This is a genomic window from Microbulbifer maximicatervae (SeqCode), assembly GCF_052467695.1.
In genome coordinates, this window is record NZ_CP174320.1 from 1,180,001 (window position 1) to 1,236,056 (window position 56,056).

Here is a 56,056-nt window from a genome sequence, read left to right on the forward strand (position 1 = left end):
TAGTTCTTCGCAAGAATTACTCCTAGCAAATAGATAACCCCAGCTATTGCAAAAAGATATTCAAAAGCGACCACCAATCGCATTCGTCGCTCCTGGCGACGCACCCAATTCAGCACTGTAATTGGGATTTCTGCGCTAGTCTGCTGCCCCTTCCAGATACTTTCCAGCTCTAGCCACTGTTTTTCTGTGTCTGCTTCATTCATTTTTCACTTCCCAAAAGGCAGATATTGAGACGCTCTTTTGCCCGGTTGAGCCGCACTGCAATATTGGACTCGGTAATACCCAGAACTTCAGAGATTTCCGCATAGCTCAGGCCCTCCAGGCGAAGAGTCAATGTCTGCCGGAGTCCTAAGGGTAATTTCTGCACTGCACGAAGCAGCTGTTCGGACTTGCGTTCGGCTACCAGTCGCTCCGCCGGGCCCGGCTGGTGGTCCTCAAGCTCCAGTAATTCATCATCACTCCCATGATAAGGTTTCCTACGGGTCAGCTCGGTCACACAGCGGTTATGTGCGATACGATATACAAAGGTTTTTAAACTGGCATCACCGCGAAATGTCGGCAGGGCCCGCCAGAGTCCCAGCCAGATTTCCTGTAACAGGTCATCATGCTCAGCTTTTGATCGCACATAGCTATGCACCAGCCGGGAAACCCCTTCAGCATATTCCGTAGTCGCTTGTTGAAATAATTGATCCCGTAAATCCACCGGCCACTCCATCGTCTATGCAAATTACTGTACCGGCTTTAAAAAAAACCTTACAAATAGTTTTGCTGCTCTCGATTGGCAGTATGTGTCAGTTCTGGAACAATGAAGAAGCGTGGTAAGTCCATACTTGCGCTACACTGGCGCAAAACTGCCACCGGTAAGTAGGGTGTGCCTATGGCCAAGTCCATAAACGAAGACCAAAAACTCGATAACCAACTTTGCTTCAGCCTGTATTCTGCCTCCCTGGCAATGAGCAAGATGTACAAGCCTCTATTGGAGACACTGGGAATAACCTACCCCCAGTACTTGATGATGCTGGTGCTCTGGGAAGACGACGGAATCACCGCTACGGAGCTGAGTCTGCGGCTCGGCCAGGATAAGGGTGCCCTAACGCCAGTTATCAAACGACTGGAGAATCAAAAGCTGATCAACCGCCACCGAGACCCGGAGGACGAGCGTCGAGTCATTATCGAGCTGACTGATGCCGGTAGGTCGATGCAAAAAGAGGCTTCTTCAATTCCCACTCAGGTGCTGAATGCCTGTGGCTTGAATCCTCAGTCTGCACGGGCGCTAAAGACGCAAATAGAGACGCTTCGCCAATATTTAGCGAACCCTTAATCTTCCCCTCTTTTATCGCCCCGCCATTAGCGGGGCCCCCGCTTTGGCTCCATTTGTTATAGCTATCGTCCTTATAGCAACATTTAATTATCGCAATAATAGTTATCGCAATAACTTTATCTGGCGTCCAAGCTGACGCGCTGTTTAGAAGCTGACTTAGAAATCCGGACTACTACCCCCAGCTCAATAAATCCAGCGGGAAAAGGACTGGACTCCATTCCAGGCGGCTTCTGACAGACAAACACACATCAATGAGGACAGGTTAATGCAAACAGTTTACACCGCAGTAGCAACCGCAAATGGCGGCCGTGATGGCGAAGCTCAATCATCAGATGGAAAGTTAAGCGTCAAGCTCAGTATTCCCAAAGAGCTTGGCGGCCCCGGTGGCGATGGCACCAACCCAGAGCAACTGTTTGCTGCGGGTTACTCTGCCTGCTTTATTGGCGCTCTTAAGTTTGTCGCCGGTAAAGAGGAAGTAAAAGTTCCGGAAGAAACCACTGTGCGCGCTGAAGTTGGAATCGGTCCCCAAGGTAAGGGGTTCGGTCTGGATATTGACCTCTACATCGATCTTCCTGGCCTGGATCAGGCGACGGCAGAAAAAATTGCCAACACCGCTCACGATGAGGTTTGCCCTTATTCCAATGCAACCCGAGGCAATGTTGATGTGCGCCTGCACATATCCGCTTAAGCAACCGGTAGAGAGTTGAAGGTATCCGTTATGAATGGCTTAAAAATTTCCAAGCTGGCACTACCCCTTTTCTTTGCTCTTGGTATGGCTTCTGCGTCTGCTTCTATTTCCCCTGGTGTGGAGAAAAATACCCAGGGATTCCTTCAAGCACTGGCGCAAGGTGGCGGCAAACCCATTGAGCAACTATCACCAAAAGATGCCCGCGCCGTCCTGGTCGAAGCCCAAGAGGGTGCGCAATTGCCGCCCGCTGAAGTCAGCAAGAAAACCATTACGGTTAATGGCGAAAAGCTGGAACTGACTATCGTTAAACCGAAAAACACCCGGGGCCAGATTCCCGCCTTTATGTATTTCCACGGCGGAGGCTGGGTCTTGGGTGACTACCCAACCCACGAACGCTTGATCCGCGATCTGGTTCAACGCTCCGGCGCCGCTGCGGTATATGTGGATTACACCCCATCTCCAGAGGCCAAGTACCCGACTGCAATTAACCAGGCTTATGCGGCTACCCAGTGGGTCGCGGAGAATGGCGAAAAGATCGGTGTCGACGGTTCCCGTCTTGCCGTGGCCGGTAACAGTGTCGGTGGCAATATGGCAGCCGTGGTTGCCTTGATGGCGAAAGAGAAAGGAACACCGGATCTGCAATTCCAACTGCTGCTCTGGCCGGTTACCGATGCCAACTTCAACAACGCTTCTTACAAGCAGTTCGCCCAGGATCACTTCCTGACACGGGATATGATGAAGTGGTTCTGGGATAACTACACTACCGACCCCAAACAGCGCAACGAGATCTATGCTTCACCTCTGCGCGCAAGCAAATCCCAGTTGGTCGGCTTGCCTCCCGCTCTGGTGCAGACTGCTGAAATGGATGTGCTGAGAGATGAAGGCGAAGCTTACGCCCGCAAACTTAACGATGCTGGTGTGACCGTAACCGCTGTTCGCTATAACGGCATGATTCACGACTACGGCCTACTAAATGCCCTGAGTGACGTGCCCGCAGTGCAGGATGCTCTTGATCAAGCAGGCTCCGAGCTTAGGGAACACCTCAAGTAAAACTTAAAAGCCCTGCAATGCGGGGCTTTTTTATTCAGGTACTTAAAGCAGCGTTTTGGCCACTGCCTCAATTTCGATCAATGTCTCTGGCGACGCCAGGGATGTGACTCCCACTCCCGTGATTGCCGGGCGAGTAGTACCCAAATATTTAGATAGCACGGGGACTATTTCCCCCAGATGCTCACTAACTTCTCCACGCACATAGATACGTAACTGCAAAAGGTTCTCTACCGACGATCCGGCCTCATCCAATACTGTCAATAAGTTTTGCATGGCACTTTCCGCCTGAGCACCAACCCCTATGTTTTTAACTTCACAATTACTATCCCAATCCACCTGACCCGATACAAATACCAAGCCTGTTTTGGTATCGACTCGGGCGTGGGATAGGCAGGAAGAACTACCATCGTAAAGTGAAGAAGGATTAATATTCAGAATACTCATAACAGACCTGTACGCTTTCTAGCTTTTGAAAAAATCATAGTAGAAAGGCAGCTTTGCCAAAGCTATGGAGTAAAGCTTGTTACGGATACAATCAGGAAGCCATTGACTTAGAAAACCGTTGGTGCAGATCATTGAGAATCCAACTTACCAATGGATCATTTTCCACTCGGGGATGAAAGGCGGCTACAACTTCGTAGCCAGGTGGATACTTGTCCAAGGTAATTTCCACCAAGCCCTCACAAGGCATCAACCTAGAGGGAATAAAGGCCAGGGTATCCGTCCTTTTCAAGAACTCCTGGGCTATATAAAAAGAGGGCGCCGAAACAACAATCTCTCTTTTTAGATCTTGCCCCTCTAGCCAACGATCGGCTGAACCGCGCAAGCCTCCAACCCCTGGCGATGTAATCACAAAATCAGATTGCATCAACTGATCAATAGGGACCAACTCATCTAAACTATACATAGGATTAGCCGATATACAGACATAACGCTCATTAAAGAGCACCTGTGTATTAATTCCATCAGGCACATACCCTGCTGATGTGAAAGCTAAGTCAATTTCTCCCTGATGCATTTTCTGGGTGAGCGAGACGCTTTCAATATTAGTGACAATAAATTTCACTTTCGGCGCATATTGCCTGACCCTTTGGATCAACTCGGCAACAACCACTTTTTGCGCGTAATCTGTAGCAGAGATCACCAGGGTCCGGGAAGTCTGGCTTGAATCAAGAGAACCCGGGGCGGGAATCTCACTGAGTAACGTCAGCACCTGTCGAATCTGTGGCTCTATAAATTTTGCATAACTGGTGGGAGCCATCCCATGCCCAGTGCGCACAAATAGATCATCCCCAACTATTTTTCTAATCTTCTTCAGCTGCAAACTGACAGCTTGCTGCGAAACCTGCAGATGCTCTGCTGCAAGGGAGATACTTTCAACCCTGAATAGTATTTCCAGAGTTTTTAAGTGATTAATTTCAAGATCTTTGATCATATCAACTACAAAAGCGGAGCTTTCTGCCAGTCACTTACGGCTGTAGATAAAGATTAAAATAGTAGTTTCTAATACTGAAGTTAACGCGACCTCCAAAGCCATAGTGGCCGCGCTGTATTATTAAAAATACTCAGGGGATTTTTCTGGCCGCACGATTTGCAATTTGAAAACCTAAGCGGGCTGCGGTACGCGCACCATGATCCTCAATATCGAAATAGGGATTAAATTCAGCGATATCCACCAAACAAACTTTATTGGATTCCAAAACGGTATCCAGCAAGACTTCCAAAAACTCCATGGAAACTCCCCTGCCAGAGGGGGCACTCACCGCTGGCATTACTGCCGCCGGCAATACATCCAGACATACCGTCAGATAGACAAAATCCACCTTCTCAATAAAGTCGCGGATTCGCGCCTGAACCGTATTCAGATTCCAACTACTGATTTCACGATCCCGAATAACCTGGGCACCCAGCTCATCGGCTCTCTGGTAGAGAGCAGGTGTGTTGGCGTTATCCGCCGCACCCACACAGAGATAATTAAATTCGCGGCCATTTATCCTGCACTGCTCTGCGATCTGGAAAAATGGCGTACCCGATGACCCCTTTGGCGCAGGTGTGCGTAAATCCAAATGCGCATCAAAATTGATAATACCCAGGCTGCTCTCGCGGTGATGCTCGCGCATCCAGCGGGCAATCCCCTGATAACTGCCAAAAGCAATTTCATGGCCGCCTCCCAATACCAGTGGAAAGTGACCGGCACCGAGCAACTCATTGATACGGGCACCCAATAGCGATTGGGCAGACTCCAAGTCTTCCCGCTCTACTCTGACATTGCCCGCATCGTATAAGGGCGCATCGAAAGTGGCCGGCAGGTTAGCCATGGCCAAACGCAATATTCTCGGTCCCTTGGCCGCGCCAATTCGCCCTTTATTTCGACGCACACCCTCATCAGAAGCGAAGCCTAGAATAGTCAGGCCGGGAGGGTCATCCAATTGCAAAGGAGAAATCCGCTGGTGCCAGCGCTCACCTGCACGTCCATCCTCAGAGTCGGTGCGACCACTCCATAACTGCATATCAGCAAGTTGTAACATCAATACCTCCGAGGAAGATCTTTATTGGCTTCAAGCCCCCACTTTGTAGGCAAGTTGAACCGGAATATCCATTGGCCGTGCGCAATATGCGCGCGCAAACCTTCGCACAGTGGGCTGTGGGAACTGTAAAGCCCCAACGCGAGAGCTGCCGATACTTTTGGAAGTAGACGATCAAGCAATGCCCTCTGCGAGTACCTTAAAATATGTCACGAAAAAGAAGCATTTAAGTTGCGCTTCTACAATACTAACGTGCCGCATTTTTCAACAGCACGTGTTGCATGTCGGTACTATACCGCAGACGCTGCAGGCTGCTCCATAGCTTTCCCTTTATGGGAACGGAAATTAACCCAAGCTCGAGTCCCAAAATGAGAAAGCAGGAGTACGATAAACATTGCTATTAACGTACTGGCCATACCAAGCTGCTGGGAACCAACTAACATTAATCCCCATCCAATTATCAACCACTGAGCGATATAGAACGGAGTTATGTTTTTACCCCAAAACACCATTACGTCAATGAGCCTTCTGTTCTTTACTTTGTTTAAGAGGAAATTACTAATCCAAAGCCAAAGGAAAGTATAGCCAATAAGCAGAATAATTAGACCTGGGCCACCTCTCATGTTTTCGGCAAAAAAGTATTGCGTATTCAACATGATTAAAAGGCCACCTATGCTCATTAGGGCTAAGCCAATCCATATGCTGTGTGAGAACAATGCATCTATATTTTTTGTATTTTTAAACCAGCAGCCAACTGCCATGCCTGCGAGGGGATAGGCAAGCCAGGAAAATAACGGGAACATTACCCCTTCGCGCTTATTGCCAAAAAACAACTGTAAAATTTCGTCAATAACAACGGAGTTACTGCCGATATCCCAGACGAGTGAGGAGCCGAATGCTACGATAGCTGCCGCAGCTAGCCAGTATATAGGATGAGGCAAGAAGTGCCTGACTAGTGCACAAATAGCGAGCGCAAGGCCAGCAAACTGAAAAATATCTACCATAAGAAATTCACTCAGCGGTGTGTATTCTCCCAGTTGTTCTTGTGTGACAAGCCCAAACTGTAAAGAAAGCCACATAGGCACTGTGCCACGGGCAAAATTAAGTAAATACCCTATTGCAAAAAGACCAGCAGCACGAAACAAATCCTGTTTCAGGCTCGGCTTCGAACTATAGCCAATGAAAATACCCATAATCAGCATAAATGCTGAAGCAGCCGGAGTTCCCGCAGATACCTGGATAGCAACACCAATAGCACTGTCTGCCACGTCTGTTCGTCCATAATGATATAAGACGTGAATAGCAATCATAAATAGTACGGCAATGCCTCGGGTCAGATCAAAGGCCAAAATACGAGGATTTTCTTGCGGGAGCACCACTGCTCCTGAAAGACTGGAATTACTCATTTTCAAGAGTTCCTAGCTTTAGAGTAATGAATTTAGTGTGCATTAACTGATATAGAGATATTGCAAAGGCAAGATGCACTTCCTGTGAAAATGTAAGGTATACAAAAATCCTTATTACTTATTTATCGGTTACAGCCCCCTGATCATTAATATTAAGAGGGGACCGTTTATTTATTCCGATTGTAAATACAAAGCGGCACTCATGAACTAAAAATAAAGCCCACGATAGATGCTAAACAAAGATCAACATTCCAATTCTCAGATAATAATGGGCGCAAAAACCTTATAAAAATTGTTGATAATATTGTTGCTCATTTAGCACCAACTTATCCTTATTTCCGATGTACATCCACCCTAAGAATCAACTTACCCGATTCTCAGTTGCATATCAGCAAGCTGTAACATCGCGCCCCTCCAGGAAAATTCTTGCAGGCTTTAAAGCGCCAACTTCATAAGCGAGCTGATCCGGGGTATCCATCGGCCAAAGAACAATATCTGCTCGCAGCCCCTCGCGCAGTACACCGCGAGAACAGCACAAACCCAATGCCCGAGCGGCTGCACGGGTAACACCTGCGAGAGCTTCTGCCGGAGTTAAGCCAAACAGCTGACAACCCATATTCATCATCAAACGTAGGGAAGCGATTGGACAACTCCCGGGATTAAGGTCTGTAGCCAATGCCATACAAACCCCCGCCTCGCGTAATTTTTCAATGGGCGGAACCTGGGTTTCGTGCAGCGTATAAAAAGCACCCGGCAGGAGGACGGCCACGGTGCCGCTTTCCGCCATGACCCGGACATCCGCATCGCTGATGTATTCAATATGATCTACCGATAATGCCCCGGACTTTGCCGCCATTTCAGTAGCTCCTGTACGCGCCAACTGCTCGGCGTGCACTTTTACTGGCAGGTCCAGTTTTTTCGCTGCATCGATAACTCTCTGGCACTGATCGACAGTAAATCCAATCGTCTCGCAAAACATATCCACGGCATCGGCCAACTGCTCGCGGGCTACAGCGGGCAATATCTGCTCGCAGATAAGGTCGATATATTCATCGGCACGACCGTCGTATTCCGGTGGCAGAGCGTGAGCTGCCAGACAGGTCGTTACTATTTCCACTGAGTTGTGTTGCGCCAGGCGTCTCGCGGTGCGCAGTTGCTTTAGTTCAGTATCCAGGTCCAGGCCATAACCGGATTTAATTTCCACGGTTGTAACGCCTTCGGCCATCAGGGCATGCAGACGGGGCTCAGCCAACTTATACAGGTTCTCGGCACTGGCACCCCGTGTCGCCCGCACGGTAGAAATAATACCCCCGCCAGAGCGAGCCACTTCTTCGTAACTCTCTCCCCCCAGGCGACGGGCAAACTCCCCTGCGCGATGGCCTCCATATACGAGATGCGTGTGGCAATCGATCAGGCCCGGAGTTGCCCATTGACCTTCGCCATCAACAATGCGGTCTGGGGTGCACTCGGGCAGATCCCGGCGGGGACCAATCCAAACGATCCGACCTTTGGTTACCGCAATTGCAGCATCCTCGATAACACCGTAACCACCGGCAATGGATGGGTCCATTGTGGCGGCATTCAAATTGGTAATCAGCAAATCACAGCGTTCTGACATAAGCTTTTAGCGGCACGCTTTTCCTTTTAAACCATAGATGCTCGGCCCGATGACCGACAAACCAGTAACGGGCAGGATACAGCTCCCCTCTTCGACTTGACAGCCCGCAGCAGGGAAACCATAGTAGCCGTAACTACTCTTGTATATACAACAATATACAAGCCACGGAAGCACTGTACCTGAGTCTATGAATACTGCAAGTGAACCCCGATACGCGGCCATCAAGCGCCATATCCGCCAACAAATTGAGTCTGGCGAGTGGCCAATTCACTCCCAGGTGCCCTCGGAGAACCAACTGGCACAGCAATTCAGTGTGAGCCGGATGACCGCGAGGCGGGCACTCACCGAGTTAACCGATGAACGCGTTCTGATGCGCTCCCAGGGGCTGGGTACTTTTGTCGCCGAGCCGGTGCCCGCCAGCTCACTGTTGGAAGTGCGCAATATCGCCGACGAGATCTCGGCCCGGGGGCACAGTTACAGCAACCGCATTCTGTTAGCTCAGCCCTGTGTCGCCAGCGCCGATGTAGCCCTGGCACTGGAAGTGCCCGAACAGGCAAAAGTGTTTCACTCCATTATTGTGCACTGTGACAACGGCTTGCCGGTGCAGTGGGAAGAGCGGTTTACCAATCCAGCCTTGGCTCCAGATTACCTGGACCAGGACTTCGCCCACACCACCCCCAACGCCTATCTTTCCAAAGTCGCACCGCTGACCGAGGCCGATACAACCGTCGAGGCCATAGCTGCGGAAGCCGCTATCGCCCACGCTCTGGAAATTGCCCCCGGAGATGCGTGCCTCCAGGTTTGGCGGCGCACTAAATGCAGTGCCGGCACCGTGAGCTTCGCTCGCCTGGTTCACCCAGGCAATCGATACCGCCTCGGTGCACAACTGAGATTCTAGTTATTGATTTATCCCGCGCGCCCTGGGAAAAGAAACAATCAAATCCGGGACGTGTGAATTTTTTTACGAGAAAAATTGACGAGGAAGCTATGTCTACCGACAAACGCCACGATCCCAGCCGCAAAATCCGCGCGCCTCGCGGCAGTGAGCTCAATGCCAAAAGCTGGCTCACCGAAGCTCCCCTGCGCATGTTGATGAACAACCTGGACGCCGAGGTAGCTGAACGCCCGGAGGACCTGGTAGTGTACGGTGGTATCGGCCGCGCCGCGCGGGATTGGGAGTGCTACGACAAGATTGTCGAGGTACTGAAGCGCCTGGAAGACGACGAAACCCTGCTGGTGCAGTCCGGCAAGCCTGTCGGAGTCTTTAAAACCCACGCCGATGCACCCCGGGTATTAATTGCCAACTCCAACCTGGTACCCCACTGGGCCAACTGGGAACACTTTAACGAGCTGGATAAAAAAGGCCTGGCCATGTACGGCCAGATGACTGCCGGCTCTTGGATTTATATCGGCTCCCAAGGCATCGTCCAGGGTACCTATGAAACCTTTGCCGCCGTCGCACGCAAACACTTTAATGGCGAAGCGAAAGGCAAATGGATTCTTACCGGTGGCCTCGGCGGCATGGGTGGCGCTCAGCCACTGGCGGCGACGATGGCTGGTTTCAGCATGATCGCAGTAGAGTGCGACGAAACCCGTATCGACTTCCGTCTGCGCACTGGCTATGTAGACAAAAAAGCCACCAGCCTCGACGAAGCCCTGCAAATGATTGAAGCCGCGATGGAAAAAGGCGAAGCCATTTCCGTTGGCCTGCTGGGCAACGCAGCAGATATTTTCCCGGAAATTGTAAAGCGCAATATTCTGCCGGATTCGGTTACCGACCAGACTTCCGCACACGATCCTTTAAATGGCTACCTGCCCCAGGGCTGGACCATGGAATACGCTGCGGAGATGCGCAAGAAAGATGAAGCCGCAGTAGTAAAGGCAGCCAAACAGTCTATGGCGGTTCAGGTTGAAGCCATGCTGGAGCTGCAAAAGCGCGGAGCCGCAACCCTCGACTACGGCAACAATATTCGTCAAATGGCTCTCGAGGAAGGTGTGGAAAATGCCTTTGATTTCCCCGGCTTTGTACCCGCTTATATTCGCCCGCTGTTCTGCGAAGGTGTCGGTCCTTTCCGCTGGGCGGCCCTGTCCGGCAACCCGGAAGATATCTACAAAACCGATGCCAAGGTTAAAGAACTGATTCCCGATAATCCGCAGCTGCACAACTGGCTCGATATGGCCCGCGAGCGGATTCACTTCCAGGGACTGCCCGCACGTATCTGTTGGGTGGGCCTGAAAGATCGCGCGCGCCTGGCACTGGCATTTAACGAGATGGTAGCCAACGGTGAATTGGAAGCACCGGTAGTGATCGGCCGCGACCACCTCGACAGCGGCTCTGTAGCGAGCCCCAACCGCGAAACTGAAGCCATGATGGATGGTTCCGACGCTGTCTCCGACTGGCCGCTGATGAATGCCCTGCTGAACACTGCCTCCGGCGCTACCTGGGTATCTCTGCATCACGGTGGTGGCGTAGGCATGGGCTTCTCCCAGCACTCTGGTGTGGTCATTGTCTGTGACGGTACCGAAGCTGCGCGCAAACGTATCGAACGGGTTCTCTGGAATGATCCCGCCACCGGCGTAATGCGCCACGCCGATGCCGGTTACGAGATCGCAAAAAAATGTGCAAAAGAGCAGGGCTTGGACCTGCCCATGCTGAACGACTGATTTTTTACCGCAATAAAAATACCGCCGGCGGAAATCTTTTACAGCCCGAATAACTTTGATCGGGCTGCGCCGCCGGCGCCTAACAGGGTGTTGAAAAAGCCTACAGGCGACTTTTTCAAGCCATCTTTGCGGCACATGTCCACAAAGATGGGCACTCAAATCAAGCATTTGCAGTGCTTGATTTTGCGGCAGGCGCTTTCGCACCGCCCGCGCAGGCTGTTTTTCAACAGCCTGCTAAGCAGTAAATATTTTTTGGTGAATGAATTTATGTATCAATTGGAAATCGATCCCGGTCAATTGAGCCTTGCGCAACTGCGCCGCGTAGCCCGCGAGTCGGTGCAGCTGTCCCTGGCGAAAAGCGCCTACCCCGCTATTGAAGCCTCTGCCCACACTGTTGCCCAGGTTATTACCGAGGGGCGCACGGTTTACGGAATTAATACCGGTTTTGGTTTATTGGCCAACACCCGTATTGAAAAGCACGACCTGGAAAACCTGCAGCGCGCTATTGTACTGAGCCATGCCGCCGGTACCGGCAACTTTATGAGTGAAGCCACCGTGCGTCTGCTGATGGTGTTGAAAATCAACTCGCTCGCGCGCGGCTTCTCCGGCGTGCGCCCGCAGGTTATCGAAGCTTTAATGCAACTGGTCAATGCCGGTGTATATCCCGCTATCCCTGAGAAAGGCTCTGTCGGCGCTTCTGGCGATTTGGCGCCGCTGGCTCATATGAGCGTGGTACTTCTCGGTGAAGGGGAAGTATTTATCAAGGGCGAGCGCAAGAGTGCTCACGAAGGCCTCAAAGCCGCGGGACTAGAGCCCATTACCCTGGCCCCCAAAGAGGGCCTTGCCCTGCTAAACGGCACCCAGGCTTCTACCGCCTTTGCCCTGCTCGGCCTGTTCGCCAGTGAAGACCTGTTCGCCGGCGCCCTGGTAACCGGTGCTATTACCCTGGAAGCCGCTAAGGGCTCACGCCGCCCCTTCGATGATCGTATTCACAACGCCCGCGGCCAACAGGCTCAGCGCGACGTAGCGGCAATTTATCGGGACCTGCTCGGTGAGACCAGCCAGATCGGTGATTCCCACCAGTTCTGTGAAAAAGTGCAGGACCCCTACTCCCTGCGCTGTCAGCCCCAGGTAATGGGTGCCTGTCTGCAGCAGATGCGCTTCGCTGCCGAAGTATTGTTGGCCGAGGCAAATGGTGTTTCTGATAACCCGCTGGTATTTACCGACGAGGAAAATCCGGATAACTCCGACATTATTTCCGGCGGTAACTTCCACGCGGAGCCTGTTGCTATGGTCGCCGACAACCTGGCGCTGGCATTGGCAGAAATCGGCTCCCTATCCGAGCGTCGCATGGCGCTGTTGATCGACAGCAACCTATCCGGCCTGCCTCCCTTCCTGGTGGAAAATGGCGGGGTGAACTCCGGCTTTATGATCGCCCAAGTCACCTCAGCGGCGCTTGCCAGTGAGAACAAATCCATGGCGCACCCAGCCTGCGTGGACTCACTGCCCACCTCCGCCAACCAGGAAGACCATGTATCCATGGCCACCTTTGCTGGCCGTCGCCTGCGGGATATGGCCGACAATACCTGTGGCATCCTGGCGGTGGAGCTACTCGCTGCCTGCCAGGGACTGGACTTCCGCGCGCCGTTAAAATCCACGGAAAAACTGGAGGCCGCCAAGGCAAAACTGCGCGCCCGAGTACCTTTCTATGACAAGGACCGCTACTTTGCCCCGGATATTGAAGAGGCGAAGCAATTGCTGAACAGCGGCGCCTACTTAGAGTCAATAAACCCCAATCTCCTGCCCAGCAGTCACTAAGTTAAAGAGCCTTCACGGCTTGATTTGCGCATTGCGAGAGAACCATTTTTCTCACAATGCGTGAATTTTTAGTGGTTTCACCCGCCTGCCGACCTTACCTTTTTTGACTCCGAACAAGTGGGTCTATCAAATCGAAACTGAAGAGTTTCCATCAACCAATACAGACCTGCCTCGGTATACAGCTTTACTAGAACATTTACTCTGCCCCGTGATGATTTACGTGCCAAAAATGCTAGGCTGAATGTAGAAGTGTTACCCGCCAATAGGTGTGGAGGTCTTGATGAAACCGCTGCCCACTAGATTGCTGCGAGGCTCAGGTTGTGCGCTCGCCATCGCAGCAGGACTGGCTCTGTCGGCCTGTAATGGAACATCCGGCTATCCTTGCGGAGGCAACGATTGTTCCGCCAGTTATTACGGATACAGCCCTTATTACAACAAGACGTATTACAACCTGCGTGGTCGCTATGCCCACTGCCACCCGGATGGCACCTGTCACAATATGCAGCACTGTAACTTCTACTGGGACGGCAACTTTTATCGCCTGAGACCGCCTGCGGTTGTAAATACCCAGTATCAAATTGTCGATCCACCGCCGCGCGCAAGACCTTACTAAACCTGAGATTCTGTGCTCGCCTAGTTGGCGCGCCTAGGGGCTTGGCCCCTGCCGGGCCTCTCCGGGGGGAAATTCCACTTACCGGAGAAAGCACTATGAATAGAGCTGTTAAAACGGTGATTCTCACCGCCACGGTGTGCACAGCCCTAGCCCTGGGTGCCTGTGCCACCGATGGTTACTACACCACCTACACCAGTTACGGTGGCCCTAGTGGAGGGCAAGTCGCTTACACCTCCTCCTACGCTTATCCCTATGCCACGCCCAACTATTACGCTTCGAGTAATGTCTATTTAACTTCCTACAGGACACCGGTTTACCAAACCGTTGGTTTCACCCCGGTGAATACTTACTATTACCGCGGTGGCTACGCCAGTTACCGATCCGCATCATTCCGCGGCCACCCTCGCTACCGGGCTCGCTACTACTATCGCGGAATGCCCTACTACAACCGTTTCTATTACCCTCGGTCGCCCCACGCCCGCTACCGGGCCCATCATCGAGGCTATAGAAGTTATCACCGCGGCGGTTATCGCGGCTACCGGGGCCATAGAGGCCACCATCGCGGTAGACGCTAACTCCAAGCTTTATTAGGTAACTAGCCCCGCTGTAGCAAACCATCAAAAGACGCAGCGGGGTTAGTTAATCGCCAACCTCAATACAACCGTCCGTTAAATTAGCCTTCTCCCTCCAATATCACTGTCGCCACTTTTAACAAATTGGCGCGTTATACATCTCAATGACGGCTATTACCTCTACCCTGAATAAACAAGTTATTCGGGAATGCGTCACTCACACTACTCAAAGAGGTAACTGCGGTGCAGAAAATACTACTTATTCTGCTTGCCGTGGCCCTGGCGACAGGAGTTGCCGGTTGTTCGACAACCGCGCCCCAGGGAAGCCCAAAGTCATTAACCCTTGACGGTCAGAAGTTTCGCTGTGTTGAGCAGGAATTGGAGACCAAGGTACTGGTTAGATGTGTTCGTGCGGGGTAAGTTATTTGCACCGTGAGAATTTGTAATTTAATCGTTTGTATCAGGGCACGCGGACAATACGCAGGGTATCGGTGTGACCACCAATATCCTGTTGATAGCCCCGGGATATCAACACGAAGTCCCCTGAAATTAGCAGTTCCTGATCCAGCAAATAAGAAATTGCTTTTTGATCTCGCAGTGGGCCGTCCATATTGGAGACATCCATTAATACGGGGTCAACGCCGCTGTAGAGGGCTACACGATTGCAGCACTTTTGGTGCCGACAAAAAGCGTAAATAGGAATTAATGCACATACTCTCGACATCAATAACGCAGTATTTCCAGTTTCGGTCTGGCAAATAATGGCTTTAATTTCTCGGCAATGATTCGCGATGATCATGGCGGCCATGGCGATACACGCATCACCCGCAGGGTAATCGCCGCGAAGGCTTTCCGGCGTGGAATAAATTTTACGGTGTTTTTCTGCCCCAAGAATCACTTCAGCCATATGCTTAACGGTTTCAATAGGATATTCACCTGCCGCTGTCTCAGCAGATAACATTACCGCATCAGTACCATCCAGTACTGCATTAGCCACATCGCAGACTTCCGCTCGAGTAGGTACCGGACTCGAAATCATCGACTCCATCATTTGTGTCGCAGTAATAACTACCCGATTGAGATAGCGGGCATAGCTGATTAAATGTTTTTGTACTCCCATTAATTCTGCATCACCAATCTCCACGGCGAGATCACCGCGCGCTACCATAATGGCATCACTGGCTAAGATGAGCTTCTCAAGGCGAGCATCATTGGATACCGCTTCAGCCCTTTCAATTTTGGCAATAATATGTGCGGTGCCACCCGCCTCTCTGAGTAACTTTCTCGCTTTGTGAATATCGCGAGCATCGCGAGGGAAAGAAACGGCTAAATAATCTACCTGTAACTCGGCGGCAACTTTGATATCCCGATGGTCTTTTTCTGTCAGTGCCGGCGCAGTAAGGCCACCTCCCTGCTTATTTATTCCCTTTCTATCAGATAGCCAGCCACCATTTTCAACTTCAGTTTTTAACGACAGACCAATAATTTTTTTAATGCGCAAACTCAATCGGCCGTCATCCAGTAACAAGCAGTCTCCCTCATTACAATCTTCTGCAAGTGCTTCATAATCAACCCAGACACCTTCAGGGCTGCCACTTTCTTTATCCCAATCCGGGTCCAAAATAAATTCTTCACCTTTGCGCAGATATATACGCCCATCAGTGAATTTTCCGACACGAATTTTGGGCCCCTGTAAATCTCCCAGCAGGGCAATATGTCTGCACTGACGCTCGGCTTCCTCACGGACAAATTTTGCCCGGCGCCGGTGATCATCAATTTTTCCATGAGAGAAGTTAAGGCGAACCATATCCACACCGGCCTTGATTAATTGCCGAAGTGTTTCTTCTTTATCGGTAGCTGGACCCAGGGTGGCAACAATTTTGGTGCGCCTGATCATATCGACGACCGTCCTTTAATCGATGGCCAAATACTATTTTTTTTACATCAGTCCAAGCATAGCTTGTCACTGCTGTCGTCTCGTCACGGCAGCCAACAACTAAGCTTTTGTGAAAGCCGAAAAGTGGCTGGCTTGGGTGTGGGCTGGAGAAGGGTCTGTGTTTGGGAGTTATTCGTCGATGAGTAGGTTGGTACAAATATGGCTTCTGGGAGCCCTATTAGTTGTCGGCGGATGTCTAACAAACCGAATAGAAGAAGCCCAAGTTGTTCAATCCTCAGGCAGTATGGGAGCAGTCTGTGGTAAGAAGTGGCAGCTGGTACGCTTGCGCGTCAATGGTGGGGTGGTCGACATCCAGAGACCTGCGGACTTTACCTTTGTGTGCAATCTCCAAGGCAATGTCATGGGGAGGAGTGGCATAAACACCTATCGGGGAGAGGTGCAGGTAACCGATAACGGGCAGTTACTTTGGGATACCTCCAGCTTTGTCTCTACCAAGATGGGCGGCCCCGAACCCTTGCTGCGGCAAGAGCATGCCTACCTCGGTGCCCTCGCCGCCACTCGCCAGGCATTTACCAAATCGCGCGGGAATCGTTTGATACTTCGTGACCCCTCCGGTGATATCTATATAGAATACGTAAAGGCCGGACCTTGAACGCCGCCACAGAAGACCTGTAAATTTTTAGGTTAAATGTCGCAAAATCAATGAGAACGACATCATGCCACGTCGTGCTTTTTACTTACTACTGACTATTATCGTATGCAACCTGGTGCTTGCAGGCTGCAGCACCCCCAGTCCCCCTATTCCCCAACTCCAACGATCGGCTTGGTCTGCCTGCGAGCACGAGTGGGTGCTATCGAGCTTGTATTACTCCGGGCGCACTTATGATTCAACCCTGAGCTGGAGCAGGTTTTGGCGGGATAGACCCTTTTTCAAATGCGATCAATTTGGTTACGTTAGGGGCAACAGTGGCACCAACCCGTACCTGGGGCGATTTTCTCTCACTAGCAGCGGTGCTTTCACCTGGGAGCGGATTCCCGCTATTGCGCGCATGGGGGGGGCACACCCCAGCGATGAACTGGAGATCGATTACCTCAATGCCCTGAGAAAGTCTGATTTGATTGTTATCGTGGGTAACAAGATGATGATCAGCAATACCGATGGCAGTGCCTATATTGAGTTTGAACAAGTAGACCGCAGCTACCGCCAGGCCCAACCCTATAAAAAAGGCGACCCATTGGGTCGCCAGAATGACAATCAAGAAGAATCAAAAAGATGAGCTTTAGGAGTCTAAAAAAGCACTCTTGAGGGAAAGCCTCAGCGGCGCATCTTAATTTGCATAAGTGACAGAAAAGTTACAAAAGAACCTTAACGGCGTTTTTGATGTATCTCCAGATTCTCCTGCCGCTTGCGTTCACTCTTTCTCAGCAGCAGATAAGTCGCTCCCAAGCCCCCGTGTTGGGGTTGGGAGCTGTGAAAAGCCAGTACTTCGTGCAGCTGCGGCAACCAGTGATTGATACAGCTTTTCAATAACGCCGGTTGTTTACGTCCCTCACCTTTGCCGTGGGTAATCAGGGCACAGCGCACATCTGCTTCAACACAATCACGGATAAATTCCATCACGGCCCTGCGTGCCATCTCCACAGAGTGGCGATGTAAATCCAGGCGCGCATCCACGCTGTATTTGCCCAGGCGCAAATTGCGATAGACTCCGTTTTGCACACCATCGCGCTTGAATTCCAACGGATCCCATGGCTCTACCAGATCAATATATTCACCGGACAGGGGGTTCATTTCCCGCTCTGTCAGGCGCGTGGCAGCGGCGCGGCGCTCCCGCAACATAGACTCAGATTGCTTCGGCTCCTTGCGCAAATTGACGCGGCGCTCCTGTGCCAGTGGTTTAACGTCTCCCATTTCACCGAGAGCGTCTTTAAATAATTTGCTGTCGCTGCTCACAAATACCCCCTGCCAGCGTCAGTCGAGAAATAAATCCTTGGTTAAATTGTCTGCATTGGCTGGATTGTGGGCATAACCGGTGAAATCCTTCACACCGCGCTCTGCCAACAGCTCTTCATCGATTAGCTGGCGACCGCTCAAGGCGACATCTTTAGTCGTCAGTATCTCGTAGGCCGCATCGGCCATAATCGAGGGCTTGCGGCTCTGCTCAAACATATCACGACTACCCACCGCAAATTCAATCGCGGCGGTGGCCACCAGCGTGCGCGGCCACAAGGTGTTCACGCTGATCCCCGCCTCACGCAGCTCTTCCGCCAAACCCAGGCTGAGAATGGTCATACCAAACTTTGACAGGGCGTAAGGAGCGAAGGGCCCCAACCACTTGGGCTGGATATTCAGCGGTGGGCACAGGCTGAGGATATGGGCGTTGTCAGCTTTCTTCAGGTAGGGAGTCGCCAAGTGGGCGGTGAGATACACCGCGCGACTGTTGATACTCTGCATCAGGTCGTAGCGCTTGGGTGGTGTTGACTCAACATTGGTCAGGTTGATCGCGCCCGCATTATTAATCACAGCGTCGATGCCGCCAAATTTTTCGGCAGCCTCCGACATAGCCTGCTCTACTCGCTGCTCATCGCGCACATCCACCTGCAGGGCCAGGGCATTGCCGCCGGCTTTCTCCACTTCCTCCGCCACCGAGAAGATGGTTCCCGGAAGCTTGGGATGTGGCTCTGCCGACTTAGCGGCAATCACGATATTGGCACCATCCGCCGCGCATTTGAGGGCAATCGCCCGGCCAATGCCGCGACTGGCACCAGTGATAAAGATGGTCTTGTCCTTAAGCGCGCCTGAATTATTGGTCAGGGATACAAACTCTTCACTCATTTTTTTCAGCCTCCGGGGCAGTCACTGCCGGACTGTAAATTTCCTTGAAGATCGCCGGCATACGTTTTGGCTTGCCAGTGGAAAGCTCAATGCACACCATCCGCCATTCGGCCCGCAATACCAATGCCTTATCGGCGGCGCGAAACACCTGAAAGCGGCGAGTCATATTCAGACGCCCGTCCACCTCAGTGAGCCAGGTGCCAAACAGCAATTCCTCCCCCTCTCTGGCCGCCAGTATATAGTCATACTCGCCATGACGAATTGCCATTCCCCGGTCAAGCTGCTGATAATTCGTGACATCCAGACCCAGGGCTGCGCTGTGCGCCCAGGCGGTAGCCTCACACCAGCGCACATATTCCGCATTGTTGGCATGACTCAAACCATCCACATGTTTGGCGCCAACCGTCACTGTGGTGATAAATGGGTTTGGCAGATCCCACTGCATAAGCGGCTCCAGGTTTGTGCTGCGGTTGCGGAGGGATAGTCAGTAAAATGGACGCTATCCCCGGGGAGATTACAGATATAAAAAAAGGCCCCGCTAAGGGACCTTTTTATCGTGCCAGCTGGGCTAAAGCGAATTAAGCGTTCGCTTGAGCGCCCTCTGCTTCTTTCTGTGCCTTATCGAGGGCAGCAGCGAACAGAGCGTCGAAGTTCACCGGCGGCAACATCAGTGCCGGGAAAGAACCTTTAACTACAGCGTTATCGATCACTTCGCGAGCGTAGGGGAACAAAATTTGCGGGCAGGCAGTATTCAGGGCCTGGGCCAGCTGTTGACCTTCCAGACCTTTGATACCGAACAGGCCAGCTTGTTTTACTTCCACCAGGAAAGCGGTGTCTTCTTCCAGCTTTACGGTGATAGTCAGGGTCAGAGCCACTTCGTACAGATCGTCTTCGATCTTCGCGGTCTTGGTGTTCAGCTCCTGATTAACCTGGGGCTTCCACTGCTTTTTGAAGACCTCGGCACCCATCGGGGTTTCGAAGGAGAGGTCTTTCAGGTAGATGCGTTGCATCGCAAATTGTACTTGTGGAGCCTCTGCGTTTGCCGCTGCGCCATTTAATTCTTCAGCCATGTTACAGCCTGTTCATTATAAAAAGTTTATTGATGCCTTCCGTGAGAAAGACTCCGGTAATAACTCAACAGTTGGGGCCTCGATAAAACGTTTCAAGGCCCAGACCGGATAAATAGCAAAAATTGGGGACCGCATGTTGGCGGCCGCGTCAGTTTTCCGCTTATCCCGCTGCTTTCAGCAATTTGTCGAGTCGGCCACCACGCTCCAACGCCATCAGGTCGTCGCAACCACCTACATGCTTATCGCCAATCCAGATCTGCGGCACCGAGCGGCGCCCCGCCTTGTCAGCCATTTCTGCGCGCAAGCCGGGATTATTGTCCACAGGGATTTCGCGATAAGCGACACCCTTGCTATCCAGCAGCTGCTTGGCGCGAATACAGTAGGGGCAGAAACGGGTGGTATAAATGACAACATTCTGCATGACAAAACTCCGTCAAACTTATACTTCAGGTTAACCTTTGCCTTTAACGACAGGCAGGTTCTGGTTAGCCCACTCGCTCATTCCGCCCTGCAGGCGACGCACTTGGAAACCTTTCTGTTTCAGCATGCGCCCCACCGGACCTGCGTGCTGCCCCATCTTGTCAGCGACAATAATGGTCTTGTCTTTAAACGGTTCCAGCTCGGCAATGCGCTCAGCCACATCCCCGTGGGGAATATGCAGGGAGTCGACAATATGACCGGCAGTGAACTCGCTGCGATCGCGAATATCCAGCACCTTGGCCCCTTCGCTATTGATCAGCTTGGTCACTTCATGAAGTGATGCCGGCTCGCCAGACTTGAATCGCTCAGTCAAAACAAATGCGTAAAGCAATGCCACAAGCAGGCCGACCAACAGCCACTGCTCAGCTAAAAAGTCGAGAAAATCCACTTCGCCCCCAAAATCCTCAAGTGGTAATCAATAGGGCGCTACGGCGCCCAATGCCGGCGGGAGTATACACGATCATGGCGAAATTCTAATCAACCAAATCCCTCCGCCCCAGCCTCTTTGTAATCCGGCTTAAGCTAAATAACATGGTGAAATACCAGCCCCACAGGTTAAAATCCGCGTCCGCAATTTAACCCTTGGAAGAGGAATACTGTCGCTATGGCCGCTACGCAAGCCCCGCAAAAACGCCCCCTGGTCCTGCTGATTCTGGACGGCTTCGGCCACAGCGACAATCCCGAGCACAATGCGATTCACGCAGCCAAGTCTCCGGTTTGGGACAATATCTGGGCGACCCGCCCAAAAACCCTGATCCAGACATCCGGGATGGCGGTGGGCCTGCCCGATGGACAAATGGGCAACTCGGAAGTCGGCCATATGACACTGGGTGCCGGTCGAGTGGTCTACCAGAACTTTACCCGGATCAACAAAGCCATCCAGGACGGCGACTTCTTCCGCAATACCGCTTACACCACTGCGGTCGATAAGGCTATCGCCAACAACGGCGCCGTCCATATTATGGGACTCCTGTCCGAAGGCGGCGTACACAGCCACGAAGATCATATTGTTGCCATGATAACCCTGGCGGCACAGCGCGGCGCCCGCGCTATTTATGTACACGCATTTCTCGATGGCCGCGACACCCCACCGCGCAGTGCCGAACCCTCCCTGGCGCGCCTGATGCAGGTGTGTGACTCCGTCGGCAATGCCCATATGGCTACCCTGGCCGGGCGCTACTTCGCCATGGATCGCGACCAGCGCTGGGAGCGCACCGAGTCCGTTTACGACATGCTGACCCTGGGTACCGCAGAGCACCGTGCCAGTGACGCCCTGGCAGGACTGGCCTCGGCCTATGAGCGCGGTGAAAATGATGAGTTTGTCGCGCCAACGGTGATTGGCGAGCCCGCTCCCATCCAAGACGGCGATGCCCTTATCTTTATGAATTTCCGCCCGGATCGCGCGCGCCAGTTAACCCGCGCTTTTACCGAGCAGGACTTCAACGGCTTCGAGCGCAAAGCCAAACCGCAGCTGGCGGACTTTGTCATGACGACCGAATACGCTGCCGATATCCACGCCAGCTGTGCCTTCCCGCCAGAAAACCTGGTCAACTCCCTCGGCGAGTACTTGTCTGCAGAGGGCAAAACCCAGCTGCGCATCGCCGAGACCGAGAAGTACGCCCACGTTACCTTCTTCTTCAGCGGCGGCCGCGAAGAGCCCTACAACGGCGAAACCCGCGAACTGATCAAGTCACCGGATGTGGCCACCTACGACCTGCAACCGGAAATGAATGCGCCAATCGTCACTGACAAACTGGTAGCGGCGATTGAGAGCGGCGAGTACGACGCCATTATCTGCAACTACGCCAACGGCGATATGGTCGGCCATACCGGTGTTTTCGAGGCGGCAGTAAAAGCCGTCGAAGCCCTGGACCAGTGTGTAGAGCGCGTCGTAAACGCCGCTCTGGCTGCCGGCGGCGAGGTGCTGATTACTGCCGACCACGGCAATGTGGAAGAGATGTTCGACGCCAACTCCGGCCAAGTCAGCACCCAGCACTCCACTCTGCCGGTGCCTTTTGTTTATATCGGCGAGCGCAATGTGCAAATGTGTGACGGAGGTAGTCTGGCGGATGTAGCGCCAACCATGTTAGCGTTGATGGATCTGCCACAGCCGACGGAAATGACCGGCCAAAGTTTGGTAAAAATGGACTGATGAAAACTCTCGTACTCTTCCTGATCACACTGATTTCCCTACCCGCCTGGAGCCAGGCAGAGGGAGATGAGCAGGCGCGCCTGGCGCAAATCAAACAACGCATTGAGTCCCTGCAACAGGAACTCAACCAGGTGCGGGGCCAGCGCGACCAATTGCTCAAGGATTTGGAAGAGAACGAGAAAGATATTTCCGGGCTGCACCAGCGCATAGACAAGATCAAACAGGATATGCGCAGCCGCTCGGACAAGCTGCGCGAACTCCAGCAGGAACAGCAGCAACTGCAAGAGTCGCGACGAAGTATGCAGCGGCGGGTCGAGCAGGAGATCGCCGCCGCATACCGACTAGGCCGACAGGAGCAGATCAAGCTCCTGCTCAACCAGCAAGATCCACAGAACGTCGCCCGCCATCTCCGCTACCACGATTACTTCCTCCAAGAACGCAGCCGCATCATAGACACTTACCTTGAAACCCTCACCTCACTGGAAACCGTATCCGCCTCCATTGAGCGCGAGCGCGAGACCCTGAAAGCGGAGCGAGAGCAACTGCAGAAACGCCAGAGCAAACTGCGCGTCGCACAGCAGAATCGCAAGGACACGCTGGATAAACTTGCGGCGCGGCTCTCCGATGGCAGCGGTGAACTCAAGCAGCTCCAAGGAGATCGCACACGCCTGCAAAAATTGATCGACGAAGTAGGTCGCGCCATCGCCTCACTGGTAAACCCCAGCGAGCAAAAGCCCTTTGCGCGCCAGCGGGGCAAGATGCAGTGGCCTGTTGATGGCCGCCGCGCCAATGCCTATGGACAGCGCCGCGCCAATGGCATCACCTGGAAAGGTGTCACCTTGCGCGCCAATGAAGGGGAGCCGGTGCGGGCAATCCACCGCGGCCGCGTGGTTTTCTCCGATTACCTGCGCGGCCACGGCATGCTGGTTATCCTGGATCATGGAGAGGAGTACATGAGTCTCTACGCCCACAACCAGTCCCTCACCCGCAATATTGGCGAGTGGGTGGAAAGTGGTGACACCATCGCTCGGGTTGGCAATAGCGGTGGACTCAGCCATAGCGGTGTTTACTTCGAAATTCGCCACCGGGGTAAAGCGCAGGACCCTACAGTTTGGTGCCGCTCCTGATCGGAGCTGGCACAGAGGGCATAATACGAGGCGTAAAATCCCAGGCATTTTCCACGCACCCGTTATAGAGCCCCCTCGCAAATCACAGCGATCGGGATTACACACCCGCCTAATGCTCCCCACTTCATCTCACGACTCCCGCCGCTGTGCTAATTAAATGAGAAAGCACCACGACGAAAAGCTGCGGAGTATCGGCTTTTTTATCGCCAAAAGAGAATAAGAGCGGGAGCCAACCCAGGTGTAAGACCCCTGGGCTTATGACGACTAAGATCGTGACACTGTAGAATTTGGCGTCCGCTTAGAATCCCTGCCAATCTCTGCGGTCTACACTTTCGCAAAGCAGCGAAGAAATAAGGCAGAGGTCACAACAACATGTTTATCCCCAAGGCGCTGACAACCTTGATCGGCGCAGCCGCTCTGACAGCCCTGCCTTTAATGGGTTTGACCGACGGCGACAGCCATCCCCAGGTGGCTGCAGACACTGAAGCCCGCCTGCCGCTGGAAGACCTGCGCAGCTTTGCCAAAGTTTTCGAGCAAATTCGCCAGGGCTATATCGAGGAAGTGGACGACCGCACCCTGCTGGAATACGCCATCAAGGGCATGCTGCAAGGCCTAGACCCGCACTCCTCCTACCTTGATCGCCGATCCTTTGACGATTTACAAGCCAACACCACCGGTGAGTTTGCCGGCCTCGGGATCGAGGTGGGCATCGAAAACGACCATATCACCGTCGTCACCCCCATGGACGACACCCCCGCCTCCCGCGCTGGCCTCAAGGCCGGCGATGTCATACTGCGCCTGTCGGGCAAATCCATGAAGGGCGTGAGCCTGGATGAAGCGGTGGAGTGGATGCGCGGGCCCAAAGGAAGCAGTGTCACCCTGACCATCGCTCGCAAAGGTTTTAAAGAACCTTTTGATGTCACTCTCAAGCGGGACACCGTGCGCGTGCGCAGTGTGCGCAGCAAAGTCCTCGATGATGGCTACGGTTATCTGCGCATCAGCCAGTTCCAGCTGGACACCGGCGCCGATGTTGCCGACGAGCTGATCAAGTTGCAGAAGAAAGGCGCGCTTAAAGGGCTGGTTATCGACCTGCGCAACAACCCCGGTGGCGTGCTGCAATCCTCGGTGGAAGTAGCGGATGCATTTTTGGAAGAGGGCCTGGTGGTCTACACCGAAGGTCGCAATGAAGCCGCCAACCTGAGCTATTCCGCCGAGCCGGGCGATTTAACCGAAGGCGCTCCGCTGGTTGTATTAATCAACGCGGGCTCCGCCTCTGCAGCGGAAATTGTCGCCGGCGCCCTACAGGATCACCGCCGCGCAGTGGTGATGGGCACCGACAGCTTCGGCAAGGGCTCGGTCCAAACGGTGATCCCTATCAATAATGAACGCGCCATTAAGCTGACAACTGCGCTCTACTTCACTCCCAATGGCCGCTCAATCCAGGCCCAGGGCATCACACCAGATATCGTGGTAGAGCGGGTGAAAGTCACCCGCTTGGACGACTCTCCCAGACCCACTGAAGCGGATTTGGCCGGGCATCTGGACAACGGTAACGGTGGTGCCGACCGGACTTCTGAAGACCGCTCGAGAGAACAGGAAGAACGGGAAGACTGGATGGATCGTGACAACCAAATCTTCGAAGCCCTCAATGTACTCAAGGGCCTCAATCTCTACGCTCACAGGGACAGGGGTTTGCGCGAGCGCCTTGCCCGCGCAGACGAACAGCAGTAAGCAAAGTACGGCGGGCCCAGGGCCCGCCGTGCAAGACCTACACCTACCTACAAGCGCATTTCAATCCCTGCGCTGTGCATAAACGCTTTCGCTTCGGCAATGGTGTATTCGCCGAAGTGAAAAATACTCGCCGCCAATACCGCATCCGCACCGCCGTGCAATACGCCATCCGCCAGGTGTTGTAGATCTCCCACACCACCGGAAGCAATGACTGGCACTTGAACCGCCTCAGTAACCGCCCGGGTCAGGGCCAGGTCAAAACCGTTCTTGGTGCCGTCGCGATCCATACTGGTCAGCAGGATTTCGCCGGCACCGTATTCGGCCATCTGCCGAGCCCAAGCCACTGCATCAATGCCAGTGGGCTGGCGCCCGCCATGAGTGAAGATCTCCCAGCGGCCCTCTCCTACCTGTTTGGCATCAATGGCCACCACAATACACTGGCTGCCAAAGCGCTCGGCGGCCTCGCGTACAAACTCGGGATTTTTCACCGCCGCAGAATTGATTGCAGTCTTGTCCGCACCGGCATTCAACAGATTGCGGATATCTTGCAAGGTGCGCACACCGCCGCCGACAGTGAGGGGGATAAACACCTCGTGGGCCATTTTCTCCACGGTGTGCAGGATGGTATCGCGCTGTTCGTGGGTGGCGGTGATATCGAGGAAAGTGACTTCATCCGCGCCGGCTTCGTTGTAGCGGCGGGCAATTTCCACCGGATCGCCGGCATCGCGGATATCGACAAAGTTAACGCCCTTCACCACGCGGCCGTTGTCTACATCCAGACAGGGAATAATACGTTTTGCCAGAGCCATTACTTGTTCCGTTGGTCGCAAAGCTGCTGCGCTTCGCGCAGGTTCAACTTGTCTTCGTAGATCGCCCGGCCGGTAATCGCACCGTAGATTTCACCGGCATCCAGCAGCTGTTCGATATCCTCAATGCTGCTAACACCGCCAGAGGCAATAATAGGCACCTGCACTGCTCGGGCCATTTCCAGGGTCGCCTCAATATTGACGCCTTGCATCATGCCGTCGCGGGCAATATCCGTATAAACAATAGAGCTGACGCCACAATCGGCAAAGCGCTTGGCCAATTCTGTGGCCTTCAGCTCGGAGACCTCAGCCCAGCCCTCAGTAGCCACCAAGCCATCTTTGGCATCGAGCCCGACAATAATATGGCCCTCAAACTCGCGACACGCCTCTTCCACCAGCTTGGGATTTTTTACCGCCGCAGTGCCGATAATCCCCCACTGCACACCGGCATCCAGATAGCGCTCGATAGTGTGCAAATCGCGAATGCCTCCGCCAATTTGCACCGGTAAATCGGGAAACTGTTTGGCGATAGCAGTTACCGCTTCACCGTTCACCGGGTTGCCGGCGAAGGCGCCATTCAGGTCCACCAGGTGCAGTCGCTTGGCTCCCTCGTTCACCCAATGCTGAGCTGTAGCCAGGGGATCATCGGAAAATACAGTGGCGTCATCCATCTCGCCCTGGCGCAGGCGCACGCATTGGCCGTCTTTTAAATCTATCGCGGGAATTACAATCATGTCTTTTCTTACGTCGGCAGTAATTTCAGTGTGATCGGTGAGCTGGGTCTATTGGGCCCGGCCGTTCCAGTGGACAAAGTTCTTTAGCAGCTGCAAGCCAGCCTCGGCACTCTTCTCCGGGTGGAACTGGGTGGCGAAGATATTCTCCCTGGCAACTGCGGCAGCCAGGGGAATGCCGTATTCGGCTTGCCCGGCAATATCCGGATTTTCAGCAGCCGGCACATAGTAGCTGTGGACAAAGTAGAAACGGCTGCCATCGGCAATATCGGCCCACAGGGGGTGCGGCTGACGCTGCTGAACACTGTTCCAGCCCATATGGGGCACCTTGAGCCGTTCAGCACTCTGCGCCGGGGGAATGTTGTCGCCGAAGAACTTCACCGGCTCCGGGAAAATCCCCAGGCAATCAACGCCATTATTCTCCTCGCTGTGGTGCATCATAATCTGCATACCCACACAGATACCCAGCACCGGGGTACCCACACTGATAGCCTCGCGAAGCAGCGGCGAAAAACCCGCCTCGACAAACCCCGCCATACAATCCCGAATGGCACCCACACCGGGCACCACCAGGCGCTCTGCGCCCTCGGCCTGCTCCGGAGTTTGTGCCAGCACCACCTCGGCCTCCGGCGCCACCTTGTTCAGGGCGCTGGCCACCGAGTGCAGGTTGCCCATACCGTAATCGAGTACCGCAATCTTACCCATCACAAGACTCCTTTGGTGGAGGGCATGGTGCCGGCCATACGGGGGTCCGGGGTCAACGCCATACGCAGGGCGCGGCCAAAGGCTTTAAATACAGTTTCCACCTGATGGTGAGCGTTGTGGCCACGCAGGCAGTCAATATGTACGGTTACCAGCGCGTGATTGACGAAGCCCTGGAAGAACTCAAAAAACAGTTCGGTATCAAAGTTGCCGATCCGCTTCTGGGTGAAAGGCACATCCATAACCAGGCCGGGCCGCCCGGAGAAGTCGATTACGACCCGGGAAAGCGCCTCATCCAATGGGACATAGCTGTAGCCGTAACGGGTCATCCCCTTTTTATCTCCCAGCGCTTCGGTAATGGCTTTGCCCAGGGTAATGCCGATATCTTCCACCGTATGATGGTCATCGATATGAATATCGCCATCGCAGCTAATGTCCATGTCGATCATGCCGTGGCGGGCAATTTGATCGAGCATATGCTCCAGGAAAGGAACCCCAGTCGCGAACTTGCCATGACCTTGGCCGTCCAGGTTAACGCTGACTTGAATCTTGGTTTCCAGGGTGTCACGGGTGGCGCTAGCTGTACGCATCGAAAGCGATCCTTATTTGCACGATAAGACAGAGGGCGCAAATTATAGGATGAATGACATCTCCTGTGGCTCTCTAGTGTCAGATGAAACTTGATTCGTAATTGTTTAGCCCTATCATGCTCCGCATGGTTACTCTAAAGCGCCGAAAATCCCATTACTGGGCCAGCCTGTTCCTGTTACTCACCGTAGTAGCAGCTCAGCCGCTGTGGGCGGAGCACTTTCACCTGGGCAATACCCAGGTAGAGATGTGTGACCTGTGTTGCATGCATTCACCTGCAGCACTCGGCAGCGAGCCATTGCTCGTACAGGCTGAGCCCCAAAGTCACTATGAACGGCCCTCTGCGCCAACCGCGCGCGATTGCCAGCCAGAGCGCCAGAGTGCGCGCGCCCCTCCCTTCTTCCTGTCACTCAGCTAACACCCAAAAACCGATATTTTTTTAATGAATGCCCGCGCTGGAGCGCGTATGGCATTGTCCGCCTGTGACAGGAATAAAAAACAATGACTAAGTTCAATACTTTGGCCCTGGCTATTGCCAGCTTGGCCGTGCCCGCTATTTGCGCCGCAGAAGACAGCAACAAACTGGAAGAAGTTAACGTCACCGTATCTCCCCTGGATAAGCCCGCCGACGCAGTAGCTGCCCCGGTATCGGTGCTCTCCGGCGAGACCCTGCGCAAAGCCGCTTCCGCCACCCTGGGCGAAACCCTGAAGAACCAGCCGGGAGTGGCCAACGCCTCCTTCGGCAGTGGCGTGGGCCTGCCGGTTATTCGCGGCCAGAGCGCCAACCGAGTGAAGATCCTGAACGACAACCTGGATGTCTCTGACGCCTCCAACACCAGCGCCGATCACGCCGCCAGTATCGAACCTCTACTGGCGGAGCGCATCGAGATACTGCGCGGACCGGCGGCACTGCGCTACGGCAGCGGCGCTATCGGCGGGGTGGTAAATATTATCGACGGTCGCATCCCCACTGAGGTACCCGAGGAAGTTGAAGGCGCGGTTGAGATGCGCCACGACACTGCCAACAGCCAGGATGCCTCGGTATTCCGCTTTACCGGCGGTACCGGGCAGCTGGCGTGGTACTTCGACGGTGTCTATCGCGAAAACGACGACACGGAAATCCCCGGCCTCGCTATTGTCGAGCACGAGGAACATGAAGAGCACGACGAGGACGAAGGCGAGCACGAGGAAGAGTTCAACACCGACGGCTTCGTCGGCAACACCAATGCCCGCGCTCACAGCTACAGCGGCGGTGTTTCATGGATTACTGAAAGTGGCTACATCGGCCTGTCAGTAAACAAGCTGGAAAACAACTACGGTATCCCCCTCGGCACTCACGAGCACCACCACGATGATGAGGAGCACGACGAGGACGATCACGAGGAACACGAAGAGCATGAGGAGGAGAGCGAAGCCGAAGCTGTGCGTATCGATATGGCGCAGACTCGCTACGACCTCAAAGGCGAGCACCGCTTTAACAGCAACTATTGGGACAAGTTACGCCTGCGTATCGGCTATAACGACTATGAGCACGTAGAGCTGGAAGAAGGTGAACCCGGTACCCGCTTTACCAATGAAGCCTGGGAAAGTCGCTTGGAGATCACCCACGACAACGATAGTGAGTGGCGTGGTGCCTACGGTCTGCAGTTGTCCGATAAAGACTTTACCTCTGACGAAGGGGCATTTATCCAGCCCTCCCGCACCCGCAGCGCCGGCCTCTTCACTATGAAGGAACGCGAATGGGGCAACTGGCACCTGGACCTGGGCGCGCGTATTGAGCGTGTCGATGTCGACCCGGAGACCGCAGAGGATCGCGACTTCAACCTGTTCAGCACCAGCGCTACCCTGCAGTACTTCCTGCAAGAGCACCAGCATATCAGCGTCGGTGCCACCCGCTCCGAACGCGCCCCGGTAGCCGAAGAGCTGTTTGCCGACGGCGAGCACCTGGCCGAGGGCACATACTTAATTGGCAACAGTGACCTGGACAAAGAACGATCCATTAATCTGGAGTTGGGCTATCACCACCACAACGAAGCGGCCAGTGGCTGGCACGCAGCGCAGATTGAAGCCAGCGTCTTCTACAACCGCATCGGCGATTACATCTACGCGCAAAACACCAATGAGCTGTTTGAAGAAGAGCTGCCCATCTACGCCTATGGCAACCGCGATGCCACCTTCTACGGTGCTGAAGCCTCGGTGAAATTTCCCCTGCGCAGCAACTTCTACCTGACCCTGTTTGGCGATGTTGTGCGCGCGAGCTTCGACGAAGATATCGCCGGTGAGAGTTCCGATGTGCCGCGCATGCCTCCCCTGCGCCTGGGTCTCGCCCTGGGAGCAGAGTACGACCAGTGGGGTTGGGAATGGCGCACAGTCGAAGCTGCGGACCAAGATCGCGCCGGCGCCTACGAAGAAGAAACAGACGGCTATACCCGCATGGACCTGAGTGCCCACTACAACTTCAACATCGGCAGCAGCGACGCGGTGATCTTCGCCAGCGCCCGCAACCTGCTCGACGAAGAAATTCGCAACTCCACCTCACTACTGCGCGACTACGCTCCTGAAGCTGGTCGCAGCGTCGAAGCCGGTGTGCGGTTTATTTTCTAATAAACACCTGCTTCAATGGCCCCGCAGCGCTTTCCCAGCCTCGCGGGGCTGCATCTCCTACAATTCCGGCATAACCTATTTGTAGAAGTGCGCGGGAACATCGAGCCGCGCTGCGGCGTCATATGCGTGACACCACACGACAAATACACAGGGACAATGCTCTCCATGGCCTGGATAAAGCGCACTTTTATCGCACTTTTAATCGTTTTCCTGCTACTCGCTGGCGCCGTCGCCTGGCTGTTAGCAGGACTCGACATCAACCAATACAAACCCCAGTTAGAAAAACTCGCTGCCAAGCAGGGCATCTCCCTGCAACTAGAAGGTGATATCGGCTGGCAACTGTGGCCCAAGCTCGGCCTGCAACTTGAAGATGTACAGCTGGCACCATTAAAGCTGCCAAAACAAACTCTGGTGAAAGCAGAAAAAATTGCCATCGGCGTGGCCCTCAAGCCACTACTGCAACGCAAAGTAGAGGCTGAGGAGATAGTCCTAGTAGCTCCGCAAATTGAGCTCACCGTCGACAAAGAAGGGCGCGGCAATTGGGAGCTGATCAGCGAGGCCCTGGAAGCGCAGAGCAAGCAACCTCCCAAACTCTCCATCCCCAAGGAACAGGAAGAGCCATCACAACAACAGGTCGACCTGAGCCTGCAAAAGCTGCGTATCGAGAAGGGCGTGGTGCTTTACAGCGATGCCCAGACCAACAAAGAGTACAAAGTCCAAGACCTGCAGGTAAGCGTTAACAACCTGGTGCCGGGTGGCGAGCCAGGCAAACTCACGGCCGCAGCAGACCTTACCGGCAGCGACCTCAAACACCCGCTGAAGCTAAAAATTGACAGCACGCTAGCCCTGGATGAGGGCTTCAATGGGCTGCGCCTGCAACCGCTACAAGTAGACCTCACCTCTGAGAACAGCGCCAAGGCCAGCCTGCATATGCGCGGCTACCTGCGCAGGGATAGCAACACCCAACCCTGGCGTATACAACTAAACGTTAACGCCAATGCCGACCCTCTGCGCCCCTGGTTTGAACTGACGGGCACGGAAATCGATACCCGCGATAAAGCAGCACTGCAAAAGCTGAGTATTGAAGCGAGTGTGGAAGGTACCGAGCAAAAGCTCGACCTGACACCGCTGCAACTGAAACTGGACGACGTCACCTTTAGCGGCAACGCCCAATTGCGCAACGCAGAAATGCCAGGGCTAGACCTGAACCTGCGCGGTGGTGCCTTTAACCTGGATAACTACCTGCCCCCTTCGAGCGAAGATGAGGCTGGAGCCGCTTCGGCAGAACAAACCGAGGGAGTGGAAGCACAGAGTGCGCAGGCTCCTGCCGCTGAAGGCAAAAAGCAGGGAGAGCAGGCGGCACAGAGCGATCAAACTGAAACTACAGAAAAACCAAAGAGAACAGTAGCTGCCAAGCCGTCCGCGGCAGAACCCCTGCCACTGAGCGACCTGCGCGGCTTCAACGCCAATATCAGCCTAGCACTGGACCAACTGCAAGCCGCTGACCTGCAAATGGACAGCCCGGAAATCCAACTCACTGTGGATAACGGCCTCTACCGACTGCAAAAATTGAGCGCCGATATCTATGGTGGCCAGCTGAACACGAATGGCCAGCTCAACGCTCGCGCCCAGTCCGCCGAGGCGCAAATGCGCGGCGGTCTCACCAATGTGGATATCGGCAAGGTCCAAGCTGCCCTCTTCCCCAGTGAAGACGTCCAGCTGGCTGGGGAAGCCAGCGTTAACTGGAGTGCCAGCACCAAAGGTAAAACATCCACAGCCTTAGAGAAAAACCTGCGCGCCTCCGTTGAGGTTTCCAGTAAGGAAATGTCGATTTCTCCATTCAACCTGGAGAAAAACATGTGCCAGCTGTTCAGCTACGCGGAAAATACCGAAATGCCCACCCGGGACTGGCCCAACAGCACCGGACTGCAGGACCTTCGCGCCACCATCGCGGTGAAAGGCGACCAGGTAGATGTGAGCGAAATTCTCGCCGGTATCGAAAATATCGCCCTGACCGGTGATGGAGAGGTAGACCTGAAGAAACAGGACTTCGATTTCAAGCTCGGCCTGGCCCTGGTGGGCGAAAGCACCTCCGCCGATGGCTGTACTGTGCGCAACAAGCGCTGGCGCAATCGCCCGCTGCCGCTGCGCTGCAAGGGCGACTTCGACGATGTGAACATCAGCACCTGTAAACCCGACAGCCGCCGCCTCGACGACTTGCTGCGGGAAGAACTGAAGCACAAAGCCGAAAAGAAATATGGCGATAAAGTTGAAGAAAAGGTCGACGAACTGAAAGAAAAATTGAAAAATCTCTTCGGCCGTTAAGGCCCCGCTAAAGTGCACCGGGGTCCACCCGGTGCACAACTCCAGCGTTCAACCACAGATTCCAGCCCGCAGTATCCCCATGACCCCAAAGCAGTTCCAAAATGCCGTCCTGAAATGGTTCGACAAACACGGGCGCAAAGACCTGCCCTGGCAGCAGGACATCAACCCCTATCGGGTTTGGGTGTCAGAAATCATGCTGCAACAGACCCAGGTCACCACGGTGATTCCCTACTTTGAGCGCTTTATGCAGAGCTTCCCCACCCTAGAAAGTCTCGCCCGCGCGCCCCAGGACAAAGTCCTGGCTCACTGGAGCGGCCTCGGCTACTACGCCCGCGCCCGCAACCTGCACAAGTGCGCCCAGACGGTTCTGGAGGAATACGGCGGAGAGTTTCCCCAGGACGTAGAGGAACTGACCGAATTGAGCGGCATCGGCCGCTCCACCGCTGGCGCTATTGCCAGTATCAGTATGGGACTCAGGGCGCCGATCCTAGATGGCAACGTAAAACGGGTGCTGGCCCGCTTTCACGCAGTGGAGGGCTGGCCCGGACAGACAGCGGTTGCCAATCAACTGTGGGAACTAGCCGAGACCTACACCCCGAACCAACGCGTTAACGACTACACCCAGGTGATGATGGACCTGGGTGCCACCCTGTGCACCCGCTCGAAACCACGCTGCGAGGAGTGCCCGGTGAAAAAATCCTGTGTGGCTCACGCCCAGGGCAACCCACAGGATTACCCCGGCAAGAAACCGCGCAAGGAAAAGCCGGTGCGCAGCGCCACCCTGCTCTTGCTTGAACACAAAGGTGAAATCTACCTGGAACAGCGCCCGCCCAGCGGAATCTGGGGCGGACTCTGGAGCCCGCCTGAAGCCGACAATAGCAGCGACTGGCTCAAGGCAAAGCGCTGGCGTGCCAGTGACGTCCAAACCCTGCCGACCCTGCGACACACCTTCACTCACTTTCACCTGGATATTTCCCCGGTGTGGGTACAACTGAGCAAAGTCCCAGCACAGGTGGCGGAGAGCGGCGCTGGCTGGTATAAACTGCGGCGTTTAAACCGCCCTCGTGCGGCCCAGGAACTGGGGCTACCCGCCCCTATCGTCAAGCTGGCAAAACAACTACTGGCGCTGCAGGCTCCCCTGCTCACGCCGACCACTGCCGACTAAAACCAGGAGGAGTCCATGTCCAGAACCGTATTCTGCCGCAAGTACCAAGAGGAATTGGAAGGTCTGGATGCACCACCCTTTCCCGGCCCCAAAGGCATGGATATCTTCGAGAACGTTTCAAAGAAGGCCTGGCTGGAGTGGATGTCCCACCAGACCATGCTGATTAACGAAAAGCACCTGAACATGATGGAACCCTCAAGCCGCGCCTACTTGAGCGAGCAGATGATGAAGTTCTTAAGCGGCGAGGAATACGACGCAGCTGACGGTTACGTTCCGCCGGAACAGCAGTAACACAAGGCCCCGAAGCTTCCCCGGCAAAGAAAAAAAACTTTTTTATAATCAAGGGGTTGACTCTGACCCGGGGAAGGGCTTTAATACGCGCCTCGCGACGCAGGGGAAGCCCAGCAAGATCGCAAAGCCCGGATAGCTCAGTCGGTAGAGCAGGGGATTGAAAATCCCCGTGTCGGTGGTTCGATTCCGCCTCCGGGCACCATATTAAAAAGCCTCATCCGCAAGGATGAGGCTTTTTTTATGTCAAAAAATACTGAAGCAAATTCAGATGCCCTTAAATTTTACATATCTATATATTTAAAAAAAGACACTAACTCTCACCCCCCCCCAAATTATTCCAGTTTATCCTCCTTGCTGCAGACACCATTTCAAGTAACTTGCCCCCGTGTTACTGCATTAGAAAGATGCCTTAGCCTCTCCTAAAAATAAGAAAAAATTTAAGTGTAAACTTGTACGAAAGTGCAGACTTTAAAACCCAATGATTTTCCAATTATTTACTTTAGGTTTACTCAATCTAGTAATCAATGAATAATATGAAATTCAAATTTATATTTCATAGCAAGTCTTATATAGGGGGAATAAATGTTTAAAAAATCAATTACTGCCTTATGCCTATGCCTTTCCAGTTTCGCATATGGGGGAAATGACCAAGTATCAATAGATCGTGAAATATACTTAATAAGAACATATGAAGATTTTGCAGTTATTTATTTTAAACCTGGATTTACCAATACACAGGGCTGCCCAACTGAAACTGAGGAGCAAGTTATATTAGAGTTTGAAGACAGCACTTCTAAAGAAATGTATTCAGCTCTGCTTTCAGCGGCCACGGCAAATAAAAAAGTAGGCTTTGGCATTAGTGGCTGTACAATTCACTCTTTAGGTTATCCGACAATATATAGAGTAGATGTAGATTTTTGATAAAACCTTCACTACTAGAAAAACTTAATATTCTAGTAGTGAAATTCTCATAATTTAAAAACTTTTAATTTTAAGTAATGACTACAATTCCTTTATTCTGAAAGTATATCATCATGCAGCCCCACAAATAATTCATTCAGTCACCCTCCATCCGATTAGCTCTTGGTCTACAATTCAACCGACCCATTACAAACTGAACCTGCTCGCCTGACACTTTATTAAAATCAGTACCCTTTTGAAAAACACTGTCGAATTATATTGATTCACAGATCTCGATTGATCGTCGAGGGATACTGTCCTAACAGTATTGATATTGCCTTCTGAGAGTGTCCGGATTTTCTCAGGCAATAAATATGATATCGTTCGCTCTCGCTCAGCTCGCAATAGCTCATCAGCGCCTTTCTCTCAGTCGAGAGAGGTACTGACTCTACTAGCTAAGCCCTCGCTTACCAATTACACTTACTATCCAAGACCAAGGTATAAAAACTCGACTTCAGAAGAAAAGCGTCCTAAGGCACCCCCCATATCAAGGATGACAGAAGGATATATTAGGTTTATTCACAGATAGGATTATATAGACTCAACAATTGTGTCTTTCACCAAGAAAACTATGTCCACAAAAGAAGCATACATGAAGAACTATATAATAATTGGCTCCACCTCTTTAATGCTTATTTTATTCTCATCAATTTACAGCTTTCTATACGGAAAAGAAGGCAATGACAACATCCTCAATGAAACCCGAGCACTAGCTCAAGAACATGCAACCAATGAATTAAAAAATAACAATTTAACCTTGATAGCAGAAAGCTACATGGGAAGCAAAATAGCGAACATTCCAGGCTTAGATGAAGAAAAATATCTAAACTGCTTATCCACTTTAGTAAGCTTGAAATTTTATAAAGACAATGCTGACTTTGAGCCTAATCTTACAGAACTTGAAAAAATTCAACAATTAAAATACACCCCAGAAAAGTCGCGCCATTACGCTGCAACATTCAACGAAGTTAAACTTTCTGCAATAAGAAAGCACCCGAATGTTAATTGTATTTTTTAAAGGTAAATATCAGCTTAACAGTATTTTGAACCATTTCACTTCCCTCCCCTACTCATCTCAGCCTGTAACTTTTCGGCCAATACCATTTCAATCACAAATATCAATCGTAAGATAGATATTTAATTGGACCAACACCCTACCTACTGTAGAATGCGCGGCTTTTTGCACCTAAGCAGTGAACCACAAAAAAGTTATAGCTAAGTTTCAGAGGTATATATGCCAGCAGGGAAGCCGAATAAGAGTGTTCATTTCATTTATGGAAGTATCATTGCTCTTATTGTTTTGAGCTTTTGTTTTTTACTCTATAAAAGTGAAAGTAATGGTTCCCTACGGGTGAAAATAGGAAACAATGAGCTGGAACTACAAATTGATGATAACAACCAATCAGTTTCAATTCGAGCCTTACTCGATAAGCTGTTCCAAAATGAGGAAGCAAGTCGTGAATCCAAGGCCCTATTAAAGGAATTTGGTAATTTCTATTTGCCGACCGATCCTGAACTTATTGGAGAGATTGAAAAGCAGCCCGTCAAGTCGCAAGTCTCCCGACGTTTGCGAGAGCTTCTCTATGGGTTAAAGGGTCCATTCGATCGACAAGCTCACAGCTACTACGATGTTGAAAGCTTGCAGGTTATCGACGCAATTAGCGGTCTGGAGTTTAACCATCCAGTGTCTAAAGGACTACGAGAAATGTTGATCTATAGACGTGGCCCCTTTGAAGAAAGATCTAAAGAAGTACTGCTAAGCGTTCCCGCAGGCAATAGTATTCCATCAGGAAGAGCGGCATCCTGTCGCGGCAATGATTTTTTCAGGCGGGAAATTCGTATTTTTAATACTCAGCGAACAAATTCAATTTCCGTCTTTGTCAGCGGTAGTTTTCCTTGTACTGCTGACACTTCCAATGACATACATCGACTAATTCAGCTTTCCTATGCCGATATGAAGAAACTATTGGGAGATTCTCCTGTTGGAGCCAAGGAGCCCGCCCTTGCTGAGATCATGATGAATATCAATTAATTGGTGGAAGTTCTGCCGTCAGGCAGTTCATCCTCTCGCATTCATCCTTATTACTGCTAACCTTGGGCCTACAAAGGATTAAGAATAAAGGGAATCAAAGCATGGCCCAACCATTTCACCTTGAGCGTTTTGTGACGGCGCAGGAAAGCTCTTATGAAAGTGCCCTGAGTGAGTTGCATAGCGGCCATAAGCGCTCCCACTGGATGTGGTATATATTCCCCCAGATCTCCGGCCTGGGGCACAGCGCGACATCCGAACATTTTGCAATTAAAAACCTGGATGAAGCCCGGGCTTACCTGGAGCACCCTGTGCTCGGCCCCAGACTCAAAGAGTGCTGCAAGGAGTTATTGCAACTGAATAATTACTCCGCTTACCAGATATTTGGCTCACCGGATGATGTAAAACTTAAGTCATCCATGACGCTATTTTCTATCGCCGATCCCAAAGACAAGCTATTTGAAGAGGTGCTGGAAAAATACTATGAAGGACAGAAGGACCTTCGTACTTTCGAGATACTGAAAGTTCCTGTCCAACATTAGTTGCCTGCAATGGTGGGGCTTTTTTATGACCGAAAGGCTGGATGGCAATCATGATCTGAACCGCTATATTGGCGTACAAGCTGTAGTATCCATACTCACAGAATCTACTACCCTACCCGTATTAAATTGCCCTCACCATTATAAGCTGAACCGATAAGTACCTCTTTACCCCCCAAAGAAACTGTAAATCTGCTGCCCACCTTAGAACTCTCTCCATTTAATTTCTATTTGTTTCTTTACAAGGCTATTCCTACCCCAGCCTTGGACTCTCAACTTTTCGAAATCACGATTTGATACTAATACATACAACCTGGACCTAGTCGCTGTCTATAATGGTAACGGCAAATAAAATCCAAAGTTTAGTCAAATTAGTGACTTTCTATGGCACGAAGAGTCCCCAAAAAAATTGTCTTTATTGGTTCCAGTTCTATCTATGGAAAAGGTGATACAGAACTAGGCGGATTTGTTCAAAGATTTCGGTTCCGGTTCGAAACTTTAGATCCCCATAATATAGTTTACGCTCTGGGAATATTCGGAGAGAACGCGAACTCTTTAGCCATAAGACTTTCCCGAGAACTGCCTCCAAGAAGGCCACACTTAATCGGGATATATCCTGGTTTCAATGATATTTGCCGCATCGGGGGACCAAAGGCTGAGAATTCTGTAGCGCTGGACTCTTTCCGTCAAACAGTGCGACAGCTGTTACAAACGTCTAAAACCATCGCGCCGTCCTTCCTAATGACAGGCATTCCGTTCGATGAGCAACGAACTACTCCCTTTCGGAATAGTGATAGCTATTTCTATCAGGCTGATGCGAACCTTTATAACCAAGCTATGAAAGAATCTGCCACTGCCGAAATGATCCCCATACTGGAATTTGACAATTTATGGCGAGATCAGGAATTTATTACCCTTCTCTCAGAGGATGGCCTCCATGCAAATCCCAAGGGACATCAATTACTGTATGAACAGACTTGGGATTTTATCTCTAAAAATTACTTTTAGTATTTATAAATATTTTTCAATCAGATAAATTCTGAAAAAAATATAATGACTGTTACGATATTGAATAGTTTATATTTGTTTTTTTCATTTCATAAAGATCACCCATACTTTACATATGCCACTTTTTCTCTATTTCAAGCTTCCTTTAGATACACTAGAAGTAATTAAGATTTTAAGATGAAATTTTCTATGGCCTTATTTGCATTGGCAGAAGAGGGCAGAACTTTGTTTGATACAGTCCTGGAGAAATACTACGAGGGTCAAAAAGACCCTCGTACTCTGGAGATTCTAGTTATGCCGCAATAGAAACCGGGAACCCTCATTTAAGCCATCACTTTGACAGTCAAGCCGTTTGGGCGGATTCCTCCTCCAGGTTGTCGCTGCCTAACAAGCGGTCCATCACCAGACAGGCTGTCAGATCCCCGGTCACATTGACTGCTGTACGGCACATATCGAGAATCCGATCCACCCCCAGAATCAGCGCAATACCTTCCGGCGGTACGCCTATGCCAGCCAGAATTGTCGCCAGAATTACGATACCGACCCCCGGCGTACTGGGAGAACCTATTGAAGCGCCAACGGTGGTCACAGTCAGCCCCACTAGCTGCGCGGTTGTCAGGTCGATGCCATATACCTGGGTTAGGAACACCGCAGCGATTACCTGATAAAGCGCCGTGCCATCCATATTTACAGTAGCGCCCAGGGGCACAATAAATTTGGCGATGGATGGTTTTACTCCCAGAGGGCTCTCGGCAACACGCATGGATAGGGGCATAACAGCAGCGGAACTGGACGTGGAAAATGCCAGTAGCTGCACTCCGCTAATTCTCTGCAAAAATGTGATCGGGCCGACGGAGGTCACCAGGGAAACAATAATCAGGTAAAAGCTAAGAAGAATAAGTAGTCCCAGAATTACGGTGCCCACATACACAGACATTCCCAGAATTGCAGTGAGGCCGACGCGAATAGCAATATCTGCCAGTAGGCCAAATACGGCCAGGGGCGCAAACAGCATGGCCCAGCCAACCACCTTAAGTGCCACCTCCTGAATAATGCCAAAGGCGTATACCGCTGTTTCCCGCTGCTTTTGCGGCAATAGCATCACTGCAACACCAATAAAAATCGCATAGACCACCAGCTGCAACATATTGCGCATGGCGATACTTTCATTGAGGTTGGCGGGAATCAATTCAGCAATGCGCTCGGGGAGTGGCTTGGACTCCATAACCTGAGGGGCGCTCGCAGCCTGCAACTCGGTGGCGGCGCTGAGCAGGGACTCATCGATATAGTCGCCAGGTTGGATCAACTGGACCAGGATAATCCCGATAATCACCGCAACGGTGGTGGTACCGACAAAGTAGGGGGCGATTCGCAACCCGACACGTTTAAGCTGACTGACATTCCCGCTGCCACTGAGCCCCAGAATGATTGAGGACATAATCAGCGGTATCACCACCATCTGGATCATGTTCAGAAAGATGGAGCCCGGCAGCTTAAACCAGCTGGCCAATGCCGCACTGAGATCCTGGCTCACCAGCGCGGCCCCCTCAGGAGATAGCAGCAGGCCAACTGTTAACCCAAGGATCATGGCAATCACTATCTGCATCCAAAGGCGAGTGCGCACCAGCACACCGAGGGATTCAACCATTCGGATCAAATAGAAATTCGTACCATTGCTCATAGTTGGTATTCCGGTTTACCTGAAATAGTTAGAGGCATTATGTCCCAGGGCCATGAAGGAAACCTGACGGTCAGATCAAGTCCGGGGCTTAAATGACAGTTATTTGGCGCTATTTATTGATATCAATACCAAAAAGAGCGCTGAGACTCTCTTCGTCTTTCACTATTTGAAGCAACAATCGGGCCTGAGTTAACGCCTGGGTGGTCCGGGAGGTCCCCGATGGGAGAAATCGCATTGGCTTTGGTTGCCGGCCAGGGCACAACCTCTCACCCCTTTTAGGCAATGCAGGATATCGTTTTCTGCAGCGAGGTTGGCGTGGTAGTGGTAGCCCAGGTCGGCAAACTCATGGCCTCGGCATTCATCCAGGTCACCGGGCTCGCGGCCATCGGCATTCTCCCGCGCATAGATCAGGTAGCCATCTATAGCGACACCGACAATCGCAGCATGGCTTGCTGCAGACGGGTAGGCTTGACTGCAACCCAGGGCAGCGTGGTAGTGATAGCCCACATGGGGGTTTACATGACCACCGCAGGCATCCACTGGCGCTAAGGTGTGTGCGCCTAAAATTGCACCGATGGGCGCAGCGATATCAAATTTAACCCCATTAAAAGCGACCCCATAACCGGAAAAACCATCGGGATTCTGCTTTGACTTGGCCTTGGCAGGCTGCACGGGGATCAGGTAGCGGGTATGAAAATCCGGGCCCATATAGCTGGCCAGGCACTCCACGCAGTAATTGTTGTATTGCGGTGCCACATCAGGCCGCGCGGCCATCTCGCAGGCCTGCTTCGAATCGGTAACCTTTATCGCCCCGGTTTTGGGATCGTATAGGCTCCATTTTGGATCAGAGAAAAAGGTCGCGGCATTTTTAACGAAAGGTCCATCAATCGGCACTATCTGCTGCTTGATAAACATCATACCGCCAGACGTAATTGGGTCGACAACATTGCGTGGGCACCAAGGCCCCATTTTATGCTTGGGCTCTGCCTTTACCACGATCATCCAGCATTGGGTCTTGCGCCCCTCAGAGAGGGTGCAATCCACTTTTTTAATTTCCTCAACCAGTGCGTCTTTGGCAAATAAGTGGGGGATACCCATTTGCTCGGTAAAATTGGTATGAGCGTAAACAGAAGCGCTTAAAAATATCAGCAGAAAAAATGCTACACGCATGGCGACCACTACCGGAACACTTGGAATGCTCAAGTTTAGCAGCGCTACCTCTCTTACTAACTGCTGGGAAATTGTTGTGCCAATAGGGTGCGAATCCACTTGTGCAATGGGTCCTGACTGCTGCGAGTATGCCAGGCGGCAATCACATCAAACCCCGGGGGCTGTTCGACAATAGGCAGTGTTTTTAGTCGGGGATCAGGCAACAGTCGCGAGGGCAAAAAGGCAACGGTATTGGTAGAGGCAATGCACTCGGCTGCGGCGGCAAAAGAGGGGACAGACAGCACCACATTGCGCTCCAAACCAAACTGCTCAAACCAACTATCCGCCATGCCCCGCAGATCCCCCCTGGAAGGTGATACCACCAGCTGTGGCAAAGCTGCCAACTCTTCCATTCCCAAGGGCTGACTGGCGCTGTGCGGCATTTCGGTGTGCTGGCAGCATACGCAGACGTAGCGCTCTCGATACAACAACATGCTGGGACTGTTATCCGGCACAAATCCCGGCGTGCTAAACACCAGATCCACTTCACCGGTTTGCAGTTGCTGGGCCATGCGATCAATCTCCAACTTAAGCACCACGACTTTTATATCCGGGGCCTGCTGACGCAGTTGCTTGAGGAGAACCGGCAGTACCACCCGCTGCTCAAAGTCTGTTGCACTGATGGTAAAGATGCCCCGATGCTGTGCCGGGTCAAATTCATCCGTACGCAGCAGCGCCGCGACATTGTTCAGGATCTCATCCAATTTGGGAGCCAGGCGCTCGGCCAGAGGGGTGGGAATAACACCGTTGCTGGTGCGAATAAACAGCCGGTCATCAAAGATTTCCCGCAGGCGTTTCAATTGTTCACTGACTGTTTGCTGGCTCACACCCAGCTGGTCAGCCACCCGGGATAAGTTCAGTTCCCGCAAGATAGCGTTCATTAAGCGAAGTTGACGTAACTCCAGCCGCTCCAGTGGGTTCGCCCGATGATTTCTGCTCAAACCTGTATCACTCACAACTGTTACTTGGTTTTCATTGTATCCACGTAACCCTAGCATTGTGAGTAGATTGGCCCGTATGGCATCCACTTCGGTGGGGGGAGAGTTCACTATGCAAACCGCAGCCCGATCCTCCTTTCAGGATCAATTAGTTACAGCAATTATTCACTACGCTGATCCCAGTAGCGATCTGGTGTACGACAAGCGTTCAGAGGGCCCCGGGCCCGCCAATCTGGTCGAGAATGTTATTTCCCAGCAGGTCCACATCTACGATGGTCGCGCCCTGAAAACCGCCGGGGAGCGTTTTCGTCTCGATACCCAGGGATTTGAGCTGGTACGCCCTATGCTCGGCATAAACCTGCGCCAGCTGGATGATGCGCTACACGCGCTGGACCAACCCTCAGGGAGTAGCCCCAGCCCTGAGGAGCGCGACCAGTTGATTCGCACCCAATGGTATCCAGCTATTGAATCCTGGATAGGCGCTCACCTGGGTGCAGCAAAGGTACTGACCTTTGACCACACATTGCGAGCCCAACCATCGACTGATGCGACACCGGAGATGAGCCGCAGTCGCCGATCCCCGGTGAAATTGGTGCACAACGACTACACACCCTGGTCCGCAGAGCGCCAGCTAAAGGAAACCCTGGAGGCCCGGGGGTACAAGCCATCAGATTATCCGCGCTACCAGTTTATTAATCTCTGGCTGCCCCTATTGCGCCCGGTGCAGGAGTCACCGTTGGCAATGGTGGACCTGCGCACTGTCGCCGCCAGTGATTTCCACAATATGCGATTAATTTACCCGGAGCGAAAAGGGCAGATTTCGGTGTTGAGTTTCAACCCGGTTCACCGCTGGATTTGGTTTAGCGATATGCAGCCCGGCGAAGGCATTTTACTGCGGGTCTTCGATAGCCAGCATCGAGGCGATGTAACCGGTGTTCCCCACTGCGCTTTCGACCTACCGGGAAGTGCAGGGGCACCACGCAGAACCAGCCTGGAAATTCGCACTATTGCCCTGTTTGACCAATAACACCAACGCTTTAAAGAAAACACCCGGCCACTCAATAAAGTGGCCGGATTGAGTGAGACCTCATTATGGAAAATATACTTCGATCGATTGATCCACTAACCGGAGAGGCCATCGGATCGCTACCTGTCAGCAAGCCCCAAGATATTCAGGACATGGTGGAGAAAGCCCACAAAGCGCAGCGAGTGTGGTCGAGTAAATCTCTTCAGGAGCGGGTACAACTACTTCAGCAGGCTTACACAAAACTGGATGCGGAAGAGGGAGAGCTGGCACAACTTATCAGCCGCGAAATGGGCAAAGATGCCCGGCGTGCACAATATGAAGCCGGCGGCGTAGTCCAAGGCGGTGCCTGGTTAGCGGGGGATGCCGGAGAAGCCCTGCGGGCAAAACGCAGTGGCGGCAGCGAAATTCAATATCGGCCACTGGGCGTTGTTGCGGTTATTTCCCCCTGGAACTATCCACTGGCCATGGCCAATAACCTGATTGTTCCCGCCCTGGTCGCCGGCAACGCTGTGATTTTAAAACCTTCAGAAGAATCGCCATTGGTCGCTGACTTATTGGTGAAAACACTCAATCAAACCCTGCCTCAGGACATTTTACAAATTGCTCACGGCGATGGCGCAACCGGTGAAGCCCTGGTGAAATCCCCCATCAATATGGTCGCCTTTACCGGGTCGCGAATAACGGGCCAGAAAATTATGGCCAATGCCGCTCCGGCATTGAAACGCCTGGTTATGGAGTTGGGTGGCAATGACCCAATGATCGTGTTGCAGAGCGCCAATATTCCCCAGGCTGCACAATTTGCCGTTGGCTCCAGTTTTGAGAATTCAGGCCAGATGTGCACCTCCACAGAGCGTATTTATGTGGACGAAAAAATTGCCGATAAATTTGAAAATGCCGTGGTGGCATTGGCGAAGCAATATCGTGTCGGCGGGTGGCAGGAGCCACAGGTGGATATCGGCCCCTTGGTTAATCACCGCCAACACCAAAAGGTGGTGGAGCATATCCACGATGCCCTGAATAAAGGCGCAAAGCTTCTTCTAGGGGAGCGCGATCCACAGGTGCCGTTTATTCCGCCCACAGTTATCAGCGGTATTCGACCGGGCATGCTGGTGGAAGATGATGAGACTTTTGGGCCTATCGTAGCCATCGACCGCTTCAGCTCAGTGGACGATGTGGTCGAGCGGGCCAATAACTCTGTTTACGGTCTCGGTGCGGTTGTGTTTGGTGAAAGCAAACAGGCCGAGCAAGTCGCCAGCCAGCTGCAAGCGGGAATGATTGGCATCAACCAGGGCGCTGGCGGCTCACCTTGGGTGGGCGCCAAGCAAAGTGGCTTTGGCTTCCACGGCGGAGCTGAAGGGCACCGGCAGTTTGCCCAAATTACCGTTTTAAACCGCTAAGTCTTTTAAAAGTTTTTCTATAGAAGTACAGCAGATGTCCACGACTGAAAGTATTGATACTGTCACCCACTTGGATGACTTCTTTGTTATCGCCCGCGAACCCGGAGCAGAACACCCGGCTCTACCCACCTGGGCTACACGCAGTAAAAACCCGGCGGCGCTGGCCGAGCAAGCACCGCAACCGGTTTCACGACGAGATATCGCCGAGGTACCCGGAGCCTTCCAATTGCTCAATGTCTTTTCAAAAGACGAATGCCAACGGCTGATTGATATCACTGAAGCGGTGGGTTATTTACCGGATGCAGCCGTCTCCCTGCCCCGGGAGGTCCGTCATAACGACAACCTGACCTGGGTGGTTGACGAGGTTACAGAGCGGCAGATCTGGCAGCGATGCCGAAACCTGGCGCAGGACTTAAATGGTTACTTTGGTGGAAGAAAGGCTGTTGGCATAAATCGGCGTTTTCGCTTTTATCGCTATGGTGAGGGAGATTTCTTCCAGTTCCACACCGATGGCGCCTGGCCCGGTAGCCGCATTGACAACAACCAGTTGATCACCAATGGCTACCCCGATCGCTATAGTGAAATGACGTTTTTAATACTGCTGAGTGAAGATTTTGAAGGTGGTGCAACCCGATTCAGGGTGAATGCAGATGCCCCCCTAAAACAACCCAGTCGGGACTCTTTATTACACATCGATGTCCGCACACCTGCCGGAGCCGTACTGTGCTTCCCTCATGGAATGCATCCCTTACACAGAATTCACAGCTCTACTCCAATCACCCGAGGAATCAAATATATTATTAGAACGGATATTCTCTTCCTGCAGGAATAAATTCTCCAAGACCTGTTAAAAGGGAAAAGATGCTTCGGCTCACATCGAAGTATTAAGTGCTCCAGGCGCTAGAATTCCATTCGATTTCTACCTTGGAGCACATTCAGTGGAATTGCTTAATTATCTGGATAAACACTTCCTAACCAAAGAGCAGCTTATTCAGGCTACTCAAATCAGCGAACTACAATTGCAGCGCTACCAGGATGAGGGTGTTATGCCAAAGCCATCCTATAAGCTCAATATTAAATGGAGCTGTGAATCCTTTTTTGGAGCCCACTCCGAAAAACAGGCAGTTGAGTACTTTGCAAAAGGCTACGCCAGCTGGATTGGTATCATAGAGGCTAAGCAAGACTTTAACTCTATTTATCAATGCTTTGCTAATCGATATATGGCTAAAATAGCTCAATTGCAAAATTTAAGATACGAATCAAGAAACCCAAAATTTTCATCCGGAATTTCTCAACATATCGAAGAGGAATGGCAACACTTTATTGAGGGGACTTATGGATTATGTACTCGCAGTGGCCTGCCAGAAGATATAGCAGCAAAGGAGCTGGCTAGCACAGAAATCAATGCGCTTCTTGCACAAGATACTTTAAGCCAAAAACAAATATATCGGCTTAATCGCTTTGTAGATCTTCTAGATGAAACCAGCGCATATTTTGCACCTCACGAAAGAAGTATAAGTTCAAGAACGAAGCTAATTGATATGCCGCGCCGGGAGTACAATTTAGGCTGTGCAATTTAAATTTTTCTATACTCCGATATCCCAGGGCAAATAATTACTCAATTACGGGGATAGGGCCCCCGATATACTCCGTAGAAGTTGCCCTCAGCAAAGGATGAGCCGTAAGTATTTTCCCCGAGTACTCAATGGATGGTTTCAGGTATGGGCTAAAATCTTCTGTCGCCGCCGCACAATTTAACCAGGACTCTACAAAATCTGGGCGATTGGGCGCAATCATGGGAAGTGACTTTTCATGGTAGCGCTTAGTGGCTGGGTGGGAGTCCAAAGTAATGATTGAGCAACTGAGTAAATTTCCCCAGATTTTATACAAACCACAAAAGAAAAAAGGCTCACCATAACTGAATTCCACCGGGTGCTTGCCACCTTGGCTTTCCACCCAGGCTGTAGCGGGAATTAAGCAGCGGGACTTGCGATATTCCGGCCTGGAGTCCAGTTTTTTCCAATTACTGTTGATGGACCAGTATTTTTTATGGGGCCGCCAAGTATCACCATGCCTCTCAAGGTAGAGATGCCAAATGGCATTTTCTATTTCAGCAGCACCATTCCGTGTAGTTACGATAGACACCTGCTGGGTGGGCCTCCGGCGTCTACCGTAAATCATATGTCCGGCACCCCGAATACCATAAGTATCGAGAAAGCGTTCCATACCCGCATGATCACTGACATCAAAGACACTACACACCCAGAGCCTCCCACTTATCCCGCTGAACTGGTTTTTTCAGTATATTCGGACAGCCACCTTAAATTACTCTCGATCCCTCTCATCTGGCACAAGGTTAACTCCAATTCCTTGCGCAAATCCACTCCCACAGCAACAGAAAACCGACGTACGTACTTTTCATAGTTCAAAATACTAATCGCGTACATAGGGCGGCTGTCATAACTGGACCTATAGCGGCAAATTCTTATGGGTTCATTATCAAAAACTATAACTCTGGGGCGCATAACAACTCACCTATAATACTGTACAAAAATACAGTATATCTTGAGAAAGTACAGATCTGTCAAGCCAATAGCGAACTGGCACCGCTGCCAACTTCCAAAGGCGCCGAATAGCTTTATCTAATGATGACATCATCAAAACCTGGCGCGTAAATTAATAAAGATCACAATCAAATCTAGAATTCTTCTAAGAATTAGAAAACAGATTTCATTTGAGTATTATCCAGGCAAGATTAAATCAATTTAAAATTCTATAAATTTTGCGAATAGCAAAATCGTGCAAACCACCTTTATTTAGAAATCCACTTCGCGAGACATCCTGATGAAAAAATGTAAATTTCACGTAACGATTATATTTTCTGGATTACTTATTCCACTTTCAGCAGTCGCCGTTGAATGTGGTGATACGATTACTTCACCAACCACACTGACAGAGGATCTTATTTGTGAAGTCACAGAGCCAGACCAGATAGTTTTGACCGTAGATGGCCCCACTGGAATTTTTGATATGGATGGTTATCAACTCACCTGTATTGATGAGAGCAATCAAGCAGACGCAGCAATACTTCTTACCGGAACTGGCGCGCAGGTATTTGATGGTTCGATCACCGGTTGTGGAAGAGGTATTGTTGCTGAAGGGGAGGGAGGGCATGTCATTTATTCTATGAACCTTACTGATATGTTTGGTGATTTAATTTATGTAGAAACTAATAATACAGTTATAAGAGATAACACCCTTTCTACAACTCAAAGTGGGGATGGTGTAGAGCTTAGGGGGAATTCAAATATAGTACTTAGAAATACCCTTACCAATATTGACAATTCAGGTATTGAATTAAGGGGAATGTTTAATAGTATAACTTTTAATAATATCAGTGGTAGCGGCAATCAGGGTATCGAGGTGAATGGACAGTTCACCAATGTATTTTCAAATATTGTTACCGATGGCTTAAATGATGGAATTGCCGTAGGGGAAGGCGATGAGGGAGATAAAGCTGACTTCTCTACAGTCTCAAACAATCTTGTAACCGGAAATGCCGGCCTAGGAATTCCAATTAGATTTACTTCAAGTACTCTCATCACTCAAAATACTGTCGAGGATAATGGCGAGGGAGGAATTGGTATATTTATCGAGGGTAGTGAATTTAACAAGATTGTTCGAAATACCTCTCTCAATAACTCACCTTACGATTTGGAAGATGATACCGATCCGGGCGATTGCAGCGGCACCAATACTTGGGTCTTTAACACGTTTACCGCAGCAGAACCTGCATGCCTGGATTAAAATATCTATTGAAAACAGTGGGTAGCGAAAATATAAAGTGTCTCGCTACCCATTGCTATCTACCTAACGATCACTAATTGGCCGCTATTTAATCTTAGAAGATCTCTCTTCATCCCTAAGCGTTAGCACTTCATAACCGTCACAAGTTACCAAAATCGTATGCTCCCATTGGGCCGATAGCTTTTTATCCTTAGTTACTACAGTCCAGCCATCTTTCTTGAGTTTGGTTTTACGATTTCCCTGATTGATCATGGGCTCAATGGTAAATGTCATTCCCTCCTGCAAAACTTCACCGGAACCAGGCCGCCCAAAGTGAAGAACCTGAGGTGCTTCATGCATTTCCCGGCCAATACCGTGGCCACAATATTCCCGTACGACACTGAAGCCGTTGCGCTCGGTATGGCGCTGGATTGCATTGCCGACATCACCAAAAGTAACTCCCGGCTTTACCGTGGCAATACCGGCCCACATAGCTTCATAGCAGGTGGTTACCAGTTTTCTGGCAATAGGGGTCACGGTACCGATGCTATACATTTTGCTGGAATCCGCAATATAGCCAGATTTCTCCAGGGTAATATCCACATTGATGATATCTCCCTCCCGCAGTAGCTGCTTATCACTGGGCATGCCGTGACAGACTACTTCGTTGACTGAGGTGTTCAGAGCGTAGGGATAATCATATTGCCCCTTGCTGGCGGGGCGGGCATTGAGTTCATTGACAATAAATTCTTCTACCCGCTCATTAATTTGCATTGTCGAGACCCCCGGTTCAATAAAGGCGTCCAGCATGGCAAATACACGACTCAACAATTGGCCCGATTGGCGCATTAACTCCTGCTCATCAGGAGTCTTTATTTTTATTTCACTCACGTGTCAGCTCTTCCAGGGTTAATGCCTGATTGCGCAGCAACTTCTTACACAAGTCGCTGTAGCTTAATTCCGGGTTCAGCTCCGCCAGCATCCCAATCTTGATCCAGTACTCCGCCTGGGAATTAATTGAACGGGCCATCACCGTACTGGCCTTGCGAATCTCATCGTGTAGCTCATCGGATATCTTGACGATGCCCATAACCCAAACCTTGATATACTTTATATATAAATTGTATGCGAAACATATAAAAGTGCACAATAGATAAACAGAACATTAATATGCAACTTATTGCATAGCTCGATAGGGGGCGCTATGGTTGAGGAATAAAAACAATAGTGGCGAGGCCATCATGACAGAGACCCCTGAGAAGAAGCGCAGTGCCCCAAAACCAAGCCGGCTGCGTATTGGTCGGCGCTATCGCCCGAGCCGCCTGGAAGGCAATTACGACGCCATTATCATCGGCTCAGGCATTGGCGGTCTGACTTGTGCTGCGATGCTCAGTGCCATGGGCAAGAAAGCACTTGTCCTTGAGCAACACTACACTGCCGGGGGATACACCCACGCCTATGACCGCAATGGTTATGAGTGGGATGTCGGCGTCCACTATATCGGCGATGTGGGCGAACACCCCACCATGACCCGCAAGATCTTCGACTTTATTTCCAATAACCAGTTGCACTGGGCGCCAATGGACAGCACCTATGACCGCATCTGTATTGGCGATAAACAATACGACCTGAAAGCCGGCCGCCAGCAATTTATCGATGAGTTGGTCAGCCACTTCCCCGATGAGCGCGCGAATATCGAGGAGTACCTGCAACGGCTGAATGTGGTTGCCAAAGCCATGCAGCGACTGGCAATGGAAAAAATGCTGCCCTCCTGGTGTGGGCCTTTTATTCGCCTGTGGAGAAAGCTGCGCGAACCCGCCTGGCTCAATAAAACCACCCGCGAAGTTCTCAGTGGAATCACCAGCAATGAAAAGCTGATCTCTGTGCTGACAGGGCAGTGGGGTGATAATGGCATGACCCCATCCGAGGGCAGCTTTATTATTCACGCCCTGATCGCCAAGCATTATCTCTATGGCGGTTACTATCCTGTCGGCGGCGCCAGCAAAATCTCCGAAACGATTATTCCCCAAATCCAGGCCAGTGGTGGAGATGTATTTACCTATGCCAAGGTGGAAACCATCCTGATGAATGGGGATCAGGTTCGCGGTGTAAGAATGTCCGACGGACATGAAATCGAAGCGCCATTAGTTGTCTCCGGCGCAGGGGTATTTAATACCTTCGAGAAGCTGTTACCGCGCAGCACCAGTGAGCGCATGGGATATATCCGCGACCTGGACACCGTCAACCGCTCCATGTCTCACCTGTGTCTGTATATTGGCTTGGAAAAAACTGCGGAAGAATTAAACCTGCCCAAGACTAATTACTGGATCTATTCCAGCGATCAGTACGAAGAGGATATGCAGGCCTTTATCGACGATCAGGATAAGGAAATACCGTTAGTCTATATTTCGTTCCCGTCTGCGAAAGACCCCACCTTTACCCAGCGCTACCCGGGCCGCGCCACTATCGAAATTGTGGCACCGGCCAACTACGATTGGTTTGCCCAGTGGCACGACAAGCCTTGGGGCAAGCGGGGAGATGATTACGAGGACCTGAAGGAGGCATTTAGCCAGCGCCTGCTGGAGCATTTGTATAAGCACATGCCGCAGTTGCGTGGGGAAATCGATTACTACGAGCTTTCAACCCCGTTATCCACGGATTATTTCTGCTTCTACCCACGGGGAGAGATCTACGGACTGGATCACGATCCCAACCGCTTTGAGCAATCCTGGCTGAGACCCAAAAGCCGGGTCAAAGGGCTCTACCTTACAGGGCAGGATGTGATGAGCTGCGGCGTAGCCGGTGCAATGATCTCCGGTATGCTCACAGCGCAGAGTATTATTGGATTGCGTCAAACTGGAAAATTAATGAAGAAAATATTTTCCAACCAAGCCCCAAAGGCGCCGGTAAATTCCAGTGAGGAATTGGGTAATGCCTCTAGCTGAGACACTATCCTAAGCTAGCTCTTCACCTGCAAGCTGTTCGGGGTTAGCGCCTCGGCAGTTTGCTGGGAACACGATCAAAATTTAGTACCCGGATCATCAGGCGGCGGTTCTCCCGCTTGCCTTTCTCTGTCTCATTATCCGCAATCGGATCAGTATCGCCGTAGCCCTGGGCTTCCATACGGTCAGCGGAGACGCCCCGCTCTATCAGGAAATGCTTTACCCAATCCGCTCTACGCTGGGACAGGCTGAGATTCTTCTTCGCATCGCCGCCACTGTCTGTATGCCCCTCAATGGAGATTCGCATCTCTGAAAAATCGCGCATGATCACCAGCAAGGCTTCCAGATCGGCAATGGTTTCTATGCGGGGGGCAAAACCGCCGGGATCGAACTCCAGGCGCAGGCGGAATGTGTCCCCGATGGACCGGTTATTTCCCCGTAAAAACCTCACCAGCTCATCGGCAAAGGGGGCCGCTGCTCGGGCAGTCTTCTCACTGTCACCTGACTGTATTCCATCGACAGGTTCGAGCGTATATTTCTTTGGGGATTCGGACTGGTCACAGCCCACCAGAGTAAAGGCCAATAAGAATAGGCAACTGGCAGACAAGAATTTACCCGCCATAGGTACAGCTTCCGGTTTCTCGACGTCAAATTCAGTGTAGAACAGCGAAAGCGCTGATCAACCGGAAGCCCCGGCCACTGAGGCCATTAAATAAAGTTCAGGACTGCCATCATGTCAGTGACTACCCGGGCACCCTGCTGTTCCAGCTGGGGGCCCCGCACTGGGTGAGCGCTGTAGCCAACCACGCGCATACCTGCAGAGACCGCCGCAGAGACACCGGCAATGGAGTCCTCCACTACCAGACAGCGCTCCGGCGCCACCCCCATGGCATCTGCCGCGTGCAGGAACAGCTCTGGCCAGGGCTTGCCCCGGGATACATCGTCGGCACTGAAAATCCGCCCGTCGAAATAATCGTACAAACCGGTCTTATTCAGTGTCAGCTGCATTTTCTGGTGAGAGCCCGAGGAGGCCACGCAGCTGCGCAGACCCAGCTGTTGAAGTTGGTCGAGCAGGCCTTCGATACCCACAACCGGCTGCAATTCCTGCTGGAACGCCTCGCGGATACGCCGCTCCGTATTGCCAAAATAATTATCCGGTAGTGGTCCGCCAAAGCGCTTCTCGATTTCCACCAAGCAGTCCCTGGCCGGGCGACCGCTGAACTGCTCGTCCAGCTCCTCGGCGGTGGTCTGCAAGCCCAGGCGATTCATTTCTTCTGCCAATATGCGACAGACGATGCTCTCGCTGTCTACCAGCACACCATCACAGTCAAAAATAATTAAATCGGTAGAAGACATGGGAACCTACATCGTTAACGCGCAGAGAGCAGCATCAGGCCGAGGATGACACCGATGACGCCGCTAATACGCAGGAAATTTTCATTGCCACGGGAAATTTTAACCGCTAATTCTTTGCCCCGCTCAAAACCAATTTGCAGCATATAGGCACCACTCAATAGCACCAGTACGCCGAGGGCATTGAACAAAATATACCAGTGGCGAGTGTCTGCAATTAGTAAAAGGATCAGGCCAATAATAATTCGCGCCCAGGCGGAGAGGGCATAGCCAGTTTCGTTAAGCCGCTCGCTGAGGCTTTGTGCCAGCTTCGGCTTGGCAATAATCGCCAGTGATAACACAACGATGACAATGCCCAACAACCAGATAAATGCTTTTATCATTCTCTTTTCTCCCTGAATACTCTCGAGTCCAATCCTTCAGTGACTTACAAATCACCCCATTGAAATTGCAATACCGACAATGCTGCTATCGGCGCTGTCTCAGTGCGCATCACCCTTGGTCCCAAGCGCAGAGGCATAAAGTCCTGCGTCAGTGCCGCATCGATTTCCACCTGCGATAGCCCGCCTTCTGGACCTACCAGCAGCAGGGCGGATTCCGGTGTACCGCGCTCCGCCTGCCATTGGCGCAGATCCAGCTCGGTGCGGTGATGCAGTACCAACTTGGCTTGGGGCTCAGCTTCAGCAGATTCACTCTGTAAATACTGCGCCAGCTTTATCGGTTCGGCAATCTCCGGCACCCGGTTGCGCTCACACTGCTCACAGGCACTGATAGCAATCTGGCGCCAGTGACCCAGTTTTTTCTGTAAGCGGTCCCCGGACAGCTTCACTTCACAACGTTCGGTAAACAGCGGCTGTATCGCCGCAACTCCCAGCTCAGTAGCTTTCTGTATCACCCAATCGAAACGATCGCCACGGGAAATACCGATCGCCAGGGTCAGTGCCAACGGTGACTGGCGATCCTCTGCACAGTATTCTCCCGTGTGCGCGCGCGCCCTTTTGCCGGTCTCGATCAACTCCGCCGTGTACTCACCGCCATTGCCGTCAAAAAGAACTAAAGGGTGGCCCGCATTCAAGCGAAGTACTTTTACCAGGTGACGGGAAGCCAGCTCATCCAGGTCTACTTTTTGATCGGAAGCCAGAGGCTGCTTGGAAAAAATACGCGGGATGCGCATGGGAGAATCCTATTCAAACACCATAAAAAAGCCGACAGGAATGTCGGCATTTTGCTGGCAGTTAGTTTAGGCATTTATACCCCAAAGGCGCAATGGTGAAGGCGATCCACCATTGCGCCTGGATACTCGCGCTACACAGTCTCCAATGAGACCGGGGTATCGTCTTCTACTGCAACTTTGTGCTTCGGGCGTAACTTCTCAATAACTTTGTACAGGTTGGGGACCAAGATCAAAGTCACTGCCGTTGCAAACAGAACGCCGAATGCCAGGCTGATCACCATCGGGATCAGGAACTGGGCCTGGATCGACCGTTCGAACATAATCGGTACCAGACCGATAAAGGTAGTAATCGAGGTCAGGATAATCGGGCGGAAACGATCCCGGCCCGCGTGTACTACCGCATCCATCACCGCCATACCCTGAGCGCGCAGCTGATTAATACGATCCATCAATACCAGGTTATCGTTCACAACCACACCCGCTGCTGCGAGGAAGCCGAGCATCGACATAATGCTGATGTTGTGTCCCATCAACAGGTGGCCAACTAAAGCACCAAAGAACCCAAACGGCACAGCAGTAAGGATCAGCAACGGCTGAGAGTAGGAGCGGAAAGCAATCGCCAGCAGCGCATAAATGCCGAACAGGGACAATACGAAGAAGGCCAGGATAGCACCGTTAAACTCTTCCTCTTCCTGCATTTCCCCAGCGGTTCTCAGGGAGAAACCGGGGAACTGGCGCTCCAGCTCAGGTACTAGGGTCTCGCGCATATCCTTAAGGATATCCTGCGCGCTGGAAGTATTCGGCGTTATTTCGGCAAATACCCGCACGGTGCGCTCGCGATCATTGCGGCGAATCGTGGTATAGCCCGGCACGTAAACTGCCTCGGCCACTGCTGAGAAAGGTACCTCCCCATCGTTGGTACGAATACGGATGCGGTCCATCTGCTCTTCGCTGGCGCGCTCCTCCATGGGGTAGCGAACCATTACGCGAACATCCTCACGACCACGTGGGATACGTTGAACCTCCTCACCGTAGAAACCCTGACGAACCTGCCTGGCCACGTCTGCCAAGTTAATACCCATCGTAGTGGCGTAGGGTTTCAGCTGGATCTCAATATCGCGACGGGCACTGGTCAGGTTATCCCGCACATCATAAACACCGACATAACTATCCAGTTTTTCCTTAACCAAATCAGCAGCAGCGCGCAGTTCACCCATATCCCCTGAGGCAGTG

61 protein-coding genes and 1 tRNA gene (2 of these 62 cut by a window edge) are annotated in these 56,056 nt (G+C 51.9%); 32 read left to right on the forward strand and 30 right to left on the reverse strand.

The genetic code is table 11. The features are described 5' to 3' along the window. Both ACJJI8_RS05030 and ACJJI8_RS05035 read right to left on the reverse strand, forming a co-directional pair. A protein-coding gene (locus tag ACJJI8_RS05030; RefSeq protein WP_444934440.1) for a hypothetical protein crosses the window boundary here: on the reverse strand, positions 1-203 show its beginning. Its footprint begins 385 nt before the window's first position; 203 of the gene's 588 nt are visible here — the first part of the coding sequence; the start codon lies at positions 201-203; its stop codon lies beyond the left edge, outside the window. Continuing rightward, on the reverse strand, positions 200-703 hold the full coding sequence (locus tag ACJJI8_RS05035) for an RNA polymerase sigma factor (protein WP_444934441.1): 504 nt from the start codon (positions 701-703) through the stop codon (positions 200-202). Before ACJJI8_RS05035 ends, ACJJI8_RS05030 begins: the two co-directional genes overlap by 4 nt. Before the next feature lie 174 nt (positions 704-877). On the opposite strand from ACJJI8_RS05035, the gene ACJJI8_RS05040 reads away from it, so the two are divergent. The 3 genes from ACJJI8_RS05040 (at position 878) to ACJJI8_RS05050 (ending at position 3,059) form a co-directional block, all read left to right on the forward strand. Further along, positions 878-1,321 (forward strand): MarR family winged helix-turn-helix transcriptional regulator, encoded by a 444-nt coding sequence (locus tag ACJJI8_RS05040; protein ID WP_444934442.1) that lies wholly within the window; start codon positions 878-880, stop codon positions 1,319-1,321. 265 nt (positions 1,322-1,586) lie between these two features. Further along, the gene (locus ACJJI8_RS05045) at positions 1,587-2,009 is read left to right on the forward strand and encodes an organic hydroperoxide resistance protein (RefSeq protein ID WP_444934443.1); all 423 of its coding nucleotides are present in this window, start codon (positions 1,587-1,589) and stop codon (positions 2,007-2,009) included. 30 nt (positions 2,010-2,039) lie between these two features. After that, positions 2,040-3,059: an alpha/beta hydrolase gene (locus tag ACJJI8_RS05050; protein WP_444934444.1), complete on the forward strand. Its 1,020-nt coding sequence runs from the start codon at positions 2,040-2,042 to the stop codon at positions 3,057-3,059. Positions 3,060-3,101: 42 nt separating this feature from the next. Here ACJJI8_RS05050 and ACJJI8_RS05055 read toward each other — a convergent pair whose 3' ends face one another. From ACJJI8_RS05055 to hutI, 5 genes are all read right to left on the reverse strand, one after another. Next, complete coding sequence (locus tag ACJJI8_RS05055; RefSeq protein WP_282930788.1) at positions 3,102-3,503, reverse strand: RidA family protein; 402 nt, start codon at positions 3,501-3,503, stop codon at positions 3,102-3,104. Positions 3,504-3,594: 91 nt separating this feature from the next. Next, complete coding sequence (locus tag ACJJI8_RS05060) at positions 3,595-4,494, reverse strand: LysR family transcriptional regulator (protein ID WP_444934445.1); 900 nt, start codon at positions 4,492-4,494, stop codon at positions 3,595-3,597. Between the two features lie 130 nt (positions 4,495-4,624). After that, positions 4,625-5,587: a formimidoylglutamase gene (gene hutG, locus ACJJI8_RS05065; protein ID WP_444934446.1), complete on the reverse strand. Its 963-nt coding sequence runs from the start codon at positions 5,585-5,587 to the stop codon at positions 4,625-4,627. A 287-nt stretch (positions 5,588-5,874) separates the two neighbouring features. After that, a complete protein-coding gene (locus ACJJI8_RS05070) occupies positions 5,875-6,990 on the reverse strand; it encodes a heparan-alpha-glucosaminide N-acetyltransferase domain-containing protein (RefSeq protein WP_444934447.1) in 1,116 nt (371 codons plus the stop codon). A gap of 388 nt (positions 6,991-7,378) precedes the next feature. Further along, positions 7,379-8,608 carry an imidazolonepropionase gene (hutI, locus tag ACJJI8_RS05075; protein WP_444934448.1) on the reverse strand — a complete coding sequence of 410 codons (1,230 nt, stop codon included), beginning with the start codon at positions 8,606-8,608 and terminating at the stop codon, positions 7,379-7,381. A gap of 187 nt (positions 8,609-8,795) precedes the next feature. Here hutI and hutC point away from each other — a divergent pair, with 187 nt between their 5' ends. From hutC to ACJJI8_RS05105, 6 genes are all read left to right on the forward strand, one after another. Beyond that, positions 8,796-9,506, forward strand: a complete 711-nt coding sequence (gene hutC, locus ACJJI8_RS05080; protein WP_282930784.1) for a histidine utilization transcriptional repressor HutC — start codon at positions 8,796-8,798, stop codon at positions 9,504-9,506. An 89-nt stretch (positions 9,507-9,595) separates the two neighbouring features. Next, the gene (gene hutU, locus ACJJI8_RS05085) at positions 9,596-11,272 is read left to right on the forward strand and encodes a urocanate hydratase (RefSeq protein ID WP_444906916.1); all 1,677 of its coding nucleotides are present in this window, start codon (positions 9,596-9,598) and stop codon (positions 11,270-11,272) included. 267 nt (positions 11,273-11,539) lie between these two features. Continuing rightward, positions 11,540-13,090, forward strand: coding sequence for a histidine ammonia-lyase (gene hutH, locus ACJJI8_RS05090; protein ID WP_444934449.1), 1,551 nt, complete (start codon positions 11,540-11,542; stop codon positions 13,088-13,090). 280 nt (positions 13,091-13,370) lie between these two features. After that, positions 13,371-13,703 (forward strand): hypothetical protein, encoded by a 333-nt coding sequence (locus tag ACJJI8_RS05095; RefSeq protein WP_282930781.1) that lies wholly within the window; start codon positions 13,371-13,373, stop codon positions 13,701-13,703. A 95-nt stretch (positions 13,704-13,798) separates the two neighbouring features. After that, the gene (locus tag ACJJI8_RS05100; RefSeq protein ID WP_444934450.1) at positions 13,799-14,278 is read left to right on the forward strand and encodes a hypothetical protein; all 480 of its coding nucleotides are present in this window, start codon (positions 13,799-13,801) and stop codon (positions 14,276-14,278) included. Between the two features lie 240 nt (positions 14,279-14,518). Next, a complete protein-coding gene (locus ACJJI8_RS05105; protein ID WP_413663747.1) occupies positions 14,519-14,695 on the forward strand; it encodes a hypothetical protein in 177 nt (58 codons plus the stop codon). 40 nt (positions 14,696-14,735) lie between these two features. Here ACJJI8_RS05105 and pyk read toward each other — a convergent pair whose 3' ends face one another. Next, the gene (gene pyk, locus ACJJI8_RS05110) at positions 14,736-16,172 is read right to left on the reverse strand and encodes a pyruvate kinase (RefSeq protein WP_413663748.1); all 1,437 of its coding nucleotides are present in this window, start codon (positions 16,170-16,172) and stop codon (positions 14,736-14,738) included. Positions 16,173-16,350: 178 nt separating this feature from the next. Here pyk and ACJJI8_RS05115 point away from each other — a divergent pair, with 178 nt between their 5' ends. Both ACJJI8_RS05115 and ACJJI8_RS05120 read left to right on the forward strand, forming a co-directional pair. Continuing rightward, a complete protein-coding gene (locus tag ACJJI8_RS05115; protein ID WP_413663749.1) occupies positions 16,351-16,824 on the forward strand; it encodes an META domain-containing protein in 474 nt (157 codons plus the stop codon). Positions 16,825-16,888: 64 nt separating this feature from the next. Next, positions 16,889-17,449 (forward strand): META domain-containing protein, encoded by a 561-nt coding sequence (locus ACJJI8_RS05120; RefSeq protein WP_444934451.1) that lies wholly within the window; start codon positions 16,889-16,891, stop codon positions 17,447-17,449. Between the two features lie 89 nt (positions 17,450-17,538). Here the strand turns inward: ACJJI8_RS05120 and smrA are convergent, their stop codons facing one another. The 6 genes from smrA to ACJJI8_RS05150 form a co-directional block, all read right to left on the reverse strand. Next, entirely contained in the window at positions 17,539-18,126 is a 588-nt protein-coding gene (smrA, locus tag ACJJI8_RS05125) for a DNA endonuclease SmrA (protein WP_444934452.1), read from the reverse strand. An 18-nt stretch (positions 18,127-18,144) separates the two neighbouring features. Next, the gene (locus ACJJI8_RS05130; protein WP_282930774.1) at positions 18,145-19,008 is read right to left on the reverse strand and encodes an SDR family oxidoreductase; all 864 of its coding nucleotides are present in this window, start codon (positions 19,006-19,008) and stop codon (positions 18,145-18,147) included. Then, the gene (locus ACJJI8_RS05135) at positions 19,001-19,453 is read right to left on the reverse strand and encodes an acyl-CoA thioesterase (protein ID WP_444895739.1); all 453 of its coding nucleotides are present in this window, start codon (positions 19,451-19,453) and stop codon (positions 19,001-19,003) included. Before ACJJI8_RS05135 ends, ACJJI8_RS05130 begins: the two co-directional genes overlap by 8 nt. A gap of 133 nt (positions 19,454-19,586) precedes the next feature. Next, positions 19,587-20,078 carry a protein-export chaperone SecB gene (gene secB / locus ACJJI8_RS05140; protein WP_282930772.1) on the reverse strand — a complete coding sequence of 164 codons (492 nt, stop codon included), beginning with the start codon at positions 20,076-20,078 and terminating at the stop codon, positions 19,587-19,589. 160 nt (positions 20,079-20,238) lie between these two features. Further along, entirely contained in the window at positions 20,239-20,499 is a 261-nt protein-coding gene (grxC, locus tag ACJJI8_RS05145) for a glutaredoxin 3 (protein ID WP_282930771.1), read from the reverse strand. Between the two features lie 30 nt (positions 20,500-20,529). After that, the gene (locus tag ACJJI8_RS05150) at positions 20,530-20,946 is read right to left on the reverse strand and encodes a rhodanese-like domain-containing protein (protein ID WP_444915216.1); all 417 of its coding nucleotides are present in this window, start codon (positions 20,944-20,946) and stop codon (positions 20,530-20,532) included. Positions 20,947-21,162: 216 nt separating this feature from the next. Here ACJJI8_RS05150 and gpmI point away from each other — a divergent pair, with 216 nt between their 5' ends. The 3 genes from gpmI to ACJJI8_RS05165 all read left to right on the forward strand — a co-directional run bounded on the left by gpmI (position 21,163) and on the right by ACJJI8_RS05165 (position 25,568). Further along, complete coding sequence (gene gpmI, locus ACJJI8_RS05155) at positions 21,163-22,710, forward strand: 2,3-bisphosphoglycerate-independent phosphoglycerate mutase (protein WP_444934453.1); 1,548 nt, start codon at positions 21,163-21,165, stop codon at positions 22,708-22,710. Next, positions 22,710-23,837, forward strand: coding sequence for a murein hydrolase activator EnvC family protein (locus ACJJI8_RS05160; RefSeq protein WP_444934454.1), 1,128 nt, complete (start codon positions 22,710-22,712; stop codon positions 23,835-23,837). Before gpmI ends, ACJJI8_RS05160 begins: the two co-directional genes overlap by 1 nt. Before the next feature lie 372 nt (positions 23,838-24,209). Continuing rightward, entirely contained in the window at positions 24,210-25,568 is a 1,359-nt protein-coding gene (locus tag ACJJI8_RS05165) for a S41 family peptidase (protein ID WP_444934455.1), read from the forward strand. A 47-nt stretch (positions 25,569-25,615) separates the two neighbouring features. Here ACJJI8_RS05165 and hisF read toward each other — a convergent pair whose 3' ends face one another. From hisF to hisB, 4 genes are read right to left on the reverse strand one after another with little or no spacing between them, the layout of a single operon-like run. Next, positions 25,616-26,377 (reverse strand): imidazole glycerol phosphate synthase subunit HisF, encoded by a 762-nt coding sequence (hisF, locus tag ACJJI8_RS05170; RefSeq protein WP_282930766.1) that lies wholly within the window; start codon positions 26,375-26,377, stop codon positions 25,616-25,618. Then, positions 26,377-27,108, reverse strand: coding sequence for a 1-(5-phosphoribosyl)-5-[(5-phosphoribosylamino)methylideneamino]imidazole-4-carboxamide isomerase (gene hisA / locus ACJJI8_RS05175; RefSeq protein ID WP_413663754.1), 732 nt, complete (start codon positions 27,106-27,108; stop codon positions 26,377-26,379). The genes hisF and hisA overlap by 1 nt, the downstream gene beginning before the upstream one ends. Before the next feature lie 48 nt (positions 27,109-27,156). After that, positions 27,157-27,810, reverse strand: coding sequence for an imidazole glycerol phosphate synthase subunit HisH (gene hisH, locus ACJJI8_RS05180; protein ID WP_282930764.1), 654 nt, complete (start codon positions 27,808-27,810; stop codon positions 27,157-27,159). Next, positions 27,810-28,397, reverse strand: coding sequence for an imidazoleglycerol-phosphate dehydratase HisB (gene hisB / locus ACJJI8_RS05185; RefSeq protein ID WP_444934456.1), 588 nt, complete (start codon positions 28,395-28,397; stop codon positions 27,810-27,812). Before hisB ends, hisH begins: the two co-directional genes overlap by 1 nt. A 125-nt stretch (positions 28,398-28,522) precedes the next feature. On the opposite strand from hisB, the gene ACJJI8_RS05190 reads away from it, so the two are divergent. The 7 genes from ACJJI8_RS05190 to ACJJI8_RS05220 all read left to right on the forward strand — a co-directional run bounded on the left by ACJJI8_RS05190 (position 28,523) and on the right by ACJJI8_RS05220 (position 35,701). Then, positions 28,523-28,813, forward strand: coding sequence for a hypothetical protein (locus tag ACJJI8_RS05190; protein ID WP_444934457.1), 291 nt, complete (start codon positions 28,523-28,525; stop codon positions 28,811-28,813). A gap of 83 nt (positions 28,814-28,896) precedes the next feature. Continuing rightward, positions 28,897-30,999, forward strand: a complete 2,103-nt coding sequence (locus ACJJI8_RS05195; RefSeq protein ID WP_444934458.1) for a TonB-dependent receptor — start codon at positions 28,897-28,899, stop codon at positions 30,997-30,999. 165 nt (positions 31,000-31,164) lie between these two features. Continuing rightward, positions 31,165-33,324, forward strand: coding sequence for an AsmA family protein (locus tag ACJJI8_RS05200; protein ID WP_444934459.1), 2,160 nt, complete (start codon positions 31,165-31,167; stop codon positions 33,322-33,324). A gap of 79 nt (positions 33,325-33,403) precedes the next feature. Further along, positions 33,404-34,489 (forward strand): A/G-specific adenine glycosylase, encoded by a 1,086-nt coding sequence (mutY, locus tag ACJJI8_RS05205; RefSeq protein WP_444935142.1) that lies wholly within the window; start codon positions 33,404-33,406, stop codon positions 34,487-34,489. Between the two features lie 15 nt (positions 34,490-34,504). After that, complete coding sequence (locus tag ACJJI8_RS05210; RefSeq protein ID WP_282930759.1) at positions 34,505-34,780, forward strand: oxidative damage protection protein; 276 nt, start codon at positions 34,505-34,507, stop codon at positions 34,778-34,780. Positions 34,781-34,906: 126 nt separating this feature from the next. Further along, positions 34,907-34,982: transfer RNA gene (locus tag ACJJI8_RS05215), tRNA-Phe, on the forward strand. A gap of 380 nt (positions 34,983-35,362) precedes the next feature. Continuing rightward, positions 35,363-35,701 (forward strand): hypothetical protein, encoded by a 339-nt coding sequence (locus tag ACJJI8_RS05220; RefSeq protein ID WP_444934460.1) that lies wholly within the window; start codon positions 35,363-35,365, stop codon positions 35,699-35,701. A gap of 263 nt (positions 35,702-35,964) precedes the next feature. On the opposite strand, the gene ACJJI8_RS05225 is transcribed toward ACJJI8_RS05220, so the two are convergent. Then, a complete protein-coding gene (locus ACJJI8_RS05225; protein WP_444934461.1) occupies positions 35,965-36,093 on the reverse strand; it encodes a helix-turn-helix domain-containing protein in 129 nt (42 codons plus the stop codon). Between the two features lie 218 nt (positions 36,094-36,311). On the opposite strand from ACJJI8_RS05225, the gene ACJJI8_RS05230 reads away from it, so the two are divergent. From ACJJI8_RS05230 to ACJJI8_RS05250, 5 genes are all read left to right on the forward strand, one after another. Beyond that, a complete protein-coding gene (locus tag ACJJI8_RS05230; protein ID WP_444934462.1) occupies positions 36,312-36,758 on the forward strand; it encodes a hypothetical protein in 447 nt (148 codons plus the stop codon). 216 nt (positions 36,759-36,974) lie between these two features. Then, a complete protein-coding gene (locus tag ACJJI8_RS05235) occupies positions 36,975-37,772 on the forward strand; it encodes a hypothetical protein (RefSeq protein WP_444934463.1) in 798 nt (265 codons plus the stop codon). Between the two features lie 101 nt (positions 37,773-37,873). Then, entirely contained in the window at positions 37,874-38,311 is a 438-nt protein-coding gene (locus tag ACJJI8_RS05240; protein WP_413663762.1) for a DUF1810 domain-containing protein, read from the forward strand. A gap of 381 nt (positions 38,312-38,692) precedes the next feature. Then, the gene (locus ACJJI8_RS05245) at positions 38,693-39,316 is read left to right on the forward strand and encodes a GDSL-type esterase/lipase family protein (protein WP_444934464.1); all 624 of its coding nucleotides are present in this window, start codon (positions 38,693-38,695) and stop codon (positions 39,314-39,316) included. A gap of 177 nt (positions 39,317-39,493) precedes the next feature. Beyond that, on the forward strand, positions 39,494-39,622 hold the full coding sequence (locus tag ACJJI8_RS05250) for a DUF1810 family protein (protein WP_444895717.1): 129 nt from the start codon (positions 39,494-39,496) through the stop codon (positions 39,620-39,622). Between the two features lie 37 nt (positions 39,623-39,659). Here ACJJI8_RS05250 and ACJJI8_RS05255 read toward each other — a convergent pair whose 3' ends face one another. The 3 genes from ACJJI8_RS05255 to ACJJI8_RS05265 form a co-directional block, all read right to left on the reverse strand. Further along, positions 39,660-40,997 carry a dicarboxylate/amino acid:cation symporter gene (locus ACJJI8_RS05255; RefSeq protein WP_444934465.1) on the reverse strand — a complete coding sequence of 446 codons (1,338 nt, stop codon included), beginning with the start codon at positions 40,995-40,997 and terminating at the stop codon, positions 39,660-39,662. Positions 40,998-41,186: 189 nt separating this feature from the next. Further along, positions 41,187-42,266, reverse strand: a complete 1,080-nt coding sequence (locus tag ACJJI8_RS05260) for a YHYH protein (protein ID WP_444934466.1) — start codon at positions 42,264-42,266, stop codon at positions 41,187-41,189. Continuing rightward, entirely contained in the window at positions 42,224-43,162 is a 939-nt protein-coding gene (locus tag ACJJI8_RS05265) for a LysR family transcriptional regulator (RefSeq protein WP_444934467.1), read from the reverse strand. The genes ACJJI8_RS05260 and ACJJI8_RS05265 overlap by 43 nt, the downstream gene beginning before the upstream one ends. Before the next feature lie 94 nt (positions 43,163-43,256). On the opposite strand from ACJJI8_RS05265, the gene ACJJI8_RS05270 reads away from it, so the two are divergent. The 4 genes from ACJJI8_RS05270 to ACJJI8_RS05285 all read left to right on the forward strand — a co-directional run bounded on the left by ACJJI8_RS05270 (position 43,257) and on the right by ACJJI8_RS05285 (position 47,148). Next, complete coding sequence (locus tag ACJJI8_RS05270; RefSeq protein ID WP_444906898.1) at positions 43,257-44,171, forward strand: CmcJ/NvfI family oxidoreductase; 915 nt, start codon at positions 43,257-43,259, stop codon at positions 44,169-44,171. Positions 44,172-44,236: 65 nt separating this feature from the next. Beyond that, positions 44,237-45,568, forward strand: coding sequence for an aldehyde dehydrogenase family protein (locus tag ACJJI8_RS05275; protein ID WP_444911780.1), 1,332 nt, complete (start codon positions 44,237-44,239; stop codon positions 45,566-45,568). Positions 45,569-45,602: 34 nt separating this feature from the next. Continuing rightward, a complete protein-coding gene (locus ACJJI8_RS05280) occupies positions 45,603-46,400 on the forward strand; it encodes a prolyl hydroxylase family protein (RefSeq protein WP_444934468.1) in 798 nt (265 codons plus the stop codon). Between the two features lie 106 nt (positions 46,401-46,506). Next, positions 46,507-47,148, forward strand: a complete 642-nt coding sequence (locus ACJJI8_RS05285; protein WP_444934469.1) for a DUF6058 family natural product biosynthesis protein — start codon at positions 46,507-46,509, stop codon at positions 47,146-47,148. Between the two features lie 34 nt (positions 47,149-47,182). On the opposite strand, the gene ACJJI8_RS05290 is transcribed toward ACJJI8_RS05285, so the two are convergent. Then, positions 47,183-47,830, reverse strand: coding sequence for an SOS response-associated peptidase family protein (locus tag ACJJI8_RS05290; protein WP_444934470.1), 648 nt, complete (start codon positions 47,828-47,830; stop codon positions 47,183-47,185). Between the two features lie 582 nt (positions 47,831-48,412). Here ACJJI8_RS05290 and ACJJI8_RS05295 point away from each other — a divergent pair. Next, positions 48,413-49,375, forward strand: a complete 963-nt coding sequence (locus ACJJI8_RS05295; RefSeq protein ID WP_444906893.1) for a right-handed parallel beta-helix repeat-containing protein — start codon at positions 48,413-48,415, stop codon at positions 49,373-49,375. Positions 49,376-49,459: 84 nt separating this feature from the next. Here the strand turns inward: ACJJI8_RS05295 and map are convergent, their stop codons facing one another. Further along, a complete protein-coding gene (map, locus tag ACJJI8_RS05300; protein WP_444934471.1) occupies positions 49,460-50,245 on the reverse strand; it encodes a type I methionyl aminopeptidase in 786 nt (261 codons plus the stop codon). After that, positions 50,238-50,444 (reverse strand): ParD-like family protein, encoded by a 207-nt coding sequence (locus ACJJI8_RS05305; RefSeq protein ID WP_413663773.1) that lies wholly within the window; start codon positions 50,442-50,444, stop codon positions 50,238-50,240. Before ACJJI8_RS05305 ends, map begins: the two co-directional genes overlap by 8 nt. 151 nt (positions 50,445-50,595) lie before the next feature. Between ACJJI8_RS05305 and ACJJI8_RS05310 the strand changes: the two genes are divergently transcribed. Further along, on the forward strand, positions 50,596-52,299 hold the full coding sequence (locus ACJJI8_RS05310) for a phytoene desaturase family protein (RefSeq protein WP_413663774.1): 1,704 nt from the start codon (positions 50,596-50,598) through the stop codon (positions 52,297-52,299). 43 nt (positions 52,300-52,342) lie between these two features. On the opposite strand, the gene ACJJI8_RS05315 is transcribed toward ACJJI8_RS05310, so the two are convergent. The 5 genes from ACJJI8_RS05315 to ACJJI8_RS05335 all read right to left on the reverse strand — a co-directional run. Next, a complete protein-coding gene (locus ACJJI8_RS05315) occupies positions 52,343-52,918 on the reverse strand; it encodes an OmpA family protein (RefSeq protein WP_444906891.1) in 576 nt (191 codons plus the stop codon). Positions 52,919-53,004: 86 nt separating this feature from the next. Then, positions 53,005-53,652, reverse strand: coding sequence for an HAD family hydrolase (locus ACJJI8_RS05320; RefSeq protein WP_282930693.1), 648 nt, complete (start codon positions 53,650-53,652; stop codon positions 53,005-53,007). A gap of 14 nt (positions 53,653-53,666) precedes the next feature. Then, positions 53,667-54,032, reverse strand: a complete 366-nt coding sequence (locus ACJJI8_RS05325) for a hypothetical protein (RefSeq protein WP_282930692.1) — start codon at positions 54,030-54,032, stop codon at positions 53,667-53,669. 44 nt (positions 54,033-54,076) lie between these two features. Then, a complete protein-coding gene (locus ACJJI8_RS05330) occupies positions 54,077-54,823 on the reverse strand; it encodes a 16S rRNA (uracil(1498)-N(3))-methyltransferase (protein WP_444934472.1) in 747 nt (248 codons plus the stop codon). Between the two features lie 131 nt (positions 54,824-54,954). Further along, positions 54,955-56,056: the 3' end of an efflux RND transporter permease subunit gene (locus ACJJI8_RS05335; protein WP_444934473.1), read on the reverse strand. 2,030 nt of this gene lie beyond the right edge of the window; the window shows 1,102 of its 3,132 coding nt (coding positions 2,031-3,132); the start codon falls outside the window, past its right edge; the stop codon is at positions 54,955-54,957.

Excerpts from the sequence above, each read along its gene's own strand:
- ACJJI8_RS05040 (WP_444934442.1), top strand. The coding sequence starts at position 878 with ATGGCCAAGTCCATAAACGAAGACCAAAAACTCGATAACCAACTTTGC.
- ACJJI8_RS05045 (WP_444934443.1), top strand. The coding sequence starts at position 1,587 with ATGCAAACAGTTTACACCGCAGTAGCAACCGCAAATGGCGGCCGTGAT.
- ACJJI8_RS05050 (WP_444934444.1), top strand. The coding sequence starts at position 2,040 with ATGAATGGCTTAAAAATTTCCAAGCTGGCACTACCCCTTTTCTTTGCT.
- ACJJI8_RS05055 (WP_282930788.1), bottom strand. The coding sequence starts at position 3,503 with ATGAGTATTCTGAATATTAATCCTTCTTCACTTTACGATGGTAGTTCT.
- ACJJI8_RS05060 (WP_444934445.1), bottom strand. The coding sequence starts at position 4,494 with ATGATCAAAGATCTTGAAATTAATCACTTAAAAACTCTGGAAATACTA.
- hutG (WP_444934446.1), bottom strand. The coding sequence starts at position 5,587 with ATGTTACAACTTGCTGATATGCAGTTATGGAGTGGTCGCACCGACTCT.
- ACJJI8_RS05070 (WP_444934447.1), bottom strand. The coding sequence starts at position 6,990 with ATGAGTAATTCCAGTCTTTCAGGAGCAGTGGTGCTCCCGCAAGAAAAT.
- hutI (WP_444934448.1), bottom strand. The coding sequence starts at position 8,608 with ATGTCAGAACGCTGTGATTTGCTGATTACCAATTTGAATGCCGCCACA.
- hutC (WP_282930784.1), top strand. The coding sequence starts at position 8,796 with ATGAATACTGCAAGTGAACCCCGATACGCGGCCATCAAGCGCCATATC.
- hutU (WP_444906916.1), top strand. The coding sequence starts at position 9,596 with ATGTCTACCGACAAACGCCACGATCCCAGCCGCAAAATCCGCGCGCCT.
- hutH (WP_444934449.1), top strand. The coding sequence starts at position 11,540 with ATGTATCAATTGGAAATCGATCCCGGTCAATTGAGCCTTGCGCAACTG.
- ACJJI8_RS05095 (WP_282930781.1), top strand. The coding sequence starts at position 13,371 with ATGAAACCGCTGCCCACTAGATTGCTGCGAGGCTCAGGTTGTGCGCTC.
- ACJJI8_RS05100 (WP_444934450.1), top strand. The coding sequence starts at position 13,799 with ATGAATAGAGCTGTTAAAACGGTGATTCTCACCGCCACGGTGTGCACA.
- pyk (WP_413663748.1), bottom strand. The coding sequence starts at position 16,172 with ATGATCAGGCGCACCAAAATTGTTGCCACCCTGGGTCCAGCTACCGAT.
- ACJJI8_RS05115 (WP_413663749.1), top strand. The coding sequence starts at position 16,351 with ATGAGTAGGTTGGTACAAATATGGCTTCTGGGAGCCCTATTAGTTGTC.
- ACJJI8_RS05120 (WP_444934451.1), top strand. The coding sequence starts at position 16,889 with ATGCCACGTCGTGCTTTTTACTTACTACTGACTATTATCGTATGCAAC.
- ACJJI8_RS05130 (WP_282930774.1), bottom strand. The coding sequence starts at position 19,008 with ATGAGTGAAGAGTTTGTATCCCTGACCAATAATTCAGGCGCGCTTAAG.
- ACJJI8_RS05135 (WP_444895739.1), bottom strand. The coding sequence starts at position 19,453 with ATGCAGTGGGATCTGCCAAACCCATTTATCACCACAGTGACGGTTGGC.
- secB (WP_282930772.1), bottom strand. The coding sequence starts at position 20,078 with ATGGCTGAAGAATTAAATGGCGCAGCGGCAAACGCAGAGGCTCCACAA.
- grxC (WP_282930771.1), bottom strand. The coding sequence starts at position 20,499 with ATGCAGAATGTTGTCATTTATACCACCCGTTTCTGCCCCTACTGTATT.
- gpmI (WP_444934453.1), top strand. The coding sequence starts at position 21,163 with ATGGCCGCTACGCAAGCCCCGCAAAAACGCCCCCTGGTCCTGCTGATT.
- ACJJI8_RS05160 (WP_444934454.1), top strand. The coding sequence starts at position 22,710 with ATGAAAACTCTCGTACTCTTCCTGATCACACTGATTTCCCTACCCGCC.
- ACJJI8_RS05165 (WP_444934455.1), top strand. The coding sequence starts at position 24,210 with ATGTTTATCCCCAAGGCGCTGACAACCTTGATCGGCGCAGCCGCTCTG.
- hisF (WP_282930766.1), bottom strand. The coding sequence starts at position 26,377 with ATGGCTCTGGCAAAACGTATTATTCCCTGTCTGGATGTAGACAACGGC.
- hisA (WP_413663754.1), bottom strand. The coding sequence starts at position 27,108 with ATGATTGTAATTCCCGCGATAGATTTAAAAGACGGCCAATGCGTGCGC.
- hisH (WP_282930764.1), bottom strand. The coding sequence starts at position 27,810 with ATGGGTAAGATTGCGGTACTCGATTACGGTATGGGCAACCTGCACTCG.
- hisB (WP_444934456.1), bottom strand. The coding sequence starts at position 28,397 with ATGCGTACAGCTAGCGCCACCCGTGACACCCTGGAAACCAAGATTCAA.
- ACJJI8_RS05190 (WP_444934457.1), top strand. The coding sequence starts at position 28,523 with ATGGTTACTCTAAAGCGCCGAAAATCCCATTACTGGGCCAGCCTGTTC.
- ACJJI8_RS05195 (WP_444934458.1), top strand. The coding sequence starts at position 28,897 with ATGACTAAGTTCAATACTTTGGCCCTGGCTATTGCCAGCTTGGCCGTG.
- ACJJI8_RS05200 (WP_444934459.1), top strand. The coding sequence starts at position 31,165 with ATGGCCTGGATAAAGCGCACTTTTATCGCACTTTTAATCGTTTTCCTG.
- mutY (WP_444935142.1), top strand. The coding sequence starts at position 33,404 with ATGACCCCAAAGCAGTTCCAAAATGCCGTCCTGAAATGGTTCGACAAA.
- ACJJI8_RS05210 (WP_282930759.1), top strand. The coding sequence starts at position 34,505 with ATGTCCAGAACCGTATTCTGCCGCAAGTACCAAGAGGAATTGGAAGGT.
- ACJJI8_RS05220 (WP_444934460.1), top strand. The coding sequence starts at position 35,363 with ATGTTTAAAAAATCAATTACTGCCTTATGCCTATGCCTTTCCAGTTTC.
- ACJJI8_RS05225 (WP_444934461.1), bottom strand. The coding sequence starts at position 36,093 with ATGAGCTATTGCGAGCTGAGCGAGAGCGAACGATATCATATTTATTGC.
- ACJJI8_RS05230 (WP_444934462.1), top strand. The coding sequence starts at position 36,312 with ATGTCCACAAAAGAAGCATACATGAAGAACTATATAATAATTGGCTCC.
- ACJJI8_RS05235 (WP_444934463.1), top strand. The coding sequence starts at position 36,975 with ATGCCAGCAGGGAAGCCGAATAAGAGTGTTCATTTCATTTATGGAAGT.
- ACJJI8_RS05240 (WP_413663762.1), top strand. The coding sequence starts at position 37,874 with ATGGCCCAACCATTTCACCTTGAGCGTTTTGTGACGGCGCAGGAAAGC.
- ACJJI8_RS05245 (WP_444934464.1), top strand. The coding sequence starts at position 38,693 with ATGGCACGAAGAGTCCCCAAAAAAATTGTCTTTATTGGTTCCAGTTCT.
- ACJJI8_RS05250 (WP_444895717.1), top strand. The coding sequence starts at position 39,494 with ATGAAATTTTCTATGGCCTTATTTGCATTGGCAGAAGAGGGCAGAACT.
- ACJJI8_RS05255 (WP_444934465.1), bottom strand. The coding sequence starts at position 40,997 with ATGAGCAATGGTACGAATTTCTATTTGATCCGAATGGTTGAATCCCTC.
- ACJJI8_RS05270 (WP_444906898.1), top strand. The coding sequence starts at position 43,257 with ATGCAAACCGCAGCCCGATCCTCCTTTCAGGATCAATTAGTTACAGCA.
- ACJJI8_RS05275 (WP_444911780.1), top strand. The coding sequence starts at position 44,237 with ATGGAAAATATACTTCGATCGATTGATCCACTAACCGGAGAGGCCATC.
- ACJJI8_RS05280 (WP_444934468.1), top strand. The coding sequence starts at position 45,603 with ATGTCCACGACTGAAAGTATTGATACTGTCACCCACTTGGATGACTTC.
- ACJJI8_RS05295 (WP_444906893.1), top strand. The coding sequence starts at position 48,413 with ATGAAAAAATGTAAATTTCACGTAACGATTATATTTTCTGGATTACTT.
- ACJJI8_RS05305 (WP_413663773.1), bottom strand. The coding sequence starts at position 50,444 with ATGGGCATCGTCAAGATATCCGATGAGCTACACGATGAGATTCGCAAG.
- ACJJI8_RS05310 (WP_413663774.1), top strand. The coding sequence starts at position 50,596 with ATGACAGAGACCCCTGAGAAGAAGCGCAGTGCCCCAAAACCAAGCCGG.
- ACJJI8_RS05315 (WP_444906891.1), bottom strand. The coding sequence starts at position 52,918 with ATGGCGGGTAAATTCTTGTCTGCCAGTTGCCTATTCTTATTGGCCTTT.
- ACJJI8_RS05320 (WP_282930693.1), bottom strand. The coding sequence starts at position 53,652 with ATGTCTTCTACCGATTTAATTATTTTTGACTGTGATGGTGTGCTGGTA.
- ACJJI8_RS05325 (WP_282930692.1), bottom strand. The coding sequence starts at position 54,032 with ATGATAAAAGCATTTATCTGGTTGTTGGGCATTGTCATCGTTGTGTTA.
- ACJJI8_RS05330 (WP_444934472.1), bottom strand. The coding sequence starts at position 54,823 with ATGCGCATCCCGCGTATTTTTTCCAAGCAGCCTCTGGCTTCCGATCAA.